Origin of the sequence: Rhodopseudomonas infernalis (genome assembly GCF_022271405.1) — a bacterium.
Taxonomy (GTDB): domain Bacteria; phylum Pseudomonadota; class Alphaproteobacteria; order Rhizobiales; family Xanthobacteraceae; genus Rhodopseudomonas; species Rhodopseudomonas infernalis.
Genome location: NZ_JAJNAL010000015.1, coordinates 1 through 57671, shown reverse-complemented (window position 1 = coordinate 57671; position 57671 = coordinate 1). Strand labels below are relative to the sequence as shown.

The following is a 57671-nucleotide window of genomic DNA, read 5'->3' as shown; positions in this document are numbered from 1 at the left end:
TGCGCTCGGCCTCAATAGCGCCAAGGGCCTGATCTTCGCCGACAGCTTCTATTGGGACGCGAACGACAAGACCCGGGAATGGAGCAAGCGCTTCATGGCGCGGTTCGGCGGCAAGGCGCCGGGTAGCCTGCAGGCCGCGGTGTATGGCGCGGTGACGCATTATTTGAAGGCTGTCGACGCCACCAAGAGCGATGCCGGCTCGGTGGTGGTCGCCGAGATGAAGAAGATGCCGATCAACGATTTCTACACCACCAACGCCAGCATCCGCGAGGACGGGCGTGTCATCCGCGACATGTATCTGCTGCAGGTGAAGCAGCCTTCCGAGTCGAAGTATCCGTGGGATTACTACAAGATCCTCTCCACGGTTCCGGGCGACCAGGCGTTCCGTCCGCTCAAGGATGGCAATTGCCCGCTGGTGAATGCGGCGAAGTAACCGCTCTGCGCCATTGACGTGACAGACCGGCGGGCGCGGATCGGCGCGCCCGCCGGACAAGGGAGACGGACCGTGATCGATTATCCTGCGTTGCGCCTGCTGATCGACGGTCGATGGCTGGATGCTGCCGGGCGCAACGCCGAGCCGGTGTTGAATCCCGCGACCGGCGCAGTGCTCGGCGAACTGCCGCATGCGCGTGCGGCCGATCTCGACGAGGCGCTTGCCGCCTCGGCGCGTGGACACGAGGTCTGGCGCAAGATGTCCGCGGTCGACCGCGGCCGGATTTTGCAGCGCGCCGCGACGCTGATCCTGGATCGCCGCGAGGCCATCGCCAGTCTGATCACGCTCGAGCTCGGCAAGCCGATGGCTGAATCGCGGGTGGAAGTCGAGACCGCGGCCGGCATCTTCGCCTGGAATGCCGAGGAAGGCCGTCGCGCCTACGGGCGGGTGATCCCGTCGCGCAATCCGGCCATCCAGCAGATTGCGGTGCGCGAGCCGCTCGGCCCGATTGCGGCGTTCGCGCCGTGGAATGCGCCTGCGATCACGCCCGCCCGCAAGATCAGCAGCGCGCTCGCGGCCGGCTGCTCGGTGATCATCAAGCCCTCGGAAGAAACCCCGGCGACCGCTCTGGCCATCGCCGAGCTGTTGCAGGAAGCCGGACTGCCGGCCGGCGTGCTGAACGTGGTGTTCGGCCAGCCGGCGATGATTTCGGATGCCCTGGTCGGCTCGCCGATCATTCGCGGCATCACGTTCACCGGCTCGACCGCGATCGGCAAGCAGCTCGGCGCGCTGGCCGTGCAGACGATGAAGCGGATGACACTCGAACTCGGCGGCCATGCGCCGGTGGTCATCTTCGGCGATGTCGATCCGGAAGCCGCCGCGGTCTCGGCGGTGGCGGCGAAGTTCCGCAATTCCGGTCAGGTCTGCACCTCGCCGACACGCTTCTTCGTGCACGAGTCGATCCACGACCGCTTCGCCGCGAAGCTGTCGGAGCTCGCCAACGGCTTGGCCGTGGGTGACGGCTTCGATGCGGCCACCAGGATGGGACCGCTGGCGAATGCGCGGCGGGTCGAGGCGATCGAGCGCTTCGTCGACGATGCGCGATCGCGCAGCATTGCCGTGTCCGCTGGCGGCGTGCGCTGCGCAGAGCGTGGCTTCTTCTTCCGGCCGACCGTGCTGACGCAGGTCGATCAGGACTGCATGGCCTCCAATGTCGAGCCGTTCGGCCCGCTGGCGGCCACGGCGTCGTTCCGGACCAGGGATGAAGCCATCGCGCTCGCCAACCGGCTGCCGTTCGGCCTGGCCTCCTATGTGATGACCAACGACCTGCGCAACGCGGCCGCGATGGCCGACGGCATTGCGGCCGGCAACGTCATCATCAATCACTGGCAGGCCTCGCTGCCGGAAACGCCGTTCGGCGGCTACAAGGACAGCGGCGTCGGCAGCGAAGGCGGCATCGAAGGCCTGCAGGATTTCCAGTCGCTCAAATACGTCAGCCAGTTCTCCGGCTAGCCCGGCGCTCTCGCCGTCACGGCCGATGGAACTTCGAGCGGCTCGCCGCGATTGACGGCACGCGCCGCATACGCGCGTCCGTCGAAAAGGGCTGGCGTGAAGATCGCGACCTTCAACATCAACAACGTCAACAAGCGGCTGCCCAATCTGCTGGCGTGGCTGCGTGCGGCCAAGCCGGACATCGTCTGCCTGCAGGAGCTCAAGGCGGCGCAGGCGGACTTTCCCGAAGAGGCGCTGCGCAGGGCCGGGTATTCGGCCGCCTGGGTCGGGCAGAAGAGCTGGAACGGCGTCGCCATTCTGGCCCGCAAGGCCGAGATCGTGGTGACGCGGAAGCGGCTGCCGGGCGATCCGAAGGACAGCGATGCACGCTACCTCGAAGCCGCGGTGTCCGGCATCATCATCGCGTCGCTGTATGCGCCGAACGGCAATCCGCAGCCGGGGCCGAAATTCGACGCCAAGCTGGCCTGGTTGAAGCGGCTCAATCGCCACGCCGCCACGCTGATGAAGAGCGGCGCACCCGTGGTGCTGGCCGGCGACTACAACGTGGTGCCGACGCCGACCGATATCTATCCGACCAAATCGTGGACCAAGGATGCGCTGCTGCAGCCGGAAGCGCGCGCGCTGTTCGCGGCGCTGCTGAAGCAGGGCTGGACCGACGCTCTGCGGGCGCTGCATCCGGACGATGCGCCCTATACGTTCTGGACCTATTGGCGCAATCGCTTCGAGCAGGACAAGGGATTGCGGCTCGATCATCTGCTGCTCGATCCGACGCTGGCCGGGCGGCTGAAGCGTGCGGGCGTCGACCGCAAGGTCCGCGCTGCGGAAGAGGCGAGCGACCATGCGCCGGCGTGGATCGTGCTAGGCACGTAGCTGCGCGCCGCGCTACCCGGTCGCGCGGGCGAGCGGGTCCTGCGCGACCAATTCGGCCGCGAGCTGCTCGATGGTCTTGCGCTGCTCCATCGCCATCCGTCGCAGCAGCGCGAAGGCCGCCGGCTCCGGCAGGCCCTGCGCATGCATCAGCTGAACCAGCGCTGCCAGCACCACCCGCCGTGCGCGCATACGGGCGTCCATCTTGCTGAGCTGCTGCTTCAGCTCGGTGGTGCGCGCGACGCGCTCGAGCGCCATCACCACGGCCGCGTAGATGCCGGCGGAGCGCAGCGGCTTGACCAGGAACGACGTGGGATCGAGATCGAGCACCAGCTTGAGCCGGCTCGGCGTCTCGGTGCCGAGCAGGACGATGACGGCGCATCCCTCCGGCAGCGGCCGATCCTCGGCGCCGGCGATCGGCAGGTAGTCGTCGTCGATCAGCACGATGTCGGGAGCGCAACACGGTGCTTCGCCCGGCACCCAGCTGACCATCTCGATGCCGAGGCGATCGAACTGACGCCGGACGATCGAGGCATCGCGCTCGTCCTTGACGGCGAGCAGGGCCTTGCGGCCGCGCAGGGAAAACGATGACGGCTTGCTCATTTGACGATCCTCAGGTGAGGCGCATTGGGAATCCGCCCGTCTTTCGACGGTCGGACCGCGACATCGAGTTGCGACAAATAAGGGTCCGGCTTCACGGGAGCGTCCGCTTCCCAGAAGATATCGAACTGCCCGATGGCGTTGGACACCGCCAGACGTGGCGTAAGGACGCAGTGATTGTTATCGCCGTCGATCCACACCGGACCTTGTGGCGAGTCGTAGCGATAACCGGCGGCGGCGCGGCGGACGTCGTTGACGTTGCAGGTGCCGGCGCGCTGGATCGCCCGCGCCAGCAGGAACACCGCCACATAGGCCGACTGCCCGTCCACCGACGGGCTGCTGTCGTCGCCATAGCGCGCCTTCCAGCGTGCCACGAAGGCGCGGTTTTCCGGCAGGCGGATACTCTCGAAATAGGCCGACGAGGTGATGCAGCCGGCTCCGGCCGCGCCGACGATCTTCAACTCGGGCTCGCACAGGCTGCAGCTCAGCATCGGGATGTTCAGGCCCTGTGTGGCGGAGTGGAAGGCCCGGATGAAATCATAACTCGAACTGCCGACCAGCGTGTTGAACACGATCGGCGGACGCTTGCGAACGATCTCGTCGACGATGTGCTCGACCCGGCTTTCGCCGAGTTCGAGCAGCCGCTCCGCCACGATGCGGCCGTCGGAGGCGGTCACCAGCTCGCGGGTCACGCGATTGGTCTCCCAGGTCCAGATGTAGTTGGAGCCGACGCAGAACAGCTGCGGCGAAAGACTGTCCAGCACGTAGCGCACCAGCGGCACGACGTTGTGGTTCGGCGAGGCGCCGACATACATCACGTTGTCGGAGCACTCGAAGCCTTCGTAGCGGGCCGGATACCACAGCAGCCGCTCGGTGCGCTCGACGATCGGCAGCACCTGTTTGCGCGCCGCCGAGGTGTAGCAGCCGATGATGTGGTCGACGCCGACATTGCGAATCAGGTCGTCGCAGGCCGTGTGATACGCGCCCAGCACGCCGCCGGGGTCACGGACATGCGCCCTGAGGCTGAAATCGAAGTCGGAACTGCCGTTGACCTCGTCGATCGCCATCAGCGCCGATTTGAGGATCTCACGTCCCATCGCCTGATACGGGCCGGACGTCGACGACAAGATGCCGATCGGGATCGAAGGTTTCGACATGGAGGACGGTCGCTCGCGCTAGGCGTGCATGAGATCATCAAGCGCGCGAACTGATCAAGAGCTGCGGTGCTGATTTGCTGCGCAGCACTCGGGCAGGATTTGTGCAAGCTCACGCGTTGACATGGCGAACCTCTCCAACCTAGACTTTCGTTATCGGGTGACACTCGAACCGAGTTTGAATTTGGCCGACGACGTCCGAATTCAAGCATGAACGTTTCGGTCGACTAAGCACCTACGCGATAGACCATAGCCGCGGCATCCGAGCCATTCGCGCCTCTTTCGAGGAGCGGATGGCTTTTTTCGTTTGTCGCTTGAAACCAATTTGGCGACGCAGGCGCGTCGCCGGAACGCGGCTGCACGCCCGGCGAACGCCGCGGCGATGACGGCACATCGGGAGTGAAGGCATTGGGGACGACAGATCTTCATTATCGCGGGCTCGTCGAGATCGGACAGAACATTCAGGGCAAGAAGCTGTCCCCGGTCGAAGTCACGCAGGCGATGTTGCAGCGCATCGACAAGCTCGATGGCGCGCTGAAGAGCTACGCGCATGTGTCTCCGGAGCTCGCACTGCAGGACGCGGCGGTCGCCGAGAAGGAGATCGCCGCCGGCAAAGTGAAGGGGCCGCTGCACGGCGTGCCGATCGCCGTCAAGGATCTGTGCTGGGTCAAGGGTATGCCCGCGGCGCACGGCATGCCGATCCATCGCGATTTCATGCCGGGTGAGGACGCGACCGTCGTGGTTCGCCTCAAACAGGCCGGCGCGATCATTCTGGGCAAGCTGCAGCAGACCGAAGGCGCCTACGCCGATCATCACCCCGACATCGATCCGCCGAAAAACCCCTGGGACAAGGAGCTGTGGTCGGGCGCATCGTCGAGCGGATCGGGCTCGGCGACGGCGGCCGGCCTGTGCTTCGGCTCACTCGGCACCGACACCGGCGGGTCGATCCGGTTTCCGTCGGCCGCCAATGGCATCACCGGGCTGAAGCCGACCTGGGGCCGCGTCAGCCGCTATGGCGCTTACGAACTCGCCGCGACGCTCGATCACATCGGCCCGATGGCCCGCAGCGCGGTGGATTGCGGCGCGATGCTGAGCGTGATCGCGGGCGCCGATCCGAACGACACCACGGCGGTGCCGTTGTCGGTGCCGAACTACACGGCGAGCCTGTCCGGCGACCTCAAGGGCGTGGTGATCGGCGTCGATCGCCGCTGGACCACGCAGGGCACGGACGAAGCGGCCGTGAAGGTGCTCGACGATGCGCTGCGCGTCGCCAAGGATCTCGGCGCGACCATCAAGGACATCACGTTCCCGGATGCGCAGGCCGTGACCGACGATTGGTTTCCGCTGTGCGGCGTCGAGGCGGCCGTGGCGCATGCAGCGACCTATCCGGCGCGCAAGGGCGAGTACGGCCCCGGCCTCGCCGGTCTGCTCGATCTCGGCTTGCAACAATCAGGCACCGACTATCAGAAGATCGTGCTGCGCCGTGAAGCGTTCCGCGGCGCACTGCGGGCGTTGTTCGAGACGGTGGATCTGATCGCCGTGCCGGCGCAGGCCTACGCGGCTCCGACGCTCGCCAAAATGGCGTCGCTCGGCGAGGACCCGTCGCTGATCGGCGGGCTGCTGCGCTTCACCTGTCCGTTCGACATGACCGGCAGCCCGACCATCACGCTGCCCGGCGGTTTCGCTTCGAACGGCGGGCCGGTCGCATTCCAGTTCGTCGGCCGTCACTTCGACGAAGCGCGGCTGGTCGCCGCCGGCGATGCATTTCAACGCGCGACCGACTGGCACGCGCGTCACCCCGCTTTGTGAGTCGAAGGAGTTCTCATGTCGTCGGAAGATTGGTTGAAGAGTTCGATCATGGCGCAGCGCGGCGTCGCCAAAGGGGCGGCGGGCGCCTCGCACAGCCTGACGATCGAACAGCAGGGCGCGTTTCACTACGTCTACGGGCCCTACGCCAAGCCGACCCTGACGATCGATCCCGGCTCCGTCGTCGTGGTCGAGACCGAGGACGCGTTTGGCGGCGTGATCACCAGCGAGAGCGACAGCCCGACCGCGAAGCTGAACTTCCCCTATCTCAATCCGCAATGCGGCCCGATCGCCATCAACGGCGCCAAGAAGGGCGATTGTCTGGCGATCTACATCCGCGATGTCGAGACCCGCGGCGAGCAGCCGGCCGGCACCACCTGCATCATGCCGGAATTCGGCGGCCTGGTCGGCACCGCGGCGACCGCACTGCTCAATCCGCCGCTGCCGGAGCGCGTCAAGAAACTGCACGTCGACCGCAACGGCGTGAAATGGAGTGACAAGATCACGCTGCCCTACGAGCCGTTCATCGGCACCATCGGGGTATCGCCGGAGATCGAGGCGATCTCGTCGCTGCAGCCGGACTATCACGGCGGCAATATGGACCTGCCGGACGTCGCGCCCGGCGCGGTGATCTACTTCCCGGTGCATACCGACGGCGGCATGCTCTATGTCGGCGACTGCCACGCCACGCAGGGCGACGGCGAACTATCGGGCGTGGCGCTCGAACAGCGCGCCACCGTCACGCTCCAGGTCGATCTGATCAAGAACTGGAGCTTTGCCTGGCCGCGGCTGGAGACGAAGGACTTCATCATGACGATCGGCAGCGCGCGCCCGCTCGAGGACGCGGCGCGCATCGCCTATCGCGAACTGACGCGCTGGATGGCGGCCGATTACGGGTTCGACGAGATCGACGCCTACATGCTGCTCAGCCAGGCCGGCCGCATCCGCCTCGGCAACATGGTCGACCCCAAATACACGATGGGCGCGTCGATCCTGAAGAATTACCTGAAGACCTAACTCGGCTTCTCAGCGCGGCTTCACCAAAGGGGACGATCAGACATGCAAACGAGACATCTGCTCCGCACGGCCTTGCTCGGCCTCGCGCTCGGCGCCGTTGCGCCGGTCGCTGCGCTGGCGGCGGATCCGCCGCTCAAGGTCGGCCTGCTCGAAGACATCTCCGGCGACCTCGCCTTCATGGGCATGCCGAAGCTGCACGGCTCGCAGCTCGCGGTCGAGGAGATCAACAAAAGCGGCGGCATCATGGGCCGGCAGATCGAGCTGATCCATCTCGATCCGCAGGGCGACAACGCGCGCTATCAGGAGTTCGCCCGCCGCCTGCTCAACCGCGACAAGGTCGACGTGCTGATCGGCGGCATCACCTCGGCGTCGCGCGAAGCGGTGCGCCCGATCGTCGATCGCACCACGACGCCGTATTTCTACACCAACCAGTATGAAGGCGGCGTCTGCGACGCCAGCATGATCAGCATGGGCGCGGTGCCCGAGCAGCAGTTCTCGACGCTGATCCCCTGGATGGTCGAGAAGTTCGGCAAAAAGGTCTACGTCATCGCCGCTGATTACAACTTCGGCCAGATCTCGGCGGAGTGGAACCGCAAGATCATGAAGGATCTCGGCGGCGAAGTGGTCGGCGAGGAGTTCATCCCGCTCGGCGTCTCGCAATTCGCCCAGACCATTCAGAACATCCAGAAGGCCAAACCGGACTGGTTGCTGACCATCAATGTCGGCGCCGCGCAGGACTCGTTCTTCGAGCAGGCGGCGGCCGCCAACCTCAATCTGCCGATGGGCTCGTCCATCAAGGTGATGCTCGGCTTCGAGCACAAGCGCTTCAAGCCGCCGGCGCTCAACAACATGCACGCCACCGCCAACTGGTTCGAGGAAATCGATACGCCCGAAGCCAACGAGTTCAAGAAGCGCTGGAAGGCCAAGTTCCCGGACGAGATGTACATCAACGACATGGGCTACAACGCCTACAACGCGCTCTACATGTACAAGACGCTGGTGGAGAAGGCGAAGTCGACCAAGCTCGAGGATCTGCGCAAGGTCATCGCCACCGGTGACGCCTGCATCGATGCGCCGGAAGGCAAGGTCTGCATCGATCCCAAGAGCCAGCACACCTCGCACCGCATGCGCCTGATTTCGGTCGGGCCGAAGCACGAGGTCAAGGTCGAGAAGGACTACGGCACGATCCAGCCGTATTGGCTCGGCGAGATCGGCTGCGATCTCACCAAGAAGAACGACAAGGATCAGTACACGCCGAGCCATCTGCCGAAGAAGTCGTGAGAGCGACTGCTATGGCATCCCTCACGCGCAGCGGCATCGAACTTGCAAGACTATCGGGGCTGATCGCGTGACGGATCACCACCACCTCGGCGCCGCAGTGCGGCGGCGCCGATCCTCGCAACCAGGAGACCAAGATGTCGGCTGAAGTGTTCTCGGTCTTCTATCAGTTCGCCGATGTCTTCGCCTTCCTGATCCTCTCGGCCGCCGGCCTCGCCATCGTGTTCGGCATGATGGGCGTGATCAACATGGCCCACGGCGAGTTCATCATGTGCGGCGCCTACGTCACCGTTGGCCTCGTCAACCTCGGTGTGCCGCTGCCGATCGCGCAGGTCGCTGCTGCGATTACGGCAGGCCTGATCGGCGTCGTGGTCGAATATTTCATCGTCCGCCGCTTCTACAAGCGGCCACTGGATTCGCTGCTCGCGACCTGGGGCCTCAGCCTGATCGTCACGCAATCCATGCTGCTGATCGTCGGCTCGTCGGTGCGTGGCATCGGCACGCCCGAGGGCAATTTCGCGATCGGCGCCTACACCTTCTCGACCTATCGGCTGGTGCTGTTCGGCGCCGCGGTCGCGGTGCTGGCGGGGCTCTACGTGGTGTTCATGAAGACGCGGTTCGGCGTGATCGCGCGGGCGACGATGCAGAACGCCGCGATGGCACGGGCGCTCGGCGCGCGCACCGGGCGGATCTACGCGATCAGCTTCGGCATCGGCGCCGGCCTCGCCGGCCTGTGCGGCGCGCTGTATGCGCCAACCATGACGCTGATCCCGACGATGGGCGCAACCTTCGTGGTCGAGAGTTTCGTCACCGTGGTGATCGGCGGCGCCAACGTGCTGCTCGGCACCGCGCCGGCGGCGCTGCTGCTGGCGGCGATCCGGATGACGTTGAACGCGAGCTATGGCCAGATCATCGGCCAGATCGGCATGCTGGTTGCCGTCATCCTGATCATCCGGGTGCTGCCCGAAGGATTGTCCAGCGTGCTGGCGCGGCGCGGACGTTGAGCGGAGAGGGATGATGTTCAAACTGCTCGAAGGTCCGCAGACGCTGGGGCGCGGCCGCGTGTTCTGGGGTTGCTTCGTCGCCGTCCTGGCCGGCGCGCTCATCTATCCGCTGTTCGCCGATTCCTACGACGTCGGCAACTTCTCCTACTTCCTGATCTGGATCTTCATGGCCCTCGGGCTGTGCCTGATGTGGGGCTATGGCGGCATGCTGTCGTTCGGCCAGACGCTGTTCTTCGGCATCGCCGGCTATGCGTACGGCGTACTGGCGATCAACATGGGCGGCGGCACCACGACGATCGCAGCGCTGCTGCTGTCGGTCGTCGTCGCGATGATCGCGGCCGGCATCCTCGGCTATTTCATGATCTGGGGCGGCATCAACGGCATCTTCTTCGGCATCGTCACGCTATCGGCGACGCTGGTACTGGCCTTCTTTCTCGGCCAGACCGCCGGCCCGGAATGGCGGATCGGCGACGCCCGCCTCAACGGCTTCAACGGCATGAAGGGCATGGACCCGCTGGCGATCGGCGACCTCTATATCGAGGGCTCGGCGCTATACTATGTGATGGTGGCGCTGATCGTCGTCGTCTATCTGGCGCTGCGGATGCTGGTGAATTCCGGGATCGGCAACGTCATCGTCGCCACCCGCGAGAATCCGCAGCGCGCCGAAATGCTCGGCTACGACGTCCGCAGATATCAGCTCCTGACCTTCGTGATCGGCAGCGGCCTCGCCGGCCTCAGCGGCGCGCTCTACACCTCGTGGGGGCAGTTCATCACGCCGTCGAGCATCGGCCTGCCGGCCGCCGCGATGCCGATCGTCTGGGTGGCGTTCTCCGGCCGCAGCGACCTGACGGCGACGTTGGTCGGCTCCTTCCTGCTGCTGTTCGGCTTCCAGACCATTACAGTCTACAGCCAACAGGCCGCATTGGTGCTGATGGGCGCGCTGCTGCTCGCCACCGTGATGGCGGCGCCGCAAGGCTTCGTGCTCGGCATCGGCAAGTTCGTGGCCGATCGCGTGGCGCGGCAGAGCAAACGAGGTGCGGGGACGGACCTGCGTGACCAGCCGCAACTCGAGCCGGACAAGGTGTGAGCATGTCGCTGGTCGAAGTCAAAGGTGTCACCAAGCGGTTCGGCGGTCTCACCGCGGTGTCCGATGTCGATCTCAGCGTGAAGGCCGGCGAGGTGCATTGCCTGATCGGCCCCAACGGCGCCGGCAAGAGCACGCTGTTCAAACTGATCGTCGGCCTGTTTCCGCCGACCGCCGGCAGCATCCTGTTCGACTCGGTCGATGTCACCGCGGAGCGGCCGTTCGCGCGTGTTCAGCGCGGCATGAGCATCAAGATGCAGGCGCCGAGCGTGTTCAAGGAACTGCCGGTGCAGCAGAACATCCAGATCGCGCTGCAGGATCGCGTCTCCGGCGCGGAGCGTGCGCTCGAAGAGCAGCGTCTGCTCGAGCTCCTCGGCCTCGCCGCCGATGCCGAAAAGATGGCGGGTGCGTTGTCGCACGGTCAGCAGCAATGGCTGGAGATCGGCATGGCGCTGGCGCTGCGGCCGCAACTGTTGCTGCTCGACGAGCCGACTGCCGGCATGTCGCCGGAAGAAACCTACAAGACCGGCGAGCTGATCAAGTCGTTCAACGCCGAGGGCATGACGGTGCTGGTGGTGGAGCACGACATGGCGTTCGTGCGCCAGATCGCCCAGCGCGTCACCGTGCTGCATCTCGGCAAGATTTTTGCGCGCGGCAGTCTCGACGAGATCCTCAACGACGAGCAGGTCGCCGAAATCTATCTCGGGAAAACCCATGCCCATTGACCACGCGCCGGCCGATCGCATCCTCGACGTCTCGGGCCTGTGGGCCGGCTATGGCGCCACGCCGATCCTGCAGGGCGTCGACATGACGGTCTATCGCGGCGAGATCGTCGGGGTGATCGGCCGCAACGGCGTCGGCAAGTCGACGCTGATGCGCTGCATCATCGGCCTGCTCGATAGCTGGCGTGGTTCGATCACCTTTATGGACCGCGACGTCACGCCGCTGCAGGCGGATGCGCGGGCGCGCGCCGGCTTCGGTTACATCCCGCAGGGCCGCGACGTGTTCCCGCAGATGACCGTCGAGGAGAATCTACAGGTCGGCGAACTGATCGGCGGGCCGAAAGGCAAGAAGCTGCCCGAACTGGTCTACGAGTACTTCCCGCGACTCAAGGAGCGGCGCAGGCAGGCGGCCGGCACCATGTCGGGCGGCGAGCAGCAGCAGCTCGCGATCGGGCGGGCGCTGATCGGCAACCCGGCGCTGATGATCCTCGATGAACCGTCCGAAGGCATCCAGCCGTCGATCGTGCAGCACATCTGCGAGGCGCTCAAATCATTCCGGGATGAGCTCGGCACCACGATCGTGTTCGTCGAGCAGAATCTCGACACCATCCTGGCCATCGCGCAGCGCTGCTACATCATGGAAAAAGGCCGCATCACCCATTCGCTGGTCGGCGACGACGTCAACGAAGACAAGGTGCGGGCGCAGCTGCTGCTGTGACGCGCGGCGAGCGGGCGCAATCATCGATTGTATCGGGGAGCCGCCGCACCCGGGCGGCCGGCCACAGTGGGAGACGAACATGGATCTGGGATTGAAGGGCGCCAAGGTGCTGGTCACCGGCGGCACCAAGGGGATCGGCCGGGCTGTGGCTGAGACGTTCGCGGCCGAAGGCGCCGACGTCGGCATCTGCGCGCGCAACGCGGCCGAGGTTGATGCCACCGTCACGGCGCTGAAAGCCAAGGGCGTCGCGGCGTTCGGCGGCGCGGTCGATGTCGCCAACGGGCCAGCGCTGAAGGCGTGGGTCGCCGACATGGCGAGCAAACTCGGCGGCGTCGACGTGATCGTCGCCAATGTCAGCGCGCTCGCGATCGGGCAGGACGAAGAGAGCTGGGAGAAGGAATTCGCCACCGACATGATGGGCACGGTGCGGCTGGTCGATGCGGCGATGCCGTATCTGGAAAAGAGCGGCGCCGGTGCGATCGTCACCATCTCCAGCGTCTCCGGCCGCGAAGTCGATTTCGCCGCGGGGCCTTACGGCACGTTTAAAGCGGCGATCATTCACTACACGCAAGGCCTCGCCTATCAACTCGCCGCCAAGAACATCCGCGCCAATTCGGTGTCGCCGGGCAACACCTACTTCGAGGGCGGCGTCTGGAATCAGATCAAGGACGGCAATCCCGAACTATACAAGGCCGCGCTCGCGCTCAACCCGACCGGCCGCATGGGCACGCCGCAGGAGATGGCCAACGCCGTGGTGTTCCTCGGCAGCAAGGCGGCGAGCTTCATCACCGGGACCAACCTCGTCGTCGACGGCGCGCTGACCAAGGGCGTGCAGTTCTAGCGCCGGGCGGAAGACTAATTTCGAAGTGAAACGACGGACTCTCCCCGTCACTGCGAGCGAAGCGAAGCAATCCAGAAGCCCGTGCACCGCGCTGGATTGCTTCGTCGGCTACGCCTCCTCGCAATGACGGGGCGGGCGACGTCGCTGGAAGCGTCAACTCTGGCGACGCAGTAGAGCCTCGCGGTCTCTGGACCGCGCCGCATGAGGAAACGAACCCAACAAACAAGGCGTCAACAATGACTGCGGATCTGCACTACAAGTCCATCGTCGAACTGTCGGATCTCTATCGCCGCAAGGAGCTGAAGCCCTCCGAGGTGACGCAGGCTTCGCTCGATCGCATCGCGCAGCTCGACAAGCGCTTCAACGCCTACATGACGGTGCTCGGCGAACGCGCGTTGCAGCACGCCCACCGGGCCGATGACGAAATCGCCAAGGGGATCGATCGCGGGCCGCTGCACGGCGTGCCGATCGGGCTGAAGGACCTGTGCTACACCAGCTTCGCCCCGACCGGCGGCGGCACTATGATCCACGCCAAGTTCGTTCCGTCTTTCAATGCGACGGTCGTCGACCGTCTCGAACTCGGCGGCGCGATTTCGATCGGCAAGCTGAAGATGACGGAGGGGGCTTACACCAGCCACCACCCCGACGACACAGCTCCGCTCAATCCGTGGAGCCTCGATCATTGGGTCGGCTCGTCGTCGAGCGGCTCGGGCGTCGCGACCTCCGCGGGGCTTTGCTACGGCGCGATCGGCAGCGACACCGGCGGCTCGATTCGGTTTCCGTCGGCGACCTGCGGTCTCACAGGTATCAAGCCGACCTGGGGACGCGTCAGCCGCTACGGCGTGTTTCCGCTGGCGGATTCGCTCGACCACGTCGGCCCGATGTGCCGCAGCGCGGCCGATGCGGCGGCGATGCTCGGTGTGATCGCCGGTGCCGATCCGAACGACCCGACCGCGCTGCAGGCGCCGGTGCCGAACTATCTGGCGCAGCTTGGCGGGGGCGTGCGCGGGCTGCGGATCGGGGTTGATCGCAGCTACACGCAGGACGGCATCGATCCGCAGGTCGTGGCGGCGCTTGGCGAAGCCGAGCGTGCGCTGGCGGATCTCGGCGCCAGCATTCGCGAGGTGAAATTCCCCGACTATCAGAAGCTGGTCAGCCAGTGGATTCCGATGTGCTCGGTGGAAACCGCCGAGGCGCATCTGGCGACGTACCATTCGCGCAAGCAGGACTACGGCCCCGATCTGGCGCAACTGATCGAGCAGGGCCATACGGTGACCGGCGTCGAGATCGCCGCGATCCATCACGAGCGGCTGAAATTCTCCGGCGCGCTGGCGGCGCTGTTCGAGGACATCGATCTGCTGCTGGTGCCGACCATGCCGGTGCCGATCCCGACCCTGACCAAAATGGGTGAATACGGCGCCGATCCCAATGTGCTGCTGAACATCCTGCGCTTCACCGCGCCGTTCGATTTCAGCGGCAGCCCGACCATCACCATGCCGATGGGCATGGCCAGCGATGCGATGCCGCTGAGCTTCCAACTCGTCGGACCGCATCTGTCCGAGCACGTGCTGGCCCGCGCCGGGCATGCCTATCAGTCGATCACCGATTGGCACACCAGGCGTCCGCCGATCGCATGAGCGGCGAGACGCTTCATCGATTGATCGAAGCGTCGCCGTCTCCTCAAGCGCGGAGTCGTCATCCTGAGGTGCGCGCGTCGCGCGCCTCGAAGGATGCGGCCAAGAGGTTTGCGTCAACATCCTTCGAGGCCCGCAGCGCCGCGCCGGAGCGCGGCCCAGCGGGCACCTCAGGATGACGGCGGTGTTTCTAGCAGAAGCAGAACGAGTCTTTAACCCGGTGGACCTGACACGATCAGGGACGGGCCGGCTCCGAAGAGCGCGCTGACGGGATGTTCAGAACTTTGATCCGCGACGCCAGCGTGGTCGGCTTGACGTCGAGCATCGCCGCCGCGCCGTCCTGGCCGAACACCTTGCCATTGCAGGCCCGCAGTGCCGCCATGATGTTGGCGCGCTCCAGGTCGCGTAGCTCCGCCGCGGTCATCACCGTCGGCGGGGCTTCGACCTTCTGCCGTCCGCTGGCGGGGGCCTGCGGACCCGCCGATTCCGGCAAATCGAGACGCAGCCGTCCGTTCTGCGCCAGGATGGTGGCGCGTTCGATCGCGTTCTGCAGCTCGCGGACATTGCCCGGCCAGTCGTAGCGCATCAGCCGGCGCACGTCGCCTTGCGACAGCCTCAGCTCGGACTTCATTTCGCGGCGCTCGCTGGTGAGGAAGTGCTGCGCCAGCAGCGGAATGTCTTCGCGGCGGTCGCGCAGCGGCACCGACTCGATCGGAAACACGTTGAGCCGGAAGTACAGGTCTTCGCGAAAACGTCCGCGCTGCACCTCCTGCTTGAGGTCGCGATTCGTTGCGGCTATCAGCCGGACGTCGACCTTGCGGGTGCGCTCGTCGCCGACGCGCTCGAAGTGGCCTTCCTGCAGCACGCGCAGCAGCTTGCCCTGCAGCTCCAGCGGAATCTCGCCGACCTCGTCGAGAAACAGCGTGCCGCCGTCGGCGAGTTCGAAGCGCCCGATGCGATCGCGCAGCGCGCCCGTGAAGGCGCCGCGGGCGTGCCCGAAGAATTCGCTCTCGAACAATTCGCGCGGGATCGCGGCGCAATTCACGCGGATCAGCGGCCGCCCGCTGCGCGTGCTCGCCTCGTGGATGGCGCGCGCGATCAGCTCCTTGCCGGTGCCGGATTCGCCGGTGATCAGCACCGCGGCTGCGGTTGGCGCCACCAGCTTGACCTGCCGCAGCGTGGTCTGGATCGCCTCGCTCTGGCCGATGATGCCGCGCGGATTGGTTTCGATCCGGATTTCCTCCTGCAGGTAATCGTTCTCGAGCTGCAGCCGTTCGCGCAGCCGGTCGACCTCGGCGAGCGCCGCGTGCAGCTTCTCGTCGGCCTCGCGGCGCTGGCTGACGTCGCGAAACACCACCACGGCTCCGGCGACGTCACCGCCGCGGTCGCGGATCGGCGTCGAGGTGTACTCGACCCAGACCGGGTTGCCGTCCTTGCGCCAGAACACCTCGCCGTCGACGGTGTGGACTGCGCCGTCGCGAAACGCCGCGTAGATCGGGCATTCCTGGTCAGGGTAGGGACGCCCGTCGTGGTGAGTGTGGTGCATCACCGCGTGGATCGAGCGGCCGACCAGTTCCTCGGCGGTCCAGCCCAGCATCCGCTCGGCGGCCGGATTGACGAAGGTGGCTTTGCCCTCGGCATTGACGCCGTAGATGCCTTCGCCCGCGGCGCTCAAGATCAGCTGGTTCTCGCGCTCGATGTTCTGGAACATCCGCTCGACGCGCTGCCAGGCCGGCAGGCCGTCGTGGATGTAGTCGTCGGCCGCGGCATCGACATGGCGGCGATGGCGCTGGTCGAGATCGCTCATCGTCAGCAGGACGAGCGTGCGGCCCTGATGCTCCAGGCGCCGGCCGGCATATTCGACACGCAGCGCCGCTCCCGAGGCGTGGGTCGGCGTCAGCGCGTGCGACCAATAAGCGCCGCGATCGAACACCGCCTGGGTGAACACGATCAGGGTCGGAAACTGCTGCGCCTCGTGCAGCGCGCTGATCCGCATCGCCAGCAGGTTGGCGCGGTCGTGGCCTAGCAGCGCGCAGGCTGCGGCATTGACGTCGACGATCCGGTCGGCGGCCGGATCGAGCAGCAGGGTGGCTTCGGGAAGACCGCCGAAGGCGCGTGCCCGCAATTCGGGATTGCCAATGGCGTCATCGGGTGCTGACAGGGAAACGTCCATGTTCGCTCCGAAATTTCGTAACCGGCCTACGAAATCTCGTATATTACGAAATCTCGTACTGGGCAAACCGCGCTATATCCTTGAAAGCCGGCGATCGAGGGGCTGGCACACTCCTTGCGTTTGAGAAGCGGAATGATCGGCGAATGCGCATCACGCATCCCCGCCGGCCGCATCACCGCAGGAGGGCCTCATGTCCACATTCGACAATCCGTTCGATCCTAACCGCCGCCTCGGCGCAGGCGGATGCAGCTGCGGCCGGCACGCCACCGAGGCCGACCATGCGGCCGATGGCGCGATGCTGGCGCAGCAGCCGATGCTGGAGAGTGAGGACAAGCGGCTCGAGGGCGTGGTCGCCTCTGCGGTGATGCGCGCGATGTTTCCGCAGGACGCCTCGCGGCGCGCCTTCCTGAAGGCGGTCGGTGCCGGCACCGCGCTGGCGGCGATCTCGCAGGTCTTCCCGCTGGCAACCGCGACCGAAGTCTTCGCGCAGGGTGGCCCGCTGGAGAAGAAGGACCTCAAGGTCGGCTTCATCCCGATCACCTGCGCGACGCCGATCATCATGGGCGCGCCGATGGGCTTCTACGCCAAGCACGGCCTCAACGTCGACGTCGTCAAGACCGCCGGTTGGGCGGTGGTGCGCGACAAGACGATGAACAAGGAATACGACGCCGCCCACATGCTGGCGCCGATGCCGATCGCCATCACGCTCGGGCTCGGCGCCAACGCGGTGCCGTTCACCGTGCCGGCGATCGAGAACATCAACGGCCAGGGCATCACGCTTGCCACCAAGCACAAGGACAAGCGCGATCCGAAGCTGTGGAAGGGCATGAAGCTCGCGGTGCCGTTCGACTATTCGATGCACAACTACCTGCTGCGCTACTACCTGGCGGAGCACGGCCTCGATCCGGATCAGGACGTCCAGATCCGCTCGGTGCCGCCGCCGGAGATGGTGGCCAATCTGCGCGCCGACAATATCGACGGCTTCCTGGCGCCCGACAACATCTGCCAGCGCGCCATCTATGACGGCGTCGGCTTCATGCACATCCTGTCCAAGCAGATCTGGGACGGGCATCCGTGCTGCAGCTTCGCGGCCAGCCGCGAATTCATCACCACCGCGCCGAATTCGTTCGCGGCGCTGACACGCGCCATCGTCGACGCCACCGCCTACGCCTCCAAGGCGGAGAACCGCAAATCGATCGCCGAGGCGATCGCGCCGGCGAACTATCTCAACGCGCCGGTGACGGTGGTGGAGCAGTCGCTCACCGGCACCTACGCGGACGGCCTCGGCGAGATCAAGACCGATCCGAAGCGGGTCGATTTCGATCCGTTCCCGTGGCAGTCCTTCGCCGTGTGGATCATGACCCAGATGAAGCGCTGGGGGCAGATCAAGGGCGACGTCGACTACAAGGCCGTCGCCGAGCAGGTCTATCTCGCGACCGACACCGCCAAGGTGATGAAGGAGATGGGGCTGACGCCGCCGACCACCGCGTACAAGTCGTTCACCGTGATGGGCAAGAGCTTCGATCCCGAAAAGCCCGACGATTATCTCGCCAGCTTCAAGATCAAGAAGGCATCGTAAGCGATGGCGAAGTCTCTCACGCTGCGCGCCGCGCTGGTCTCGATTCTGCTGTTTCTCAGCTTCATCGGCGTCTGGCATCTGGCGACGCGCGGCACCGGCGCGACCGCGGCGATGAGTCCCGAATACGCCAAGCTGATGGGGCTCACCGCCACGCAGGGCAAATCGGCAATGCCCGGCCCGCTCGACGTCGGCGCCAAGCTGTGGGAGCACCTTCGGCACCCGTTATACGACAACGGGCCGAACGACAAGGGGCTCGGCATCCAGCTCGGCTATTCGATCGCGCGGGTGGCGGCCGGTTACTTGCTCGCCGTGATCGTGGCGATCCCGCTCGGCTTCCTGATCGGGATGTCGCCGCTGATGAGCAAGGCGCTGGATCCGTTCATCCAGGTGCTGAAGCCGATCTCGCCGCTCGCGTGGATGCCGCTGGCGCTCTACACCATCAAGGACTCCGGTCTGTCGGCGATCTTCGTGATCTTCATCTGTTCGATCTGGCCGATGCTGCTCAACACCGTGTTCGGCGTCGCCTCGGTGCGCAAGGAATGGGTCAACGTCGCCCGCACGCTCGAAGTCGGCACCGTGCGCCGTGCCTTCACGGTGATCCTGCCGGCCGCGGCGCCGACCATCCTCACCGGCATGCGTATCTCGATCGGCATCGCCTGGCTGGTGATCGTCGCCGCCGAGATGTTGGTCGGGGGGACGGGCATTGGCTACTTCGTGTGGAACGAGTGGAATAATCTGTCGATCGTGAACGTGATCATCGCGATCCTGTCGATCGGGGTGGTCGGGATGTTGCTCGATCAGATCCTGGCGCGATTCACGCGTCTTGTGACGTTTCCGGAGTGAGCGCCATGGTCGACAGGTTCATCTCGATCGAAGGCATCGCCAAGCGCTATCCGGCTGCGGGTGGCGGAGCTACCACGATTTTCGAAGATCTGTGGCTGTCGCTGCCGCGCGGGGAGTTCGGTTGCGTGATCGGGCACTCGGGCTGCGGCAAGACCACGGTGCTGAACATCCTCGCCGGGCTCGATGAGCCGAGCGAAGGCGCGGTGATCGTCGATGGGCAGGCGATCGAGGGCACCAGCCTCGACCGCGCAGTGATCTTCCAGAGCCACGCGCTGCTGCCGTGGCGCACCGTGATGGGCAACGTCGCCTATGCGGTGAGTTCGAAATGGCGCAAGTGGGACAAGGCCAGGGTCCGCGCCCACGCGCAGCAGTTCATCGACCTCGTCGGCCTCACCGGCTCCGAACACAAGCGGCCGTCGGAACTCTCGGGCGGCATGAAGCAACGCGTTGGCATCGCCCGCGCACTCAGTATCACGCCGAAGATCATGCTGATGGACGAGCCGTTCTCGGCGCTCGACGCGCTGACCCGCGGTTCGCTGCAGGACGAGGTCCGCCGCATTTGTCTCGAGACCGGCCAGACCACCTTCATGATCACCCACGATGTCGACGAGGCGATGTATCTGGCCGACAAAATCTATCTGATGACCAACGGACCCGGCGCCGTGGTGGCCGAGATCGTCGAGAACCCGCTGCCGAAGGATCGCGCCCGCATCGACCTGCACCGGCATCCTTATTACTACGCGCTGCGTAATCACATCATCGATTTCCTGGTGACGCGCAGCAAGACCTTCGCGGCCGAGAATCCGCAGCACGATCCGCGCAGCGTGCCGCTGGTGCGGCCCGGCCTCGTCGAGCCGGCGCTGGTGCCGCAAGGAAGCAGCGTCGCCGTTCCCGGCGCGGCGCAGCTCCGCGCCCGCTGACCACATCCCTCCCGATTATCGCTGACCTGCCAAGGAGACCATCATGAAGCGTGCGCAACTCACCGAAAAGCTCGTCGACCTCAAGCGCGAGAAGGGCTGGACCTGGAAGTACATCTGCGAAAAGATCGGCGGCCATTCCGAGGTGCTGGTGGTCGGCGCGATCCTCGGCCAGATGAAGCTGACCAAGCCGCAGGCCGCCGCCGCCGCCGAGCTGTTCGGGCTCTCCAAGGTCGAGACCACGATGCTCAACGAGGTGCCGATGCGCGGCGAGGGCATCACCATGCCGCCGACCGACCCGCTGATCTATCGCTTCTACGAGCTGGTGATGATCAACGGTCCGGCCTGGAAGGCGCTGATCGAGGAAGAATTCGGCGACGGCATCATGTCGGCGATCGATTTCGACATGGTGATGGACCGCCTGCCCAACCCGAAGGGCGACCGCGTCAAGATCACGATGTCGGGCAAGTTCCTGCCGTACAAATATTACGGCGCGACCGGCAACAATCAGGAATACGGCTTCAAGGAGGAGTGAGGCGAGGCGCCACGCCACGCCACGTCCCAACAATCACAGACTCCGTCATGCCCGGGCTTGTCCCGCCTGCGCGGCCGAAGCCGCTTCGGCGCGGCGGAGGCCTGGGCATCCACGTCTTTACGGTCCTGATACGCGGCAAGGCGTGGATGGCCGGGACGAGCCCGGCCATGACGAGTTGAGAGGCAGGTGCCGATCGGACGGCGTGGGCTCGTTGCCCGGCCGTCCCTTGAATCGAGCCAAATCCCGAGCCTGCAAAAAACACATACGGATGCGCGGTCAAGGGGACGTCTCAATGGCGGGCCAGCATGTATGTTTGCTGCAAGATGTGAGCCGCCCGGCTCACCAACAAGCGCGTGTTGGCGCCGGCAATGCCGGCTCGGCCGCGCATCGCGGCCGCGAGGTTGCGAGGGAGCGACACCGCAAGCATCGCGCAGACGATGCGGGGCGGAATGAGGAGGAAACCTGCATGAGACAGTTTCGGCGAATGCTGGTCGTGACGGCTGCGCTGCTCGCGACAGCCGGCGGCGGCACGGCCCAGGCCGGCGGCAGCTACGACCCCGGTGCCACCGACAGCGTCATCAAGCTCGGCCAGACCATGCCGTATTCCGGGCCGGCGTCGGCCTATTCGGTGATCGGCCGCGCCGAGGCCGCTTACTTCAAGATGCTGAACGAGAAGGGCGGCATCAACGGCCGCAAGATCGAGCTGCTCAGCATGGACGACGCCTATTCGCCCTCCAAGACGGTCGAGCAGGTGCGCCGGCTGGTCGAGAGCGACGAAGTGTTGGCGCTGTTCTCCAATCTCGGCACCGGCCCGAATATCGCGGTGCAGAAATATCTCAACGTCAAGAAAGTGCCGCAGCTGTTTCCGTTCAGCGGCGCCAGCCGCTGGAACGACGCTGCGCATTTTCCGTGGAGCACCGGTTCGCAGCCGACCTACAAGACCGAGGGCAAGATCTACGCGAAGTGGATTCTCGCCAACAAACCGAACGCCAAGATCGCGGTGATCACGCCGGCCGAAGAAGCGGGGCGCGATTATCTCGCCGGCTTCAAGGAAGGCCTCGGAGATCATGTGAACCAGATCGTGTCGGAGGCGGTGTACGAGTCGACCGACCCGACCGTCGACTCGCAGATCGTCAAGTTCAAGGCCGCCGGGGCCGACGTGCTGTTCAACGAATGCACGCCGAAATTCGCCGCGCAGGTGATCAAGAAGGCAGCCGAGCTCGGCTGGAAGCCGCAGATCATCCTGCCGGCGGTGTCAAACTCGGTCGGCTCGGTGCTGAAGCCGGCGGGGCTGGAGAATGCGGTCGGCATCGTCACCGGCGCTTATCTGAAGGACCCGGGCGATCCGCGCTGGGCCAACGATCCAGGCATGCAGCAATGGCGCGCCTGGATGCAGACCTACAATCCCGGCGCCGATCCGGCCGACGTCTTCAACGTCTCGGGCTACACCTTCGCGCAGATGATGGAATTGGTCCTGAAGCGCGCCGGCGACGATCTCACCCGGGCGAACCTGATGAAGCAGGCGGAGTCGCTGAATGCTGTCGAGCTGCCGATGCTGCTGCCCGGCATCAAGCTGCAGATGTCTCCGGATCAGCGCATCCCGATCCGGCAGCTGCAGATGGCGCGTTTCAACGGCACGTCCTGGGAGCTGTTCGGCGACGTGCTGAGCGAGTAGTCCGCTCGGAGCGAGCGGCCTCAGCTATCACCGATCGTGCCGCCAAGCCAGGCACGATCGTCCCCATTCCCTCTCATTGCGAACCATCATGACCGCACCGACCGGGCCGCTCGCCGGCATTCGCATTCTCGATCTCACCAGCGTGCTGTTCGGCCCCTATGCGGCGGCGATCCTCGGTGACTGGGGCGCCGACGTCATCAAGGTCGAAACGCTGGCCGGCGACATGTGGCGCTACACCGGCGCGTTCCGCAATCGCGGCATGAGCGGCCAGTTCATGGCGGTGAACCGCAACAAGCGCAGTCTGGCGGTCGACCTCAAGCATCCGCACGGCAAGGCGGCGCTGCAGCGGCTGATCCCCACCGCCGACGTGCTGCTCACCAATGTGCGCCCGGCCGCGATGGCGCGGCTCGGTTTCGGCTACGAGGATTGTCGCGCCCTCAATCCGCGTCTGATCTATGCGGCGGCGACCGGCTTCGGCCAGGACGGGCCGTGGGCCAAGCGGCCCGCCTTCGACGAGATCATCCAGGCGGCGTCGGGCCTCGCCTCGTCGATCGGCTCTGATGACGAGCCGCAATTCGTGCCGAGCCTGGTCGGCGACAAGATCTGCGGCCAGGCTCTCGCCGGTGCGGTGTCGACGGCGCTGTTCAGCCGCGAACGCTCCGGCAAGGGCCAACTGGTCGAGGTGCCGATGCTGGAGACCATCGCGGGCTTCAACAGCATCGAGATGTTGGGGGGCTACGCGTTCGATCCGCCGATCGGCCCCTCGGGCTACAAGCGCATGAAGGAGCGCAGGCCGGCCCGTACCAAGGACGGCTGGATCACCATGCTGCCGTACTCGGGCGACAATTGGTGCGCGTTCTTCGAGGCGGTCGGACGGCCCGAACTGATCGAGGAGTTGCAGGTGCGCGATCCGGTGGCGCGCTCCGAAAACATCGACCGCATCTACGCGGCGATGAACGAGATCGCGCCGAGCCGCACCACGGCGCAGTGGCAGGAGCTGCTGCTGTGGCTCGACGTCCCGCACACCGCGTTCGCGCGGATCAGCGAGATCGCCGAGCAGGAGCATCTCAAGGCGGTCGATTACTTCGCCGCGATCGATCACCCGACCGAAGGCAGGATCCGCCAGGCCCGCCCCGCCACCAAATTCTCCGAAGCCCCGCCCAATCTGCACCGCGTGCCGCCCCGTCTCGGCGAACACTCGCGCGAAGTGCTGACCGAGGCCGGCTTCAGCGCTGCCGAGATTGACGGGCTGGTGCAGGCCGGCGCAGTCGCGGAGGGATGAGGCGGCGCCAGCTCCCCTTTGCGGCGGCCCACGGCGCAACCTCTCCCGCTTGCGGGAGAGGTCGGATCGCGTAGCGATCCGGGTGAGGGCACTCCTCTCCGCGTATCACAGCCTCACTGCCCGGGGCGCCCTCACCCCGGCCCTCTCCCGCACGCGGGAGAGGGGGCGGGCTGCGACGCGGGGCTTACGCCGTCGTCGTCTCCGGACTGCGGGTCCGTCGGCGGCGCCAGGCGTCGACGGCGATCTTCAGCACGAACACGGTCAGCACCAGTGCGGTGACGCGCGGGCGCTTGGCCGGATCGCGGCGCCCGAAGACGCGGTGGGTCGGACGGGGAAAACGCATCGGACCCTCCTTACGCGGCGCGGCGAAGACGCGACCGTTCGGCGCGCGCCGGCTTGGCGGCAACGCCGGTCGCGACGATCAGGCCGGCCGCGCCGTCGAGCGCACCCTCGCGGAGTTCGAGGCCGAGCAGGCGGTCGCGTTCGAACGGACCCGGCAGCGCCAGCGCAGCCATCTTGTCGGCCGAGAAGCCGAACCGCGCGTAGTACGGTGCATCGCCGAGCAGGATCACCGCGCCGTGGCCGCGCGCCGCGGCTTCGGCCAGCGCCGCGCGCATCAGCGCGCCGCCGAGGCCGAATTCGCGGCACGACGAATCGACGGCGAGGGGGCCGAGCACGAGTGCGGCTCGGCCCCCTGCGTCGACATGCCAAAGACGCACAGTCCCCACCAGCCGGCCTTGACGGACCGCCGAGAAGGCGAGGCCTTCGGCGGGCGCGCGTCCATCGCGCAAACGCTGGCAGGTGCGCGCATGCCGGCCTTCGCCGAAGCACGCATCCAACAGGCTCTCACGCGCAGCAATATCGGAGCTCTTTTCCGCACGGATCGCGAACGGGAGAGCTGCGACGTTCAAGGCAGTCAGGTTGGTGGCGAGAACGTTGGTCATGGCACGTCGATCCCCACGCTATCCGGCGAACCGCGCCGGCAGCATGTTGTCAGCAGATAGCGATGTGACAGGGAGAGGCCGGCAAGCCGGCCTCAATTGTTCTGCTCCCTCTCCCGCCTGCGGGAGAGGGCCGGGGTGAGGGCGACGCGAGCCGCCCTTTCCCGCTATCCGACCTCCCCGCAAGCGAGGAGGTGAATACTCAGATGTGGTAGGTCCGCAGCGGCGGGAAGCCGTTGAAAGCCACCGACGAGTAGGTCGACGTATACGCTCCGGTGCCTTCGATCAGCAGCTTGTCGCCGATCTCGAGCGTCACCGGCAGCGGGTACGGCATCTTCTCGTACATCACGTCGGCCGAATCGCAGGTCGGGCCGGCGAGCACGCAGGGCGTCATCTCGGCGCCGTCGTGGCGAGACTTGATGGCGTAACGGATCGACTCGTCCATCGTCTCGGCGAGACCGCCGAACTTGCCGATGTCGAGATAGACCCAACGCACCTCGTCGTCGTCGCTCTTCTTCGAGATCAGAACGACTTCGGTCTCGATCACGCCGGCGTTGCCGACCATGCCGCGGCCCGGCTCGATGATGGTCTCCGGGATCTGGTTGCCGAAGTGCTTACGCAGCGCCCGGAAGATCGAGCGGCCGTACTGCACCACCGGCGGGACTTCCTTGAGATACTTGGTCGGGAAGCCACCACCCATGTTGACCATCGAGAGCGTGATGCCGCGCTCGGCGCAGTCGCGGAACACGGTCGCGGCCATCGCCAGCGCACGGTCCCACGCCTTCACCTTGCGCTGCTGGGAGCCGACATGGAACGAGATCCCATAGGCTTCCAGGCCGAGACGCTTGGCCGAATCGAGCACGTCCACCGCCATCTCCGGATCGCAGCCGAACTTGCGCGACAGCGGCCACTCGGCGCCGGCGCAATCGTACAGGATACGGCAGAACACCTTGGACCCCGGCGCCGCGCGCGCGATCTTCTCCACCTCGGCGGTGCAGTCGACCGAGAACAGGCGAATGCCGAGCTCGAAGGCGCGCGCGATGTCGCGCTCCTTCTTGATGGTGTTGCCGAACGAGATGCGATCGGCGGTCGCGCCAGCGGCCAGCGCCATCTGGATCTCCTGCACCGAGGCGCAGTCGAAGCACGAGCCGAGCGAAGCCAGCAGCGACAGCACTTCCGGGGCCGGATTGGCCTTCACCGCGTAGAACACGCGGCTGTCCGGCAGCGCCTTGGCAAAGCTGGAGAAGTTGTCGCGCACGACCTCGAGGTCGACGACGAGGCAGGGCTCGACATCCAGACCATTGGTGCGACGGTCGCGCAGAAAATCCCGAATACGTTCGGTCATGGCACTCTCCCAAACGCCCAGCGACGGACGCGTTCAACAGTGACGCCGTCCCGACGACTGCGACGCCGTCACGCGATGGAGGCGCGACGAGCGGTCAGCTCGGGAAGACAGGTCTGCCGTCGATTGGTTGGGAGTGCTCCCGCCCGCTCGCCTGGCAATGAAGGACAAGCCTCTTCGGTATTCGCGCTGGCTGATGGAAAGCCAGCAGAGACCAAAAAAGCCCGCTCCGTCGTTGCTTTAAGTCGCGTCCCCCGTTGAGAGCGGGGTGCGCCGGTTCGCCTCCGGCTGCCGATCACGGTTGCAAGAGAAGAAGTTACCTTCAACGGCATCTCTTGAGAGAGATGCTGGCCACTGACCTTGCGATCAGGCGACCCTCGGCTTCTTCATCCCTTGGCGGCTGTCCGGCCTCTTGTCCGGATACCTACCGATCGACACACGACCACAGGCACGTGCGAAATTGGGCAAGACCGGAGATAGGTGTTTCAGTCCTGGTCCGCAAGATTTTTTTTGGCCGCGCGCGAGATTTTTCCAACGCCGTCGCTCAGCGTTGCTGATCAGCCACGCAGTACACGCGCCAACATGAACGTCTGTTCAAGGTGACTAACAAGTGCTGAAGCTCAGGGCCGCTGCGCTGGTGCTGTCACAATCACAGAAAGCGCTGTGCGACAGGCATAACTCGAACTGACGACGAGCGCGGCGTCGAGCGGCCATGAAGATGAAGTTAACGACGCGGCGGCCGCGCGCCGGCGCCGCTTGCGACTATCGCGCGCGGGAGCGCTTGAAGAACGGCTCGATACGCTGCGCATTGCGGACGAAGCCAGCCATCACCACGACACCGAGGACGAACAGCACCGCCTGCAGGATGTGAGTCGAGGTCTCGTCGAGACCGAACAGGATCGCGAGCGCCCAGCCGCCGGCGAAAGCAGCGCCGAACACTTCGGCTCCGATCAGGATCGCGGCGCTGATGACGGTGACGACGCTCGGCCAGGCGATCTGGCGGGAGGCGGTCGGGGCTGACGTCTTGTTCATTGGTCTCAAATCCTCTCGGGCGGCGCGCAATCTCTCCGAAAATGGCCGCCGCGGCAAGCGCAAGGCGATGATCCCGTAAAGTGTCAGCACTTGGGCGCAGCAACTGGGCATCTGGCGCAGGGAACGAATAATCCCGGCATCCGAGCCGGATGGCGCAAAAAAGCCCCACCGGGTGCTATATGTTCGCAAGTCGCGACGCCAACGCAGGATTTCTTGATGTCTGATCGCTCCGGACCGATTGCCGCAGCCCCGCGCGCGGACAATCCGCTGCTCGATGCCTGGACCACGCCATTCGAAACGCCGCCATTCACGGATATCGCGCTGGAGCATTTCATGCCGGCGTTCGAACAGGCCTTCGCGGATCATGCGGCCGAGATCGCCGCCATCACCCACGATCCGTCCGAGCCGGACTTCGACAACACCGTCACGGCGCTGGAGCGCTCCGGCAAGCTGCTGAACAAGGTGGCGGGCGTGTTCTACGACCTGGTGTCGGCGCACTCCAATCCGGCGCTGCTGGAGATCGACAAGGACGTGTCGCTGCGGATGGCGCGGCACTGGAATCCGATCATGATGAACGCCGTGCTGTTCGGCCGCATCGCGGCGCTGCACGACAAGCGCGCCGAGCTCAACCTCACGTCCGAGCAGCTGCGGCTGCTGGAGCGCACCTACACGCGCTTCCACCGCTCCGGCGCCGGCCTCGACGACACCGCCAAGGCGCGCATGGCCGAGATCAACGAGCGCCTGGCGCAGCTCGGCACCAGCTTCAGCCATCATCTGCTCGGCGACGAGCAGGAGTGGATCATGGAGCTCGGCGAGGGCGACACCGAAGGCCTGCCGGCGAGCTTCGTCACCGCCGCCAAGGCTGCGGCGGACGAACGCGGCCTGCCCGGCAAGGCGGTGATCACGCTGTCGCGCTCGTCGGTCGAGCCGTTCCTGAAGATGTCGAGCCGCCGCGATTTGCGCGAGAAGGTGTACCGCGCCTTCATCGCGCGCGGCGACAACGGCAACGCCAACGACAACAACGCGCTGATCGGCGAGATCCTCAGCCTGCGCGAGGAGAGCGCCAAGCTGCTCGGCTATCCGACCTTCGCGGCCTATCGGCTCGCCGATTCGATGGCCAAGACGCCCGAGGCCGTCCGCGGCCTGCTCGAGCGGGTGTGGAAGCCGGCGCGGGCCCGCGCGCTCGCCGACCGCGACGCACTGCAGGAGCTGGTCACCGAGGAGGGCGGCAACTTCAAGCTGGCGCCGTGGGACTGGCGCTACTACGCCGAGAAGCTGCGGCAGCGCCGCGCTAATTTCGACGACGCCGCGATCAAGCCGTATCTGTCGCTCGACAACATGATCGCCGCATCCTTCGACACCGCGACCCGGCTGTTCGGCGTCAGCTTCGAAGAGCGCAAGGACGTGCCGGTGTGGCACCCGGACGTCCGGGTCTGGGAGGTCAAGGATGCCGATGGCAGCCATCGCGGCCTGTTCTACGGTGATTACTACGCCCGGCCGTCGAAGCGCTCCGGCGCGTGGATGACCTCGCTGCGCGATCAGCAGAAGCTCGACGGCAATGTCTCGCCGCTGATCATCAACGTCTGCAACTTCGCCAAGGGCTCGGGCGACGAGCCGTCGCTGCTGTCGCCCGACGACGCCCGCACGCTGTTCCATGAGTTCGGCCACGGCCTGCACGGCATGCTGTCGGACGTGACCTATCCGTCGCTGTCGGGCACCAGCGTGTTCACCGACTTCGTCGAGCTGCCGTCACAGCTCTACGAGCACTGGCAGGAGCAGCCGCAGGTGCTGCAGCGCTTCGCCCGCCACTACCAGACCGGCGAGCCGCTGCCCGACGATCTTCTGAAGCGCTTCATCGCCGCGCGAAAGTTCAACCAGGGCTTTGCCACGGTGGAGTTCGTCTCCTCGGCGCTGCTCGATCTCGAATTCCACACCCAGCCGGCCGCGAATGTCGGCGAGGTCCGTGCCTTCGAACAGCGCGAGCTCGAAAAGATCGGGATGCCGGAAGAGATCGCGATGCGGCACCGGCCGACCCAGTTCGGCCATATCTTCTCCGGTGATCACTACGCCTCGGGCTACTACAGCTACATGTGGAGCGAAGTGATGGACGCCGACGCGTTCGGCGCCTTCGAGGAGGCGGGCGACATCTTCGATCCGAAGGTCGCCAAAAGGCTGCGCGACGACATCTACGCGTCCGGTGGTTCGCGCGACCCCGAGGAGGCCTACATCGCGTTCCGCGGCCGCGCGCCGGAGCCCGACGCGCTGCTGCGCCGCCGCGGCCTGCTCGAGACGCCGGAGGCTGCGTAGACGATGGCTGTGCTGTCCGCTCCGCTCTCGACACCGTCATTGCGAGCACCCGGATCGGCGCTCCGCGCCGTCCGGGCACAGGCTCCGCGAAGCAATCCGGCTTCGGGCACCGCGCTGGATTGCTTCGTCGCTTCGCTCCTCGCAATGACGAAGTGGCTGCTGATTGTGGGTGGCTTCACGCTCTCCGCCGGCATCGCCACCGCGCACGCCCATCCGCATGTCTGGATCACCGCGACCAGCGAACTGGTGTATGGGCCGGACGGCGCGTTCACCGGGGTGCGGCACGCCTGGGCGTTCGACGACATGTTCTCGACCTACGCGCTGCAGGGCATCGAGACCAAACAGAAGGGCGTCTACACCCGCGAGGATCTGGCGCCGCTGGCGCAGACCAATGTCGAGTCGCTGAAGGAGTTCGCCTACTTCACCTTCGCCAAGGTGGCGGGCAAGAAGCAGAAGTTCGGCGAGCCAGTCGACTACTATCTGTCCCACACCGACGGCGTGCTGACGCTGCACTTCTTCCTGCCGCTCAAGGCCCCGGTGAAGAGTCCCGAACTCGCCGTCGAAGTGTTCGATCCGACCTACTTCATCGACTTCACCTTCGCCGACAAGGACCCGGTCAAGCTCGCCGGGGCGCCGGCGGGTTGCGCGATCCACTTCCAGCGCCCGACCGACGGCAGCGCGACCGCGCAGCGGATGTCCGAGGATAATTTCCTCAGCGGGGACAATTCGAACTACGGGGCGATGTTCGCCAACAAGATCGAGGTGAAGTGTCCGTGAAACGAATGAACGAAGCCGGCGCGCGCTTCAGTCCGCAGCCGTCCACCGCCGTCATTGCGAGCGCAGCGAAGCAATCCACGGGCTGCGCGCCCGGCGCTGGATTGCTTCGTCGCGGAGCCTGTGCCCGGACAGCGCGTCGCGCTGATCCGGGTGTTCCTCGCAATGACGGGGAGGGGTTGTCGTTCCGGACCCTGGCGCTTCTGGGCCTCGCGTTGCTCGCCGCAGGCGTCCTCGCCGACGCCGCGCTGCATTCTGCCCTTGCCCAGAACCCGTTCGGCGCCCCGAAGGCGGCCGCGGAACCGCAGGCCGGCGGGATCATCGGCTGGCTGCTGGCGCAGCAGTCGGCGTTCTACAAGCAGATGTCGGCGACGATCCGCGCCGCCAAGGCCGATGGCACCGCGGTCTGGACGCTGCTCGGCATCTCGTTCGCCTACGGCATCTTCCACGCCGCCGGCCCCGGCCACGGCAAGGCGGTGATCTCGTCCTACATGATCGCCAACGAGGAAACGGCGCGGCGCGGCATCGTGCTGTCGTTCGTGTCGGCGATGCTGCAGGCGCTGGTCGCGGTGCTGATCGTCGGAATCTGCGCCTGGCTGCTCAACGCCACGGCGAAGACGATGTGCAGCGCCGAGCGCGTCATCGAGATCGCCAGCTACGGCCTGATCGCGGCGTTCGGCCTGCGGCTGGTCTGGAGCAAGGGCGGCGGCTTTTTTCGCGCGCTGCAGGGCGCGTCGCGGCGGCCCGGCCTGGCGCTGACCCCGGCGCCCGCCATGGCGCATGCCGGCCACGCGCACGATCACGCCCATCACGACCATGCCCATGATCAAGGCCACAGCCACGCGCTGCAGGCCCACGCCGGGCACGACCATCATCACGGGCATGATCACGCTCACCACGATCACCACCACGACCATGCCCATGGCGAGTCCTGCGACCATTGCGGGCACTCGCACGGCCCCGAGCCGGCGGAACTCGCCGGCCCCGGTGGCTGGCGGCGCGGGCTCGGCGCGGTGCTGACGGTCGGGATCCGGCCGTGCTCGGGCGCCATCCTGGTGCTGGTATTCGCCCTGGCGCAGGGGCTGTTCTGGGCCGGCGTCGCCGCCACCTTTATGATGGGGCTCGGCACCGCCATCACGGTGGCGACCATTGCCAGCATCGCGGTGTCGGCCAAGGGGCTGGCGCGGCGGCTGTCGGCCGGTCAGGCCGGCGGCGGCGCGCTGCTGATGCGCGGCATCGAGTTCGGTGCCGCGGGGCTGGTGCTGCTGTTCGGCATCGGGCTTTTACTGGGCTATGTCGCGGCCGAGCGCGTGACCTGTCTTTAACCAGTGCGGCCGCAATTTAGAGCAAATGTGCAGTTGCGGCGCGCGAAGCTGTTGCCCTCGGCGGATCGCTTCCTAGCTACAAACTCTCACTCAAGGGACGGTGGCCGGCCATGAGCAGACATCGCGTCGTCTTGACAACAATCGGCCAAAGCGCGAAGCCAATCGACATCATGACGGTGATTGTTCCCCTCCACGGCCCCGCGCCCGCTCCGGCACCTGTGCCCGAGCGCGTCGGCGTGCTGCTGGTCAATCTCGGCACACCGGATACTTGCGACACCAAGGGCGTGCGGGTCTATCTGCGCGAGTTCCTGTCGGATCCGCGCGTGATCGAAAATCAGGGGATCTTCTGGAAGCTGGCGCTCAACGGCATCATTCTGAACACGCGTCCGGCCCGCAAGGCCAAGGACTATCAGAAGATCTGGAACACCGAGAAGAACGAATCGCCGCTCAAGACCATCACCCGCGCGCAGGCCGAGAAGCTCGCCGCCACGATGAGTGGTCGCAGCCATCTCGTGGTCGACTGGGCGATGCGCTACGGCAATCCGTCGATGAAATCGCGGATCGAGGCCTTGGTCGCCCAAGGCTGTTCCCGGATCCTCGTGGTGCCGCTCTATCCACAATATTCGGCGGCGACCTCGGCCACGGTGTGCGATCAGGCGTTTCGCGTGCTGCGCGAATTGCGCGCCCAGCCGACGCTGCGGGTGACGCCGCCTTACTATCGCGACGAAACCTACATCGACGCGCTGGCGAACTCGATCAATGCGCATCTGGCGACGCTGTCGTTTGAGCCGGAACTGATCGTGGCCTCGTTTCACGGCATGCCGCAGTCCTATATCGAAAAGGGCGATCCCTATCAGAAGCAGTGCGTCGCGACCGTGGACGCGCTGCGGGAGCGGATGGGCCTCGACGACAAGAAGCTGCTGCTGACCTTCCAGTCGCGCTTCGGCTTCAATGAGTGGCTGCAGCCCTACACCGACAAGACCATCGAGAAGCTCGCCAAGGACGGCGTGCGCAGGATCGCGGTGGTGATGCCGGGCTTCGCTGCCGACTGCCTCGAGACACTGGAAGAAATCGCGCAGGAGAACTGCGAGATCTTCCTGCATAATGGCGGCGAGGAATTCTCCGCGATCCCGTGCCTCAACGACAGCGACGACGGCATCTCGGTGCTGCGCGAACTGGTGCTGCGCGAACTGCAAGGCTGGCTGTAGCAAGGCTGGCTGTGGCAAGCTTGGCTGTAGCAAGCCGGGCTGTAGCAGGACCGCTGTAGCAGGCTGCCGGTCGCGCGCTTGCGGCACGAGGCCGCCGCGATTGTGCTCGCTTTCGCCGGGCTCGAACCTTACATCACAATCAAGCGACCCATGATGCGGTTGCGCCGGCCATGCGAACGCATCGTCGTGGCCGCTGGGTGGCCCGGTGCGGACACGCCGCCGGAGGAGACGTTGCATGTACAATCTGTCGGGCTTCGATATCTTTTCCATCGTCCTCGTGCTGCTGGTGATCCTGACGCTGTTCGCCGGCGTCAAGACCGTGCCGCAGGGCTATAACTGGACCATCGAGCGGTTCGGCAAATTCACCCGCACGCTGTCGCCGGGCCTCAATCTGATCATCCCGTATTTCGATCGCGTCGGCCGCAAGATGAACGTGATGGAGCAGGTGCTCGAGATTCCGCAGCAGGAAGTCATCACCAAGGACAATGCCAGCGTCACGGCCGACGGCGTCGCGTTCTTCCAGGTGTTCGACGCCGCCAAAGCGAGCTACGAGGTTTCCAATCTGGAGCAGGGCATCATCGTGCTGACGATGACCAACATCCGTTCGGTGATGGGCTCGATGGATCTCGATCAGGTGCTGTCGCATCGCGACGAGATCAATGAGCGGCTGCTGCGCGTGGTTGACGCCGCGGTGTCGCCGTGGGGCGTCAAGGTCAACCGCATCGAGATCAAGGACATCGTGCCGCCGGCCGATCTGGTCGAGGCGATGGGCCGGCAGATGAAGGCCGAGCGCGTCAAGCGCGCCGACATCCTGCAGGCCGAAGGCGCGCGGCAGTCCGAGATCCTGCGGGCCGAAGGCGCCAAGCAGGGCCAGATCCTGCAGGCCGAAGGCCGCCGCGAAGCCGCGTTCCGCGATGCCGAGGCGCGCGAGCGCTCCGCCGAGGCCGAAGCCCGCGCCACCCAGATGGTCAGCGAGGCGATCTCCAAGGGCGACGTCGCGGCGCTGAACTACTTCATCGCCGACAAGTATATCAAGGCGTTCGGCCAGCTCGCCGAATCGCCGAACCAGAAGGTCATCATGTTGCCGGTCGAGGCGATGAGCATGCTGGGTTCGCTCGCCGGCATCGGCGAGATCGCCAAGGCCACCTTCGGCGAAACCGCCGCCACCCAGGCCGCCGCCCGCCGCGGCTCGGTGCCGCCGACGACCAAGACATCGTGACGCCCGCAAAAGGCGACGCCTTTCGATGTGAAGCAGCCCTCTCCACCGTCATGCCCGGCCTTGTGCCGGGCATCCATGCCTTGCTGACGGCAATGCAGACAAGGCGCGGATGGCCGAGACGAGCCCGGCCATGACGGGGATATGCAGGCGAAATAGGCAGTGTCCGAGCAGGGCCGACCACCTCGTCGCGTCGTTGCGAGAGGCGAAGCCGACGAAGCAATCCATTAGCCCCGTGCACGGCGCTGGATTGCTTCGCTTCGCTCGCAATGACGGGCTACACTAAGAGCCTCTATAAGGTGCGGCCATGACTGACCTCTTCATCTCGCTCGGCGCCTGGAACTGGCTGATCGTCGGCTTCATCCTGATGGCGCTGGAGCTGCTGGCGCCGGGGATATTCCTGTTCTGGCTCGGCCTTGCGGCTCTGCTGACTGGGCTCGCGACCTTCGCACTGGCGGGCATGCTGTTGTTGTCGTGGCAGGCGCAGTTGCTGCTGTTCGCGCTGCTGTCGGTCGCCGCGGTGCCGCTGTGGCGTCGGATTGCGCGCGGCGGCGAGGCGGAATCGAGCGCCACCAATCCATTCCTCAACCGCCGCACCGACGCGCTGGTCGGCCGCGAGTTTGTCTTGGAAAAGCCGATCGTGGGCGGCGTCGGCACCGTGCGGATCGACGACACCTTCTGGCGCATCACCGGCCCGGACGCCCCCGCCGGCAGCCGGGTCAAGATCGTGCAGGCCGATGGGGTGAATTTGATCGTCGCGGCGGCTTGAGCAGGTTAAGCGGCTGACTGCCGGCCCTTGCTCGCGCAGGCGTAGCAGTTGACGTCCCGATCCAACCTGCCCATTTTACAAATGGAGGCTCGGTCTGGTCGAAATCCTAGGGAGATCGGCCGGAGCATTGCCTCCTTTTCATTTTGTGGGATCTCCATACGGATCTGGCACCAGCACGATCCCCTTCGTCTTGAAGACGTGCTGGTGGTCGGCCTACGCCACCCCGGCGCGTAGCAGATCGTGGAGATGCACGATGCCGACCGGCTTCTTGCCTTCGGTGACCAGCAGTGCGGTGATCTTCGAGGAGTTCAGCAGCTCGAGCGTCTCGCCGGCGAGCAGGCCGGGGCTGATCGTCTTCGGCCGCTTGGTCATGACCTCGTCGACCGTGGCGGTCATCAGGTCGGGGCGCATGTGGCGGCGAAGGTCGCCGTCGGTGACGATGCCGGCGATTGCGCCATTGGCGTCGACGATGCCGACGCAGCCGAAACCTTTCGCGGACATTTCGACCAGCGCGTCCGACATCTTGGTGCCGAGCGGCTTCAGCGGGATGGCGTCGCCGGTGTGCATCAGGTCGCGGGCGTATTTCAGCATCGCGCCGAGCTTGCCGCCCGGATGCAGCACGCTGAAATCGGTCGAGGTGAAGCCGCGGCTTTCCAAAAGCGCGATCGCGATGGCGTCGCCGAGCGCCAGCATCATCAGCGACGAGGTGGTCGGTGCCAGGTTGTGCGGGCAGGCCTCGCGCGCCTTCGGCAGCGTCAACGCGATGTCGGCGGCCTGCGCCAGCGTCGAACCCGGGTTGGACGTCATGGCGATCAGCGCGATCTTGAAGCGCGCCGCGTAGCTGATCAGGTTCTTCATTTCCGGCTGCTCGCCGGACCACGACATCGCCAGAATGATATCGTCGGCGGTGATCATGCCGAGGTCGCCATGGCTGGCTTCTGAGGCATGGACGAAAAACGCCGGCGTGCCGGTCGACGCGAAGGTGGCGGCGATCTTGCGGCCGATATGGCCGGACTTGCCGAGGCCGGTAATGATCAGGCGGCCCTTGCCGGCCTGGATCAACTCGACGGCGGCCACCAGGGCAGGGCCAAGCTCACCGCGCAACGCCGCGGCCAGCGCGGTGACGCCGTCAGCTTCCGACTCCAGCGTCCGCAGGGCGGAGGGGATCGCGGCAAGGGCTGGGGCGGTCATCGCGGATTTCGTGGTGCGGGGTTTTGAAAGAGCCATGCAAGGTCCCAGAGCATGAGCCGAAGCGGCCGGGCCTCTTCCTAGCATGCAGCGGGGCGGGAAGCGACGCGCCCGGGACCGATCCGGAAAGGTTCTCAACCGCTCGTTAGGGCCGCTTCTCAACCCCTCCTTAACCATAAACGTTTTAACTCCATTAACGATGATCAGCGCCACGTCGCTGGATTGTCGACGTATGAAGTTGATTTTGTTGGGGTTTTCAGGTCGTGACGGCGGCGTCAGCAACGGGCTCTCCGCGGCGTGCAGCATGGCTGCTGGCCGCAGCCGTGTGCGCGCTGGCTGGCGCGGCCGGCTCTGCGCAGGCGCAGAGCCTGACCCGCGACCTGTTCAGAGCGGAACCCGGCGGTTTCGTGCCGGCGCAGGATCGCCCGCTGCAGCGCCTGTCCACGCCACCGCCACCGCGACCGGGGCAGGCCGATTCCTCCGACACCGACGATATGCGCGGCACCCGCAACCCGCGGCTCGATCCGGCCCCGGAATTCGGTCTGCGGCGGCCCAGTCTCGGCGCGGCCAACACCGGCTACGACGCGCTCGGCCGCAAGCGCCAGCAGCCCAAGATTCTGCCCGGCGCGCCGCGGCCGAAATCGATCGGTCCGGGCTCGCCGGTGGTGACGCCCGCGCCGCCGCCGGCCCGGCCGCTGCCGCCGTCGCAGGCCGCCGCCAAGCTGCCGGTCTCGGCCGCCTTCAACGGCACGCTGCCGGGCCAGCCGCTGCGCCGCCGGCTCAAGGCCGACGACGATCCGTTCGGCCCGGTCGGCGATTATGCCGGCAGCTTCCTGATCAAGGGCGCGATCGAGCTCAACGGTGGCTACGACACCAACCCGGGCCGCATCGCGACCCCGCAGGCCTCCGGCTTCTACAAGGTGTCGCCGGAGCTGATGGTGACGTCGGATTGGGATCGCCATGCGCTGGTGGCCGATCTGCGCGGCTCGTTCATCGGCTACGGCCACGAGTTCAATACGCCCGCCAGCGGCGTCACTTCGGCGCCGCGCGTCCTCGACCGCCCGGATTTCGACGGCCATATCGACGGCCGCCTCGATGTCTCGCGTGATACGCGGTTGCTCGGCCAGGGCCGGGTGATCGTCGGCACCGACAACCCGGGCAGCCCGAACAACCTGTTCGGCCTGCAGAAATTCCCGATCTACACTCAGACCGGCGTGTCCGGCGGCATCGACCAGAATTTCAACCGCCTGCAGGTCACCGCGATCGGCGGCGTCGACAGCCGAAGGTTCCAGCAATCGGTGTTCACCGACGGCAGCACCGATCCGAATACGGACCGCGACTTCAACCAATATGCCGGCACCGGCCGCGTCAGCTACGAGATTCTGCCGTGGCTCAAGCCGTTCGTCGAAGGCCAGTACAGCGAACGCCAATACGTGAGCGCGACCGACCGCTACGGCTATCGGCGCGACAGCTCGGGCGGCTATTTCAAGGGCGGCACCAGCTTCGAGCTGACCCGGCTGCTGACCGGCGAAGCCTCGATCGGCTGGGCGTCGCGGACCTACAGCGACCCACGGCTGCTCAAGCTCGACGGTCTGCTCACCAGCGCGTCGCTGATCTGGACCGTCACGCCGCTGACCAGGTTCAGGCTCGGCGCCGACACGTCGATCGACGAATCACCGCTGGCCGGGGTCTCCGGCGTGCTGACCCGCACCTACACGGCCCAGGTCGACCACGACTTCCGCCGCTGGCTGACCGCGATCGGCAAGTTCACCTACGCGACCTACGAGTACCAGGGCTCGGGCCGTAGCGACCGCTACACCTCGCTCGAGGGCAACCTGATCTACAAGATGAGCCGTCAGCTCTGGGTCAAGGGCACGCTGCGCCGCGACCAGCTCGACTCCAACATCACCGGCGGCAGCTACAACGCCACCGTGGTGATGCTCGTCGTCAGATTGCAGAACTGAGCTCGATCAAGGACCTCTCCCCAAGCCCAGCGCGCCCCCTCTCCCGCCTGCGGGAGAGGGCTGGGGTGAGGGCGACGCAGAGCGCCGGGGCTGCGGGTCAGTACGGCCGGCGCGCCTTGATCCGGCGGAACCGCACGCCGCTACCGTCTGGCAGCCGGGTGGCGATGTAGCCGGCGTCGAGACAGGCTTCGCGCTGCGGCATCTTTTCTTCAGGCGCCCGGGTCGAATCCCACCACGAGGCGCGGTGCGACGCCCGCGGTAGGTCGAAACCGAGCATCTGTTCGATCTCGTCGATGCTCAGCACCAGCTCGGTCGCGGTCTGACGCTTCAGGTGATCGCGAAGCGGATCGAATTTGCTCACGTCTGCAGGTCCTCGTTCGCGCCCCGCAGCTTCGCAGGCGGCGGGTCAGTCCAGGGTCAGGCTCTGCGGAGAACGGTGAAATTCGCCGTTAACCGCAGCCTCTGTCATGGTCGCAACTTAAACGCTCCGCAAGTTTTGCGTGGCTAGCGTCGTTCATGGACAGCAGCGTCGGGCTCTTCGACAGGATCAGGCAGGAAATGCGGCAAGGCCGGCGGATGTCGGCCCGACTCCTGATCATTTCGTTTATCGTGACGGTGCTCGGCTTCTCCGGCGTCTGCGGCAGCATCATGCTGGAGATGCGCCGCAGTGCCCAGGAGCTGTCGCGTCAGACCCAGGAAAACCTCGCCTCGACGATCAGCGCCGACATCAATCGCAACGTCGAGCTGTACGACCTGTCGCTCCGCGCGGTCGTCAGCGGCCTGGCGCTGCCCGAACTCGCCCAGGTCGACGCCAAGATCCGCAACCTGATCCTGTTCGATCGTTCGGTGTCGGCGAAGCATTTCGGACCGATGCGGGTTTTCGATACCAAAGGCGACCTGTGGCTGGATTCGGCGACCTTGACCCCCGACAAGATCAACCGCTCCGACGAGGCCTTCTTTCGTGCCCATGTGGCGCAGCCCGATCTCGGCCTGTATATCAGCGGGCCGACGCAGCATCGCGGCATCTATTCGGTGGTGCTGAGCCGTCGGGTTTCGGCGCCCGATGGCAGCTTCGCCGGCGTCGTCGCCGGCTCGATCCGCTTCAGCTATTTCCAGGATCTGTTCAACCGCCTGCACCTTGCCCCGCACGACGTGATCGCGGTGCTGGCCCGCGACGGCACGCTGATCATGCGGACGCCGTTCGAGCCGGGACTGCTCGGCTCCAACGTGATGGCCAACATCGGCATCGGCAAGATGCTGGGCCAGCGCCGCGGCTGGTTCAGCGGGCACGGCAAGACCGACAAAATCGCCCGGATGTACGTCTGGGCCGACAGCGCGCGGCCGCTGATGGTGCTGGTCGGCCGGTCGTGGAGCGACGTCTTCATGATGTGGCGCCATGAGGCGCTGCGGATCGGCGCCATCCTGCTGGTGCTCGCCATCATCGTCGCCGGCTTCACGGTGTTCTTCATCCGCGAGATCAATCGCCGCGCCGAGGCCGAGCGCCGGCTCGAAGAGCTGGCGACGACCGATGGCCTGACCGGGCTGACCAACCGCCGCAAGTTCGATCTGGTGATGGATCGCGAATGGCGCCGCGCGGTGCGGTCGAAGACGCCGATCGCACTGATGATCATCGATGCCGATCACTTCAAGTCGTTCAACGACAGCTTCGGCCATCAGGCCGGCGATCAGGTGCTGGTCGGTATCGCGCTGTGCATCGCCGATTCGGCGGCTCGCGCCAGCGATTGCGCGGCCCGATTCGGTGGTGAGGAATTCGCCGTGCTGCTGCCAGGCATGAATGCGACGCAGTCGCAGGGCGTCGCCGAAACCATCCGCCGCAAGGTCGAGCTATGGTCGGAGGGCCAGGCCGGCGTGACCGTCAGCGTCGGCGTCGCCAGCATGACGCCGGTGCCGTTGCAGCACTGGTCGGTGCTGTTCGAGGCCGCCGACAAGGCGCTCTATGCGGCCAAGGATCTCGGCCGCAATCGCTGCGTGGTCGCTGCCAGCCGCAGCGACCTCAATCTGGTTGCTTGAACTTTGCCTCAACCGCCGAGATAGCGTTTCATGTCGGCCACCAGGGCGTCGCGCAGCTCGGGTCGGCGCATTCCGAACGCGATATTGGCGCGCAGGAAGCCGGCCTTGGAGCCGCAATCGTGGCGCTCGCCTTCGAACTCGACGCCGTAAAACTTCTGCGTCTTCGCCAGCCCGATCATCGCATCTGTGAGCTGGATCTCGCCGCCGGCGCCGCGCTCCTGCGTCGCGAGGATCTGGAAGATCTCCGGCTGCAGAATGTAGCGCCCCGAAATCGAGAGGTTGGACGGCGCCGTGCCAGGCGTGGGCTTCTCGATCATCCCGTCGATCTCGAACATCTTGCCGTCGCGCTTGCCGACGCCGCAGATGCCGTACTGATGGGTCTTGTCGGCCGGAACTTCCTCGACTGCGATGACGTTGGTCTTGTCGCCGAGCTTCTCGGCGGCGAGTATCATCTGCTTCAGACAGCCCGGATCGTTGAGGACTAATTCGTCGGGCAACACCACCGCGAACGGTTCGTTGCCGACGATATCGCGGGCGCACCACACCGCGTGGCCGAGCCCGTGAGGCGCCTGCTGGCGCGTGAAGCTCATCGCGCCGGCCTCCGGCTGGTCGCGCGCCAGAATGTCCATCTCGCTTTTCTTGTTGCGCTTCTCCAGCGTCACGTCGAGTTCGAACTGGCGGTCGAAGTGATCCTCGATGATGCCTTTGTTACGACCGGTGACGAAGATGAAGTGCTCGATCCCGGCCTCCTTGGCCTCGTCGACCACGTACTGAATCAGCGGCTTATCGACGATCGTCAGCATCTCCTTCGGCATCGCCTTGGTGGCGGGAAGGACCCGGGTGCCGAGGCCGGCAACCGGGAAAACGGCTTTGCGGATTTTCATGGGGCGAAGATCTTTCGGCGGAATGGCGCGAGGTCGGGGAAATGTTGCAGCCTGCAACCTTGGCGGATCTATGAAGTTCCTGATCGGCTGACGGACGTCGTTAACGGCACGATGCCACATCCGGCGCGGCCACGTCAGTATGCCATATCAAAACAGCGGCGTCCCCGGGACGAAAGCGTCGAACGCCGCCCAGAACTGCTGCCGATAGCGATCCTGCTCCTGCAGGATCTCGTGCTTGGCGCCGGCGATGACCAGATGCGATCCGGCGCGCAGATGATAGGCGAACTCCTCGATCGCCGCGGTCGCCACGATGGTGTCGTGGCTCGCCGCCATCATCAGGATCGGCTGGCGGATCTTCGACGGATAGTTCGCGGCGCGGAAGCCGTGCATGGTCTGGAAGGCGGTGTCGGCCCACGCGATGGTCGGCGAGGCGAGGCCGAGGGTCGGGTCTTCGGAAACGATCGCGGCATTGCGGGCGTAGCGCACCGGATCGGACGTCAGCTTGTTGCCGACGAACGGCTCGGTGTTGGCGAGCACGTCGTTGCCGCCGGGCACGTAGCGACCGCCCTGGCCCGCCAGCCGCATCGTGCGCAGCAGCAGCCGCGCCGGCAGCGACGTGGCGCGGCCCGGCAGGTCGATCATCGGCGCCGACAGCACCATGCGGTCGAACCAGCGCTTGCCGGAATGCGCGATGCGTAGCATCACGGCGCCGCCCATCGAATGCGCCAGCGCGAAATGCGGCGGCGGACAGTCCGGCAGCACGATCTCGCGGACGAAGGTTTCGACGTCGACTTCGTAGTCCGCGAAGTTGCGCACATAGCCCTTGCGGGAATCGCGCAGCCGCCGCGCCGAATGGCCCTGGCCGCGCCAGTCGATCATCGCCACCGCGAAGCCGCGGTCCTGAAGGTCGCGCACCGTCTCGAAGTACTTCTCGATCTGCTCGGTCCGCCCGGTGAAGACACAGACCGTTCCCTTGCGGCCCGCCGGCGCCGGCCAGCGCGCGTAGCGCAGCTCGGTGCCGTCCGGCGTTTTGATGGTGCCGGAGACCGCCCCCTCGGGGACCGGATTGGCGGGAATCGAGACGAGCGTCATGAGCCAAATCCGGAGGGGTTAAAACGCTGGGAGACAGCGAGAAGAATCGTCGGACGGAAGATCGCGGAGACCTCTTGAACCCCGCAACGACCCTCCCATATCATTTTCGTGCAGGCCACACCAAGGGGTCAGGACCTGAGCTTCAGGAGCTGATCCGGCTGCATCCAGACGATGCCCGGCCCGATGGCGGGCGGGTATTCAAACAGTCGCTTCTAGGAGGACTTGACCATGCGTACGTTCGATCTCACCCCGTTCTACCGTTCCACCATCGGCTTCGACCGCCTGTTCAATCTGCTGGACCAGACGTCCGGCGAGGCGGCGGCTCCCGGCTATCCGCCCTACAACATCGAGCGCACCGGCGATAACGCGTATCGTATCAGCGTCGCCGTATCCGGTTTCTCCCCGGCCGAATTGTCGATCGTGACCAAGGAGAACCAGCTCACCATCAAGGGCGAGAAGACCGCGAACGAGAACGGCGGCAAATCCGAAGTGCTGTATCGCGGCATTGCGGCGCGCGCCTTCGAGCGGGCCTTCCAGCTCGCCGACTACGTCTCGGTGAAGAACGCCAGCCTCGAGAACGGTCTGCTGCACGTCGATCTCGTCCGCGAGATTCCGGAGGCCAAGAAGCCCCGCAGCATTCCGATCACCACCTCGGCCCAAGCCGCGCCGCAAGTGGTCGATCAGACCGGCGAAAAGGCCGCCGCGTAACTGCAGCGCCTTTCACCCCACGACTCACCGACGCCCCGGGAAACCGGGGCGTTTTGGTTTGTGGGGTGTGTGCCAACCGTCGCAGGCTCTACGTGGCGGGCCCCTGCCTCTCCGTCATGCCCGCGCTTGTCGCGGGCATCCACGCCTTACGGCGGCGCTGCGAGTAAAGGCGTGGATGGCCGGGACAAGCCCGGCCATGACGGCGTGTGAATGAAGCGCAGTTACTACTCCAGCCCCTGCACCGGCGGCATCGGCTCGGTCGGCTGAACGGTCGGTCCGGCCGGGGCCGGCTTGGCTTCGGTCGGCGCGGGCGCCGGTGGGGCGGTGGGCTTGGTCTGCGCGGCTGCGGCTTCCTGCTTTGCCGGGGCTTCAATCTTGGTCGGCTCGGTCTTGCCCGGCTCGACCTTGGCCGCATCCGTCGCCGGCTTGGTTGCGTCCTTCACTGGGGCGACCGCAGTAGCGGCATTGCTGGCTGCGGCGGGCGAGGGGCCTCTGGTGGATTGCTGCGGCGAGGGGCGCGGCAGCGGCGTCGTCGGGGTGCGGCTTGCCAGCCGGCCGACCGCGCGTGGCGGCCGCGGCGGGTTTCGCTCGATGAAGCGCGGCAGGCCCTGGATCCGGCCATAGCTCGCGACCGTCATGGTCTCCATGGCGTCGCCCATCTGCCAGGCCGGCATGAAGCGCAGGATCCGCCCGCTGCGGGCATCGACCACCAGCCGGCCGTCGTCACCGTCCGGATTGAGCGCCGACATCGTATAGACCAGCCCGCGTTGATACGGCACGCCGAGCGGCTCGAAGCCGGCGTCCCGCGCCAGATCGGCGACCTCGCGCGGCGACAGCACCTCCGGCGCATAGCCATCGTCGTCCGGGATCACCCGACGGAGCCGCGGCGGCGGCACCGCCGCATAGGGCTCGTCGATATCGGAGATCTGGGTCACCACCGGCGCCCCGGCGATCCGCGGCACCGGCTGCGCGCTGGCCGCCGTCATGGCGGCGGCGAGCCCGCCCACGATCGCCCATCCGGAAGTCATCAACCCCATCACACGCATATCCTGCTCCTGCCGTTCTGGCCCACGCCCCATGCCCGCTGCGGGGCGCGGCGGAGCCTCGGGGCGGAATTGGGCCTCGCTTGGGCCGGATCAGGGCCCTTTCGGCGTGAATCCGGGGCGGGAATTGCGTTTGGACAGCTTCCAAAGCAGGACTCGCGCGCGCTTGTGTGCTAGACAAAAATTTGACAAGGTCTTGCTAGGACAGCAACACTGTCTCAATTACGGTGGTAGCCCCACACGGGCCTTGCAGCGTAAACAGCGGCGTTTGACGTCGCGCGAGACTCCTGCCTTGTCCTATGGGCGATATGGACACCGGGGTCTGAATACTAAAAATCGTGGCTCGCGGCGGCGAGCGGTGGCCCGGAGGGTGCCGCGGACGCCCGAAGTGTGCCGCTGCTGGACGAATCCTTGCCAGGATGAATGAGGACGAACATGAGCGGGTCTGAGGTTGAGCGCGAGAACATGGTTGCCAATGCGCTGACGGCGGACCCGGCCGTGAAAACGCCCGCGCGCGAGCACACTTGGCGTCCCGAAGCCGAGGGTCTGTACGACCTGTCGCGCGAAAAGGACGCCTGCGGCGTCGGCTTCATCGCCAACATCAAGGGCGTGAAGTCGCACCAGATCGTGTCCGACGCGATCCGCATCCTGTGCAATCTCGAGCATCGTGGCGCGGTCGGCGCCGATCCGCGCGCCGGCGACGGTGCGGGTATTCTGGTGCAGATTCCGCACGCGTTTTTCAGCCGCAAGGCCGCCGAGCTCGGCTTCTCGCTGCCGGCGCCGGGCGAATACGCCGTCGGCGCGCTGTTCATGCCGCGCGACTCGTCGTGGCGGAAGGTGATCAAGAGCATCGTCGCCGACCAGATCAAGGCCGAGGGCCTGACGCTGCTGGGCTGGCGCGAAGTGCCGACCGACAACTCGTCGCTGGGCGAAACCGTCAAGCCGACCGAGCCGGCCAACATGCAGGTGTTCATCGGCCGCGGTCCGCTGACCAAGTCCGAGGACGAATTCGAGCGCCAGCTCTACATCCTGCGCAAGTCGATCTCGAACGCGATCTATCAGCGTCGCGAGCGCGGCCTCGCCGGCTACTATCCGGTGTCGCTGTCGTGCCGCACCGTTATCTACAAGGGCATGTTCCTGGCCGACCAGCTCGGCAAGTACTACCCGGACCTCGCCGAGCCGGATTTCGAATCCGCGCTGGCGCTGGTGCATCAGCGGTTCTCGACCAACACCTTCCCGACCTGGTCGCTGGCGCATCCGTACCGCATGGTCGCCCACAACGGCGAGATCAACACGCTGCGCGGCAACGTCAACTGGATGGCGGCGCGGCAGGCCTCGGTGCACTCCAAGCTGTACGGCAAGGACATCAGTCGGCTGTGGCCGATCTCCTATGAGGGCCAGTCGGACACCGCCTGTTTCGACAACGCGCTCGAATTTCTGGTGCGCGGCGGCTACTCGCTGCCGCACGCCGTGATGATGATGATCCCGGAGGCGTGGGCCGGCAATCCGCTGATGGATGAGCAGCGCCGCGCCTTCTACGAATATCACGCCGCGCTGATGGAGCCGTGGGACGGCCCCGCCGCGCTGGCCTTCACCGACGGCCGCCAGATCGGCGCGACGCTGGACCGCAACGGTCTGCGCCCGGCGCGCTATCTCGTCACCAAGGACGACCGCATCGTCATGGCGTCCGAAATGGGCGTGCTGAAGATCCCCGAGGATCAGATCGTCACCAAGTGGCGGCTGCAGCCGGGCAAGATGCTGCTGGTCGACCTCGTCGAGGGCCGGCTCATTCCGGACGACGAGATCAAGGCGCAGCTGTCCGCCAGCCAGCCCTATCGTGACTGGCTGAGCCACACCCAGATCGTGCTCGAAGAGCTGTCGGACGCGCCGGTCAAGGGCCAGCGCTCGAACCTGCCGCTGCTCGATCGGCAGCAGGCGTTCGGCTACACTCAGGAAGACATCTCGATCCTGCTGACGCCGATGGCGTCGACCGGCGAGGAAGCCTCGGGCTCGATGGGCAACGACACGCCGCTGTCGGCGCTGTCGGACAAGCCCAAGCCGCTGTTCACCTACTTCAAGCAGAACTTCGCCCAGGTCACCAACCCGCCGATCGATCCGATCCGCGAGGAGCTGGTGATGAGCCTGGTATCGATCATCGGCCCGCGCCCGAACCTGTTCGACACCCAGGGCCTCGCCGGCACCAAGCGCCTCGAAGTCCGCCAGCCGATCCTCACCGACGGCGATCTGGAAAAGATCCGCTCGATCTCCGAGGTCGGCGATTCGCATTTCAAGTCGCGCACGCTCGACACCACTTTCCACGCCGGGCTCGGCGCGGCCGGGATGGAGCAGGTGTTGGACGAACTCAACGCCCGCGCGGAATCCGCAGTGCGTGACGGCGTCAACATCATCATCCTGAGCGACCGGGCGACCGGCAGCGACCGGATTCCGATCCCCTCGCTGCTCGCCTGCGCGTCGGTGCATCATCATCTGATCCGCGTCGGCCTGCGCACCTCGGTCGGCCTCGTGGTCGAGTCGGGCGAGCCGCGCGAAGTGCATCACTTCGCCTGCCTCGCGGGTTACGGCGCCGAAGCCATCAACCCGTATCTGGCGTTCGAGACCATCATCGCGCTCAAGGACAAGCTGCCGGCCAAGCTCGACGACTACGAGATCGTCAAGCGCTACATCAAGTCGATCGGCAAGGGCCTGCTGAAGGTGATGTCCAAGATGGGCATCTCGACCTATCAGTCGTATTGCGGCGCCCAGATCTTCGACGCCGTCGGCCTGCGCAACGACTTCATCGCCAAGTACTTCGCCGGCACGCATTCGCAGATCGAAGGCGTCGGGCTGGCGCAGATCGCCGAGGAGACGGTGCGCCGTCATCACGACGCGTTCGGTGAGGCGCTGGTCTACAAGAGCGCGCTCGATGTCGGCGGCGAATACGCCTTCCGGTCGCGCGGTGAAGATCATGCCTGGACGGCCGAGTCGGTGGCGACGCTGCAGCACGCGGTGCGCGGCAATTCGCAGGAGCGCTATCGCGCCTTCGCCCGCATCCTCAACGAGCAGCAGGAGCGCCTGCTGACTCTGCGCGGCCTGTTCAAGATCAAGAGCGCGGAAGCCGAAGGCCGCAAGCCTGTGCCGATCGAGGAGGTCGAACCGGCGGCCGAGATCGTCAAGCGCTTCGCGACCGGCGCGATGAGCTTCGGCTCGATCTCGCGCGAAGCGCACACCACGCTGGCGATCGCCATGAACCGGATCGGCGGCAAGTCGAACACCGGCGAGGGCGGCGAGGAAGCCGACCGCTTCAAGCCGATGGCCAATGGCGATTCGATGCGCTCGGCCATCAAGCAGGTCGCCTCGGGCCGGTTCGGCGTCACCACGGAGTATCTCGCCAACTCCGACATGATGCAGATCAAGATGGCGCAGGGTGCCAAGCCCGGCGAAGGCGGCCAGCTCCCCGGCCACAAGGTCGATGCCACCATCGCGGCGGTGCGTCACTCGACCCCCGGCGTCGGCCTGATCTCGCCGCCGCCGCATCACGACATCTATTCGATCGAGGATCTGGCGCAGCTGATCTACGATCTGAAGAACGTCAATCCGACCAGCGCGGTCTCGGTCAAGCTGGTGTCGGAAATCGGCGTCGGCACCGTCGCGGCCGGCGTCGCCAAGGCGCGTGCCGACCACGTCACCATCGCGGGCTTCGAGGGCGGCACCGGCGCATCGCCGCTGACCTCGATCAAGCACGCCGGCTCGCCCTGGGAAATCGGCCTCGCCGAGACGCACCAGACGCTGGTGCGTGAGCGGCTGCGCTCGCGCATCGTCGTCCAGGTCGACGGCGGCTTCCGCACCGGCCGCGACGTCGTCATCGGCGCGCTGCTCGGCGCCGACGAATTCGGCTTCGCCACCGCGCCGCTGATTGCGGCGGGCTGCATCATGATGCGCAAGTGCCATCTCAACACCTGCCCGGTCGGCGTCGCGACGCAGGACCCGGTGCTGCGCAAGCGCTTCACCGGCCAGCCCGAGCACGTCATCAACTACTTCTTCTTCGTCGCCGAGGAAGTCCGCGAGCTGATGGCCGAACTCGGCTATCGCAGCTTCAATGAGATGGTCGGCCAGTCGCAGATGCTCGACCAGCAGGCGCTGGTGGCGCACTGGAAGGCCAAGGGTCTCGACTTCTCCAAGCTGTTCTACAAGCAGAAGGCCGAGAAGGGTCAGACGATCTATCACTCGGAGACGCAGGACCATCACCTCGAGAAGGTGCTGGACCGCGAGCTGATCGCCAAGGCGCAGCCGGCGATCGACCGCGGCGCGCCGGTGAAGTTCGAGGTCGACATCAACAGCACCAACCGTTCGGCCGGCGCGATGCTGTCCGGCACGGTCGCCAAGCATTACGGCCATGCCGGCCTGCCGCACGACACCATCCAGGTGCACCTCAAGGGCACCGCGGGTCAGGCGTTCGGCGCCTGGCTGGCGCGCGGCGTCACCTTCGATCTCGAAGGCGAAGGCAACGACTATGTCGGCAAGGGCCTGTCCGGCGGCAAGATCATCGTCCGGCCGCCGGCGATCTCCGGCATCGTGCCGGAGGAGTCGATCATCGTCGGCAACACAGTGATGTACGGCGCGATCGAGGGCGAGTGCTACTTCCGCGGCATCGCCGGCGAACGCTTCGCGGTGCGCAATTCCGGCGCCGTGGCGGTGGTCGAAGGCGCCGGCGATCATTGCTGCGAATACATGACCGGCGGCATCGTCGTGGTGCTCGGCAAGACCGGGCGCAACTTCGCGGCCGGCATGTCGGGTGGCGTCGCCTATGTGCTGGACGAGGACGGCAGCTTCCCGAAGCTGTGCAATTTGGCGATGGTCGAGCTCGAGCCGGTGCTGTCGGAAGAGATGATCAACGCCGGCACCTATCACCAGTCGGGCGATCTCGAAGCGCACGGCCGGGTCGATGTGTTCGCCGATCTGCTCGGCAGCGACATCGAGCGGCTGCACGTCCTGATCTCGCGCCACGCCAAATACGCCGGCTCCAAGCGCGCCGCCGAGATTCTGGCGAACTGGAAGGAGTGGCTGCCGAAGTTCCGCAAGGTGATGCCGGTCGAGTACCGCCGCGCCCTGCGCGAGCTGAAAAGCCGCGCCGCCGAGGAGCCGAAGATCGCCATCGGGGCGTAGTTTCACGCGAAGCCGTCACCCTGAGGCGCCCGCGCGACGCGCGGGCCTCGAAGGGTGACAGCGACAGGACACAGCAGAACATTCATCCTTCGAGGCTCGCCCTTCGGGCGAGCACCTCAGGATGACGACCGGATTAGAATTCAGGGGCGTTGGTAGTCTGATGGGCAAGGTCACGGGATTTCTGGAAATCGAGCGTCACGACCGCGCGTATGCGCCGGTGGCGGAGCGCGTGCAGAACTATCAAGAGTTCGTCGTACCGCTCAGCGACAAGGACCTGCGCGACCAGGCCGCGCGCTGCATGAACTGCGGCATTCCGTATTGCCACGGCACCGGCTCGCCGCATCCGGGCACGCCCGGCTGTCCGGTCAACAACCAGATCCCGGACTGGAACGACCTCGTCTATAACGACAACTGGCAGGAAGCGTCGCGCAACCTGCACTCGACCAACAACTTCCCGGAATTCACCGGCCGGATCTGCCCGGCGCCGTGCGAAGCGTCGTGCACGCTGAACATCGACGACAACCCGGTCACGATCAAAACCATCGAATGCGCCATCGTCGATCGCGCCTTCGCCAATGGCTGGCTGCCGCCGGAGATCGCCGCGAACAAGACCGGCCAGAGCGTCGCCATTATCGGCGCCGGCCCCGCGGGCCTCGCCGCCGCGCAGCAGCTGGCGCGCGCCGGTCATGACGTCCACGTCTACGAGAAGCTCGCCAAGGCCGGCGGCCTGCTGCGCTACGGCATCCCCGACTTCAAGATGGAGAAGCATCTGATCGACCGCCGCGTCGCGCAGATGGAGGGCGAGGGCGTCACCTTCCACTACAACACCCCGGTCGGCGGCACGGCACCCGGCGCGGTCGATCCGGCCGAGCTGCTCAAGCAGTACGATGCCGTCGCGCTCACCGGCGGCGCGGAGTATCCGCGTGACCTCGCGATCCCGGGCCGCGAGCTCGCCGGCGTGCACTTCGCGATGGATTTCCTCACCCAGCAGAACCGCCGGGTCTCCGGCGAGCCGCTCGGTGACAGGCCTGAGATCCTCGCCACCGGCAAGCGCGTCGTGGTGATCGGCGGCGGCGACACCGGTTCGGACTGCATCGGCACCTCGATCCGCCAGGGCGCCGCCAGCGTCACGCAGATCGAGATCATGCCGGCGCCGCCCGAGAAGGAAGACAAGGGTCTCACCTGGCCGAACTGGCCGATGAAGATGCGCACCTCGTCGAGCCAGGCCGAAGGCGCGGCCCGCGACTTCGCCGTCAACACGGTGTCGTTCGAAGGCGAGGGCGGGCAGGTCAAGAAGCTCAACTGCGTCCGCGTCGACGGCGCCTTCAAGCCGATCCCTGGCACCGAATTCGTCATCGAAGCCGACCTCGTGCTGCTGGCGATGGGCTTCGTCTCCCCGGTGAAGGACGGCCTCCTGGCCCAGCTCGGCGTCGCCCTCGACCCGCGCGGCAACGTCAAGGCCGACCTCGAGCGCTTCACCACCTCGCTCGACAAAGTCTTCGCCGCCGGCGACATGCGCCGCGGCCAGTCTCTCGTCGTCTGGGCCATCCGCGAAGGCCGCTTGGCCGCGCAGGCGATCGACCGGTTCCTGATGGGTAGCACGACGCTGCCGAGGTAAGCCGCACGCGGCAACCACCGCCGCCGTAGGATGGGTTGAGCGCAGCGATACCCATCGTCGCCTCACCGCGAGGCCGATGGGTTTCGCGTTGCTCAACCCATCCTACGCCGCCGTGACAAGCGATCCGCCGCAAGGCATCCGCCGGCGAGCGAGTTCACTGCGTTGACCACCTGCTCGGTCGTCATGCGCGGGCTCGACCCGCGCATCCATCGCGCGCGAAGCGCGCCATCAGTAAGTCTTATCAATGCCGAAGGAAAAAGGATTGTCAGTTTATGTCCGGCAATGGCGATTACGTGCGCCAACTGGATATGGAGAAACTCCCCCTCAGCACCAAAAAGGCGCGCAGTCGTAAGGCCTCGGATGAGGTTGAAGGCTGGTGCCGGAGCTTCCAGGGAATGAATTGTAGATGAATTTAGCATTCTAAGTTGCCGCTCGTCGCGCACGCCAGCGCTTACATGAGTCGCATAGTTGATCTATCAATCAGAAGGGCGGTCTATAAATCGTCGATATCAGGTCGTGTGTATAGCTAGGGGGTGGCCCGAAGCCATCTACAAAAGAACTGCGCTCTTTCCATGAGTCTCTGAAAGCTTTCAGCGCGCTCGCTAATCGCGTGAGGGTCGCAGTTAGAGAGGATATCTACGCCAACTGTTGTCTCGTGGTAACTAATGTTCTTAGTTGCGAGTAGTCGCTTCAGTGTTTGTTTTCCATGTAATCCTTCGCAGGGGGTTGGTGCCTGAACATCATAAATCTCAAATAAGTACTTGGTGTCCGCCAGCATCCAGTTTTCTATCATCCGGTCAGGTGAGCAGACAATTAGTTCATTCTCAACGGCTCCAAGTTCGACAAGAAGTCGTGTTAAATCGCGTTCTATATCAATCGCGGATTGGGCGCGTCCCTCTCGGTCAACTATTATTACAATGGGGTAGTATCGCCCTCTAAACAACTTGATGAGGGAATTTGCAGCCTTCGCAATGGCTTTTAAAGCCACGTCTTTGCCGTTCATTCCTGTAGTTCTGATCGGCGATCCGGGGCAGAGGCGCTGAATGATTTTCTTTTCCGTGAGTCCGTCAACTATAAACGCCGCGCTCATTATTCCAATGCTCCGGACAGGTAGAAGAAGCCGGCGCCAAAGCCGGTTTCGTTAATTTCTTCCCTGATGTCGTCTGCATTGGTTGGTCGTTTGGCGAGCGTGCGACCATTCTCCATGTGAACCAAAATCATTTCGTCAGGATCGATATTGTTTAGGATCGTCTCGCTGTGCGTCGTCATAATCGCGAATCGGTCGTCAAGATCGCCGTTGAATGTCTCTCTGACAATCTTCACGATTTCACGCTGCATTAGTGGGTGTAAGAAATTTTCGGGCTCTTCGATGGCGAAGATGGAGTGGCTAGTCAAGATTGCTGTGACTAGCGTAAACCACTTTGCTGTCCCGTCTGAAACCAAGCTAAAGGGCAGTTTGAGTGTCCCATCTTCGTAAGAGACCTTAACAAAAATCCGCAATTGGTTCTCGATCGTGTCTGGTTCGACAGTAATGTCCTCGATCGATTCGTTGACTATTCGAGAGTATGAAATCAACTTAGCTAGCGTTTCGGGCGAACTTTCTGTCTGAATTAGATAGGGGCCATATGCCCAAAAATTTCTAGGGCGTGCGCTCAATGCGAATAGCACGGCCGCTAGGCCGCTGCCGTCTTCGCTTATTTCAGGTTCACTGGCGATGTCTTCGGGCTTCCGGACTGCCGAAGGGGATATGTTGAGGGACTTTGCGCCTACAAGGTCTCGCGAAATCTGCGAGGAGCCGAGCAGAAATCGCGACAAAATCTGATATAAGCATGATGTTGGCGCATCTTCCTTTATGGTTTCTTCGATGCTTGCCTGTAGCTCCGTAAAGGTTTCCTTCTTTCTCGAAAAGTGGTCTCTGAAGTGATCGGTGTTTGCAGAAACAAAATTTAGTTTGAAATCATCTTCGTCCTCTCGCAGAACTTCAACATCAATAGGCCAAATCCCGTTGGGGTCCCTCTGCTCTCCAAAAGCCATCCTCAGTCGCTGCATGGTGTAGCTCAGGGCACTATTGCTTTTGGATAGGGAGATCTCAGCGTCGTACTCGTACCAAACATATACCTTTTGATCGCTTCGATAATCTTGGTGTTCGCCGTCGCCGATGATCTTAAAAGAAATTCTCCGACGGAGCGCTCCCACGTGGTCCCTTCTGAAGATCTTACCAGCGCCGCCGCTTCTGCTGACGGCGTCCAGCAATGAGTTCCGAGCAAGGTGCGCCAGAAACTCGAGGAAGTTGATGATGTTGGTCTTTCCCGAGCCATTCGGTCCGATAAGGACATTAAGCCCTTTGTGGAATTCAAGCTTGAAATCGTCCAGCGATTTGAAGCCGGAGACACTAACTGCCCTTAACAATGCTTACGTCCTTAAATTTGAGCACGCACGAGGCTTCAGATAGATCATCTGCTGGGTCACTTGCAAGTTTGGGATCGTGGGTTTTGATCTCCTCATATTCCCTCTAACTATAATAACATAGACTTTCGTTTGCTGCCTCGATGTGGCTTCTGCAGTGCCTTGAGGAGGGGCTACCGTCGTATCGTGGTACGTACTCACGCAGCCCGGGAGGCCGAGGGTCACCGTCCGCCGCTACTACGAGCGTCCGCCGCTTCAGAGGCTGGGCGGGTGCAGTGGAGGCCGGGGAAAGCCCGCAAGCTCGCTGTGTCCCGGAAGAACGGTCCCTCGGTCACAAATCGCCGCGGTGGACGCGCCGTGAGGCGTTGCGCGAGGGATCGCATGCCCTCGCGAGACCTGCCAATTATCCGCGCCGCACGGCGCGCCCCCGCCCCTCGCTGTGACAGCGACGGGCGCACAGCTCGGGCTCGATCGAGCCGCGAGAGTAATTTGCCGTGGCAGGTCCAAACTCTCCGCGAGTCATTCCGGGGCACGCAGCGAAGCTGCGTGAACCGGAATCTCAGGCAGGCAGAACGCTTCGGGGTTCCGGGTTCGCGTAGCTGCGCTACGCGCCCCGGAACGACGGTGGGTGGGGAAACGCGGCAGAACGGCTCTGCTGCTGTAACCGGCCCGCCCCGCCGCGCCGCGATGGGTTTCGCGCTGCTCAACCCATCCTACGAACTACAAACTATCCACGAGTCATTCCGGGGCACGCAGCAGAGCTGCGTGAACCCGGAATCTCAGGCGGGCAGAACATCTCGAGGTTCCGGGTTCGCATAGCTGTGCTATGCGCCCCGGAACGACGGTGCGAGGGGCGGAGCGCTGGGGCCGAGTTACGCGTCGCTTGTTAGCAACGGAGTAGTCTGCCCTCGCGTATCACCTCACGCATTCCTTGCCATCAATCCGCCGTCGACCGGAATCACCGCGCCGGTGAGGAACGAGGCGGCCGGCAGGCACAGGCTGAGCGTCATGTGGGCGACTTCTTCCGGGTCGCCGTAGCGGTGCAGGGCGGTGCGGCGGCGGGCGTATTTTTGCTTGTGCTCGGCGCTGATGCGGTCGGTCATGCCGGTGGTGATCGGGCCGGGGCAGATGCAGTTGACGGTGATGCCCTCGGGGCCGAGCTCGACCGCGAGCGAGCGCGTGAGACCCGTGACGCCGGCTTTCGCCGCCGAATACGGGCTGTGCGGCGACGTGGCGCCGAGCGCTTCGGTCGAGGCGATGTTGACGATGCGCGGGCTCTGCGATTTGCGCAGATAAGGCAGCGCGGCGCGGATCACGCGCGGATGCGCGGTGAGCAGGATGTTGAGCGCGCGCTCCCACACCGCCTCGTAATTGGCATCGTCGATCGGGAGCGCCGCCGAGATGCCGGCATTGTTGATGACGATGTCGAGGCCGCCGAGCGTCTGCGCGATCTGTTCGACGCCGCTCTTGATCGCCTGTGCATCGCCGACGTCGAGCGCAAATGCAGTGGCATCGCCGCCGCGCGCCTTGATGGCGTCGGCGACCGGCTGCGCGCCGGCGAGTGTCACGTCGGTGACGGCGACGCGCGCGCCTTCGTCGGCGAACACATGCGCGGTGGCGCGGCCCATGCCGCTCGCAGCGCCGGTGACGAGCACGCGCAGGCCTTTGACGGAACGGCTGAGGGGTTTGTACGACATCGGTTTCCTCCGGTTGTTTCTTGTTGCGGAATTAGTGGCCGCGTAGTGCGGCCCGGCTCCGATTGACAAGGCTCGCACTGATCGACACACAGGTCAAACGCGGCCGTCGCAAGAGCCGCGGCAACGACAACACGGGAGGTTCGCGGTGAACGAACTCGATTTCAGTGGCAAGCAGGTTCTGATCGTCGGCGGCTCGAGCGGCATCGGCAACGGTATCGCGCAGGCGTTTGCCGCCCACGGCGCCAAGGTGTGCGTAACCGGCACGCGCGCGTCGCAGACCGACTACGCAGCCGCGGACGGCAGCCATTTCGAAGGCCTCACTTACGTGCAGCTCGACGTCGGTAAGCCGCAATCCGTCGAGGCATTCGCGCCGCCGATCGATCGGCTCGACGTGCTGATCCTGGCACAGGGCGCGGTGATCTATCGCCGCGGTGAGTTCGAGATGGACGGCTTCCGCCACGTGATGGAAGTCAACCTGATGAGCCTGATGGCCTGCGCGACGAAATTTCATCCGCTGCTGAAGGCGGCGTCCGGCAAGCTGATCATCGTGTCGTCGACCGCGGCATTCCACGCCACCAAGGGCAACCCGGCCTACAACGCGTCGAAGACCGGCGCCTTCGGCCTGACCCGCACGCTGGCGCAGGCCTGGGCCGAAGACGGCATCCGCGTCAACGGCATCGCGCCCGGACTGGTCGATACCAAGATGACCAAGGTCACCACCGACAACCCCAAGCGCCTCGCCGGCGCCATCGAGGGCATCCCGATGAAGCGCCTCGGCACGCCCGAGGACATGGCCGGCGTCGCCCTGTTCCTCGCCTCGCCGCTGTCGAGCTACGTGCTCGGCCAGACGCTGGCGGTCGACGGCGGGTTGATTTTGTAAGGCGCAAAGCCTCTCTTCCCACCCACCGTCGTTCCGGGGCGCGTAGCGCAGCTACGCGAACCCGGAACCTCGAATTGTTCTGCCCAGCTGAGATTCCGGGTTCACGCAGCTTCGCTGCGCGCCCCGGACTGACTCGCCGATAGGCCATCCGTCGGAAAGGCAGCAATCAGCACTAACCGCGCCGCGTGCGGCGAGTTGTCAAACGAGTCTCACCGGAAGATCGAGAAGAATCCCGATGCGGTCGGCGGCGAGGCGCGGCGCACCTGGGGCTGCTGCTGAGCCGGGGCGAAGCCGAAGAAGCCGGAGGCGGCTGGCGGCGGAGGCGGTGCGGCGCGGACGACGCGGCGTTGCTGCGGCTGTGATCCACCCTGACGCGTCGGCGCGGCGCCGTTCGGCGTGTTGCTGGCCATCGGCACGGCGCTCTTCGGCGGGTCCTTCGGCGGCGGCGGCTCCTGCGCCTTCTCGACCACGATCTCGCGCCGCGGCCAGGCATAGTCGTCGGCGCGGCCGGCCGGCGCGGCGAGCGGTTCGCCCTTCATCAGCGTCCGCGACACCAGCGCGTCGACCGCCACGGGCGACGGGCCAGGCCCGCCGAGCAGCCGATCGGTCGACACCGCCGAGGCGACCAACGGCACGATCGGGCCGGCGATCGGCCGCGGCGCCGGGCCTTCGGGCTTGGCGGGCGTGGTGTCCGGCGTCGCCGGTTCGGTCGGCAGTTCGATCGGGCCGGAGCGACCGGCGAGCAGCCGGGCGATCTCGCGCTCGACATAGTGCGCCAGCTTGCGGGCGCCGGCCTTGGTGAAATACACGCCGTCATAGGAGCGTAGCCGGCGGGTCTGGCCTTCGAAGTCCGGGCCCTGCAGCATATAGCGGCCGCCCTCGTCGACGAAGCCGTCCCAGACATCGACGTAAGTAATCCCCGCTTTGGTGGCGGCGTCGCGATACAGCGCGTTGAGAAACTGCGCGTCGGAGGTCGATTTGGTGCCGCGCACCGCCGGCAGGCCGACCCACAGCACCGGCACGCCTTTGGCCTTCAGCACCGCGATCATGTCGTCGAGCTTCTTGTTGTAGAGCTCGACCCAGCGCGCATCGCGGAACTGGGCGACGCCGCTGCCGCGCTTGGACTTCTCCGGCGCCATGATCTGCGGCGTGCCGTCGTCGTCCTCGTCGTCATCGGCCGCGTCGCTGTCGGCGGTCTTGTCGTCGGGCTTCGCGGCATCCGCCTTGGTCGCGTCAGACTTGGTGTCGGCGGCGTCCTTCTTCTTTTCGGCGGCCGGCTCGGTGATCGGCGCGCGGTCGCTGAGGCCCAGCATCATCACGATGGCGTCGGGGTTCTCGCCGGCCAGGATCTCTTTGGCGGCGGCGATCCAGTCGGACGGCTCGCCCTTGGGCTGATAGCGCAGCAGGCCCGAGACGGTCTTGTGCTTGCGGATCACGCCCATCTCGGGCTGCTCGGTGTAGGCCTGCTCGAGGCCGTAAGCGAGCCAGTCGGCCATGGCGTCGCCGAGCACCACGACGTTGCGCTCGGCGGCCGCTTCACGCTTCTCCGGCGCGGGCGCGCGCGAATAGTCCTCGCGCACCGGCGCGCGGCGCGGCGCCTGATGCTGGAACGGCGCGAACACGTCGCTGCCGAAGAATCCGCCGCCGCCGCCGTTGTAATAGCCGCCGCCGCGCTGCTGCCGGGGCGGCGGCTGCGGCGGGCCGCCGAAGCCGAAGAACTGCGCCGACGCCGGCGCGGCCACGCTGAGCAGCAGCACCGCAGAGACCGCCAACGCCGGCCCGCGCGCAGCGAGGCGGCTCAGCAGGGATTTCGGCTTGTCTGACATACGCTTCGGCCGTGCTCGCAACGGGGAGGGAAACCGGATCTATAGTAGCGGATTCGGGCCGCAACCGGGCAGCCGGGTGGCCCCATAGGCCGGCGATCCGGCGCCGGCGTCAAGGGCTGTGCCGAGGGTCGCGGATTTGGCATCCGCCGGGTGGCGGCGGACCAGCCAAGCCTCGGATTTTACGCGCAAAACGGCGTCTCCGCGAAACCGACGGTTCCGGGGGCATGTCGCCGATCGCCTGCGCAGGCATCCGGCGATGCCCGGCCGATCCTCGCAAAGGTGAAGCGAGCCCCGCGGCTGCTCCGGAACATCGCAGGGGGCCGCAAGGTCGACGGGGGCAGATCGTCGCAAGGAGAGAGCACGCATGGCTCACCACGGCATGGAGGCGGAGAGGAACCGCGCGGCGATCTGGGAAGTCGATCGCGCGTCCGGCCGCTGGCGGCTGTTCGCCACCGGCCTGCGCAATCCCGACGGCCTCAGCTTCGAGCCGCCGACCGGCGCGCTGTGGGCGGTCATCAACGGGCGCGACGAACCCGGCCTCGGTCTCGTGCCCGACCACATCACCTCGCTGAAGGACGGTGCG

General features: G+C 65.5%; 46 protein-coding genes and 1 pseudogene (1 of these 47 running past the window's edge). 31 read left to right on the top strand and 16 right to left on the bottom strand.

Going from position 1 to position 57671, the window contains the following annotated elements:
* The 3 genes from LPW26_RS12375 to LPW26_RS12365 form a co-directional block, all read left to right on the top strand.
* Nucleotides 1-433: the 3' end of an ABC transporter substrate-binding protein gene (locus tag LPW26_RS12375; protein ID WP_406677496.1), read on the top strand. 776 nt of this gene lie to the left of the window's left edge; the window shows 433 of its 1209 coding nt (coding positions 777-1209); the start codon falls outside the window, past its left edge; the stop codon is at nt 431-433.
* Nucleotides 434-505: 72 nt separating this feature from the next.
* Entirely contained in the window at nt 506-1945 is a 1440-nt protein-coding gene (locus tag LPW26_RS12370) for an NAD-dependent succinate-semialdehyde dehydrogenase (protein ID WP_238735577.1), read from the top strand.
* Between the two features lie 96 nt (nt 1946-2041).
* Nucleotides 2042-2815, top strand: coding sequence for an exodeoxyribonuclease III (locus LPW26_RS12365; protein ID WP_238735575.1), 774 nt, complete (start codon nt 2042-2044; stop codon nt 2813-2815).
* Between the two features lie 12 nt (nt 2816-2827).
* On the opposite strand, the gene LPW26_RS12360 is transcribed toward LPW26_RS12365, so the two are convergent.
* Nucleotides 2828-3415 (bottom strand): ANTAR domain-containing response regulator, encoded by a 588-nt coding sequence (locus LPW26_RS12360; RefSeq protein ID WP_238735573.1) that lies wholly within the window; start codon nt 3413-3415, stop codon nt 2828-2830.
* Entirely contained in the window at nt 3412-4569 is a 1158-nt protein-coding gene (locus LPW26_RS12355; protein ID WP_238735571.1) for a transporter substrate-binding domain-containing protein, read from the bottom strand. The genes LPW26_RS12360 and LPW26_RS12355 overlap by 4 nt, the downstream gene beginning before the upstream one ends.
* 405 nt (nt 4570-4974) lie before the next feature.
* Here LPW26_RS12355 and LPW26_RS12350 point away from each other — a divergent pair, with 405 nt between their 5' ends.
* The 9 genes from LPW26_RS12350 to LPW26_RS12310 all read left to right on the top strand — a co-directional run bounded on the left by LPW26_RS12350 (nt 4975) and on the right by LPW26_RS12310 (nt 14673).
* Nucleotides 4975-6375: an amidase gene (locus LPW26_RS12350; RefSeq protein WP_238735570.1), complete on the top strand. Its 1401-nt coding sequence runs from the start codon at nt 4975-4977 to the stop codon at nt 6373-6375.
* 15 nt (nt 6376-6390) lie between these two features.
* Complete coding sequence (locus LPW26_RS12345; protein WP_238735568.1) at nt 6391-7389, top strand: acetamidase/formamidase family protein; 999 nt, start codon at nt 6391-6393, stop codon at nt 7387-7389.
* Nucleotides 7390-7431: 42 nt separating this feature from the next.
* Nucleotides 7432-8670 carry an urea ABC transporter substrate-binding protein gene (locus LPW26_RS12340; RefSeq protein ID WP_238735565.1) on the top strand — a complete coding sequence of 413 codons (1239 nt, stop codon included), beginning with the start codon at nt 7432-7434 and terminating at the stop codon, nt 8668-8670.
* Nucleotides 8671-8804: 134 nt separating this feature from the next.
* Nucleotides 8805-9671, top strand: a complete 867-nt coding sequence (locus LPW26_RS12335; RefSeq protein WP_238735562.1) for an ABC transporter permease subunit — start codon at nt 8805-8807, stop codon at nt 9669-9671.
* A 13-nt stretch (nt 9672-9684) separates the two neighbouring features.
* Nucleotides 9685-10758 (top strand): branched-chain amino acid ABC transporter permease, encoded by a 1074-nt coding sequence (locus tag LPW26_RS12330; RefSeq protein WP_238735561.1) that lies wholly within the window; start codon nt 9685-9687, stop codon nt 10756-10758.
* 2 nt (nt 10759-10760) lie between these two features.
* Complete coding sequence (locus LPW26_RS12325; protein ID WP_238735560.1) at nt 10761-11480, top strand: ABC transporter ATP-binding protein; 720 nt, start codon at nt 10761-10763, stop codon at nt 11478-11480.
* Nucleotides 11470-12195, top strand: a complete 726-nt coding sequence (locus LPW26_RS12320; protein WP_238735559.1) for an ABC transporter ATP-binding protein — start codon at nt 11470-11472, stop codon at nt 12193-12195. Before LPW26_RS12325 ends, LPW26_RS12320 begins: the two co-directional genes overlap by 11 nt.
* Before the next feature lie 79 nt (nt 12196-12274).
* A complete protein-coding gene (locus LPW26_RS12315; protein WP_238735558.1) occupies nt 12275-13036 on the top strand; it encodes an SDR family NAD(P)-dependent oxidoreductase in 762 nt (253 codons plus the stop codon).
* Between the two features lie 236 nt (nt 13037-13272).
* On the top strand, nt 13273-14673 hold the full coding sequence (locus LPW26_RS12310) for an amidase (RefSeq protein ID WP_238735557.1): 1401 nt from the start codon (nt 13273-13275) through the stop codon (nt 14671-14673).
* A gap of 232 nt (nt 14674-14905) precedes the next feature.
* Here LPW26_RS12310 and LPW26_RS12305 read toward each other — a convergent pair whose 3' ends face one another.
* Complete coding sequence (locus tag LPW26_RS12305; protein WP_238735555.1) at nt 14906-16843, bottom strand: sigma 54-interacting transcriptional regulator; 1938 nt, start codon at nt 16841-16843, stop codon at nt 14906-14908.
* A 190-nt stretch (nt 16844-17033) separates the two neighbouring features.
* Between LPW26_RS12305 and LPW26_RS12300 the strand changes: the two genes are divergently transcribed.
* The 6 genes from LPW26_RS12300 (at nt 17034) to LPW26_RS12275 (ending at nt 23674) form a co-directional block, all read left to right on the top strand.
* Nucleotides 17034-18422 (top strand): CmpA/NrtA family ABC transporter substrate-binding protein, encoded by a 1389-nt coding sequence (locus tag LPW26_RS12300; RefSeq protein ID WP_238735554.1) that lies wholly within the window; start codon nt 17034-17036, stop codon nt 18420-18422.
* A 3-nt stretch (nt 18423-18425) separates the two neighbouring features.
* A complete protein-coding gene (gene ntrB / locus LPW26_RS12295; protein ID WP_238735552.1) occupies nt 18426-19265 on the top strand; it encodes a nitrate ABC transporter permease in 840 nt (279 codons plus the stop codon).
* A 5-nt stretch (nt 19266-19270) separates the two neighbouring features.
* Nucleotides 19271-20185 (top strand): ABC transporter ATP-binding protein, encoded by a 915-nt coding sequence (locus LPW26_RS12290; RefSeq protein ID WP_238735551.1) that lies wholly within the window; start codon nt 19271-19273, stop codon nt 20183-20185.
* Between the two features lie 43 nt (nt 20186-20228).
* A complete protein-coding gene (gene cynS / locus LPW26_RS12285; RefSeq protein ID WP_238735549.1) occupies nt 20229-20717 on the top strand; it encodes a cyanase in 489 nt (162 codons plus the stop codon).
* A gap of 466 nt (nt 20718-21183) precedes the next feature.
* The gene (locus LPW26_RS12280) at nt 21184-22392 is read left to right on the top strand and encodes an ABC transporter substrate-binding protein (protein ID WP_238735548.1); all 1209 of its coding nucleotides are present in this window, start codon (nt 21184-21186) and stop codon (nt 22390-22392) included.
* A gap of 88 nt (nt 22393-22480) precedes the next feature.
* Nucleotides 22481-23674: a CaiB/BaiF CoA transferase family protein gene (locus LPW26_RS12275; protein WP_238735547.1), complete on the top strand. Its 1194-nt coding sequence runs from the start codon at nt 22481-22483 to the stop codon at nt 23672-23674.
* Between the two features lie 184 nt (nt 23675-23858).
* On the opposite strand, the gene LPW26_RS12270 is transcribed toward LPW26_RS12275, so the two are convergent.
* From LPW26_RS12270 to LPW26_RS12255, 4 genes are all read right to left on the bottom strand, one after another.
* Complete coding sequence (locus LPW26_RS12270; RefSeq protein WP_238735546.1) at nt 23859-24017, bottom strand: hypothetical protein; 159 nt, start codon at nt 24015-24017, stop codon at nt 23859-23861.
* 10 nt (nt 24018-24027) lie between these two features.
* The gene (locus tag LPW26_RS12265; protein ID WP_238735545.1) at nt 24028-24618 is read right to left on the bottom strand and encodes a GNAT family N-acetyltransferase; all 591 of its coding nucleotides are present in this window, start codon (nt 24616-24618) and stop codon (nt 24028-24030) included.
* 199 nt (nt 24619-24817) lie between these two features.
* Complete coding sequence (locus tag LPW26_RS12260; RefSeq protein ID WP_238735544.1) at nt 24818-25960, bottom strand: type III PLP-dependent enzyme; 1143 nt, start codon at nt 25958-25960, stop codon at nt 24818-24820.
* A gap of 759 nt (nt 25961-26719) precedes the next feature.
* Nucleotides 26720-26989 carry a hypothetical protein gene (locus tag LPW26_RS12255; protein ID WP_238735542.1) on the bottom strand — a complete coding sequence of 90 codons (270 nt, stop codon included), beginning with the start codon at nt 26987-26989 and terminating at the stop codon, nt 26720-26722.
* A 216-nt stretch (nt 26990-27205) separates the two neighbouring features.
* Here LPW26_RS12255 and LPW26_RS12250 point away from each other — a divergent pair, with 216 nt between their 5' ends.
* The 6 genes from LPW26_RS12250 (at nt 27206) to LPW26_RS12225 (ending at nt 34588) form a co-directional block, all read left to right on the top strand.
* On the top strand, nt 27206-29296 hold the full coding sequence (locus LPW26_RS12250) for a M3 family metallopeptidase (RefSeq protein ID WP_238735539.1): 2091 nt from the start codon (nt 27206-27208) through the stop codon (nt 29294-29296).
* A 144-nt stretch (nt 29297-29440) separates the two neighbouring features.
* Nucleotides 29441-30073, top strand: coding sequence for a DUF1007 family protein (locus LPW26_RS12245; protein ID WP_238735536.1), 633 nt, complete (start codon nt 29441-29443; stop codon nt 30071-30073).
* A gap of 176 nt (nt 30074-30249) precedes the next feature.
* Nucleotides 30250-31395 (top strand): nickel/cobalt transporter, encoded by a 1146-nt coding sequence (locus LPW26_RS12240; protein ID WP_238735534.1) that lies wholly within the window; start codon nt 30250-30252, stop codon nt 31393-31395.
* Nucleotides 31396-31565: 170 nt separating this feature from the next.
* The gene (gene hemH / locus LPW26_RS12235) at nt 31566-32603 is read left to right on the top strand and encodes a ferrochelatase (RefSeq protein ID WP_238735531.1); all 1038 of its coding nucleotides are present in this window, start codon (nt 31566-31568) and stop codon (nt 32601-32603) included.
* Nucleotides 32604-32847: 244 nt separating this feature from the next.
* A complete protein-coding gene (locus LPW26_RS12230) occupies nt 32848-33822 on the top strand; it encodes an SPFH domain-containing protein (RefSeq protein ID WP_238735667.1) in 975 nt (324 codons plus the stop codon).
* Nucleotides 33823-34126: 304 nt separating this feature from the next.
* Nucleotides 34127-34588 carry an NfeD family protein gene (locus LPW26_RS12225; protein WP_238735529.1) on the top strand — a complete coding sequence of 154 codons (462 nt, stop codon included), beginning with the start codon at nt 34127-34129 and terminating at the stop codon, nt 34586-34588.
* Between the two features lie 213 nt (nt 34589-34801).
* On the opposite strand, the gene LPW26_RS12220 is transcribed toward LPW26_RS12225, so the two are convergent.
* Nucleotides 34802-35815, bottom strand: a complete 1014-nt coding sequence (locus tag LPW26_RS12220) for a KpsF/GutQ family sugar-phosphate isomerase (RefSeq protein ID WP_238735527.1) — start codon at nt 35813-35815, stop codon at nt 34802-34804.
* A 224-nt stretch (nt 35816-36039) separates the two neighbouring features.
* On the opposite strand from LPW26_RS12220, the gene LPW26_RS12215 reads away from it, so the two are divergent.
* Nucleotides 36040-37740, top strand: coding sequence for an outer membrane beta-barrel protein (locus LPW26_RS12215; protein WP_406677469.1), 1701 nt, complete (start codon nt 36040-36042; stop codon nt 37738-37740).
* 97 nt (nt 37741-37837) lie between these two features.
* Here the strand turns inward: LPW26_RS12215 and LPW26_RS12210 are convergent, their stop codons facing one another.
* Nucleotides 37838-38101, bottom strand: coding sequence for a DUF7662 domain-containing protein (locus tag LPW26_RS12210; RefSeq protein ID WP_238735523.1), 264 nt, complete (start codon nt 38099-38101; stop codon nt 37838-37840).
* 215 nt (nt 38102-38316) lie between these two features.
* Here LPW26_RS12210 and LPW26_RS12205 point away from each other — a divergent pair, with 215 nt between their 5' ends.
* Nucleotides 38317-39771, top strand: a complete 1455-nt coding sequence (locus tag LPW26_RS12205) for a sensor domain-containing diguanylate cyclase (RefSeq protein ID WP_406677467.1) — start codon at nt 38317-38319, stop codon at nt 39769-39771.
* A gap of 8 nt (nt 39772-39779) precedes the next feature.
* On the opposite strand, the gene galU is transcribed toward LPW26_RS12205, so the two are convergent.
* Nucleotides 39780-40655, bottom strand: a complete 876-nt coding sequence (galU, locus tag LPW26_RS12200; RefSeq protein ID WP_238735520.1) for a UTP--glucose-1-phosphate uridylyltransferase GalU — start codon at nt 40653-40655, stop codon at nt 39780-39782.
* 147 nt (nt 40656-40802) lie between these two features.
* The gene (locus tag LPW26_RS12195) at nt 40803-41747 is read right to left on the bottom strand and encodes an alpha/beta hydrolase (protein WP_238735519.1); all 945 of its coding nucleotides are present in this window, start codon (nt 41745-41747) and stop codon (nt 40803-40805) included.
* Nucleotides 41748-41975: 228 nt separating this feature from the next.
* Here LPW26_RS12195 and LPW26_RS12190 point away from each other — a divergent pair, with 228 nt between their 5' ends.
* Nucleotides 41976-42455, top strand: coding sequence for an Hsp20 family protein (locus LPW26_RS12190; protein WP_238735518.1), 480 nt, complete (start codon nt 41976-41978; stop codon nt 42453-42455).
* Nucleotides 42456-42679: 224 nt separating this feature from the next.
* Here LPW26_RS12190 and LPW26_RS12185 read toward each other — a convergent pair whose 3' ends face one another.
* Nucleotides 42680-43492, bottom strand: a complete 813-nt coding sequence (locus LPW26_RS12185) for a hypothetical protein (RefSeq protein WP_238735516.1) — start codon at nt 43490-43492, stop codon at nt 42680-42682.
* A gap of 441 nt (nt 43493-43933) precedes the next feature.
* Here LPW26_RS12185 and gltB point away from each other — a divergent pair, with 441 nt between their 5' ends.
* On the top strand, nt 43934-48661 hold the full coding sequence (gene gltB, locus LPW26_RS12180; RefSeq protein WP_238735514.1) for a glutamate synthase large subunit: 4728 nt from the start codon (nt 43934-43936) through the stop codon (nt 48659-48661).
* A gap of 160 nt (nt 48662-48821) precedes the next feature.
* The gene (locus LPW26_RS12175; RefSeq protein WP_238735665.1) at nt 48822-50279 is read left to right on the top strand and encodes a glutamate synthase subunit beta; all 1458 of its coding nucleotides are present in this window, start codon (nt 48822-48824) and stop codon (nt 50277-50279) included.
* A gap of 526 nt (nt 50280-50805) precedes the next feature.
* Here the strand turns inward: LPW26_RS12175 and LPW26_RS12170 are convergent.
* From LPW26_RS12170 to LPW26_RS12160, 3 genes are all read right to left on the bottom strand, one after another.
* Nucleotides 50806-51369, bottom strand: coding sequence for a DUF4276 family protein (locus LPW26_RS12170; RefSeq protein WP_238735512.1), 564 nt, complete (start codon nt 51367-51369; stop codon nt 50806-50808).
* Complete coding sequence (locus tag LPW26_RS12165; protein ID WP_238735510.1) at nt 51369-52688, bottom strand: AAA family ATPase; 1320 nt, start codon at nt 52686-52688, stop codon at nt 51369-51371. Before LPW26_RS12165 ends, LPW26_RS12170 begins: the two co-directional genes overlap by 1 nt.
* 917 nt (nt 52689-53605) lie before the next feature.
* Complete coding sequence (locus LPW26_RS12160; RefSeq protein ID WP_238735507.1) at nt 53606-54382, bottom strand: SDR family NAD(P)-dependent oxidoreductase; 777 nt, start codon at nt 54380-54382, stop codon at nt 53606-53608.
* Between the two features lie 145 nt (nt 54383-54527).
* On the opposite strand from LPW26_RS12160, the gene LPW26_RS12155 reads away from it, so the two are divergent.
* Nucleotides 54528-55262: an SDR family NAD(P)-dependent oxidoreductase gene (locus tag LPW26_RS12155; protein WP_238735505.1), complete on the top strand. Its 735-nt coding sequence runs from the start codon at nt 54528-54530 to the stop codon at nt 55260-55262.
* A gap of 209 nt (nt 55263-55471) precedes the next feature.
* Here LPW26_RS12155 and LPW26_RS12150 read toward each other — a convergent pair whose 3' ends face one another.
* Nucleotides 55472-57088 (bottom strand): SGNH/GDSL hydrolase family protein, encoded by a 1617-nt coding sequence (locus tag LPW26_RS12150; protein WP_238735503.1) that lies wholly within the window; start codon nt 57086-57088, stop codon nt 55472-55474.
* A gap of 376 nt (nt 57089-57464) precedes the next feature.
* Between LPW26_RS12150 and LPW26_RS12145 the strand changes: the two are divergent.
* A pseudogene (locus tag LPW26_RS12145) lies at nt 57465-57671 on the top strand (PQQ-dependent sugar dehydrogenase); the annotation flags it as partial.

Excerpts from the sequence above, each read along its gene's own strand:
- LPW26_RS12360 (WP_238735573.1), bottom strand. The coding sequence starts at position 3,415 with ATGAGCAAGCCGTCATCGTTTTCCCTGCGCGGCCGCAAGGCCCTGCTC.
- LPW26_RS12355 (WP_238735571.1), bottom strand. The coding sequence starts at position 4,569 with ATGTCGAAACCTTCGATCCCGATCGGCATCTTGTCGTCGACGTCCGGC.
- LPW26_RS12345 (WP_238735568.1), top strand. The coding sequence starts at position 6,391 with ATGTCGTCGGAAGATTGGTTGAAGAGTTCGATCATGGCGCAGCGCGGC.
- LPW26_RS12340 (WP_238735565.1), top strand. The coding sequence starts at position 7,432 with ATGCAAACGAGACATCTGCTCCGCACGGCCTTGCTCGGCCTCGCGCTC.
- LPW26_RS12335 (WP_238735562.1), top strand. The coding sequence starts at position 8,805 with ATGTCGGCTGAAGTGTTCTCGGTCTTCTATCAGTTCGCCGATGTCTTC.
- LPW26_RS12330 (WP_238735561.1), top strand. The coding sequence starts at position 9,685 with ATGTTCAAACTGCTCGAAGGTCCGCAGACGCTGGGGCGCGGCCGCGTG.
- LPW26_RS12325 (WP_238735560.1), top strand. The coding sequence starts at position 10,761 with ATGTCGCTGGTCGAAGTCAAAGGTGTCACCAAGCGGTTCGGCGGTCTC.
- LPW26_RS12320 (WP_238735559.1), top strand. The coding sequence starts at position 11,470 with ATGCCCATTGACCACGCGCCGGCCGATCGCATCCTCGACGTCTCGGGC.
- LPW26_RS12315 (WP_238735558.1), top strand. The coding sequence starts at position 12,275 with ATGGATCTGGGATTGAAGGGCGCCAAGGTGCTGGTCACCGGCGGCACC.
- LPW26_RS12310 (WP_238735557.1), top strand. The coding sequence starts at position 13,273 with ATGACTGCGGATCTGCACTACAAGTCCATCGTCGAACTGTCGGATCTC.
- LPW26_RS12305 (WP_238735555.1), bottom strand. The coding sequence starts at position 16,843 with ATGGACGTTTCCCTGTCAGCACCCGATGACGCCATTGGCAATCCCGAA.
- LPW26_RS12300 (WP_238735554.1), top strand. The coding sequence starts at position 17,034 with ATGTCCACATTCGACAATCCGTTCGATCCTAACCGCCGCCTCGGCGCA.
- ntrB (WP_238735552.1), top strand. The coding sequence starts at position 18,426 with ATGGCGAAGTCTCTCACGCTGCGCGCCGCGCTGGTCTCGATTCTGCTG.
- LPW26_RS12290 (WP_238735551.1), top strand. The coding sequence starts at position 19,271 with ATGGTCGACAGGTTCATCTCGATCGAAGGCATCGCCAAGCGCTATCCG.
- cynS (WP_238735549.1), top strand. The coding sequence starts at position 20,229 with ATGAAGCGTGCGCAACTCACCGAAAAGCTCGTCGACCTCAAGCGCGAG.
- LPW26_RS12280 (WP_238735548.1), top strand. The coding sequence starts at position 21,184 with ATGAGACAGTTTCGGCGAATGCTGGTCGTGACGGCTGCGCTGCTCGCG.
- LPW26_RS12275 (WP_238735547.1), top strand. The coding sequence starts at position 22,481 with ATGACCGCACCGACCGGGCCGCTCGCCGGCATTCGCATTCTCGATCTC.
- LPW26_RS12270 (WP_238735546.1), bottom strand. The coding sequence starts at position 24,017 with ATGCGTTTTCCCCGTCCGACCCACCGCGTCTTCGGGCGCCGCGATCCG.
- LPW26_RS12265 (WP_238735545.1), bottom strand. The coding sequence starts at position 24,618 with ATGACCAACGTTCTCGCCACCAACCTGACTGCCTTGAACGTCGCAGCT.
- LPW26_RS12260 (WP_238735544.1), bottom strand. The coding sequence starts at position 25,960 with ATGACCGAACGTATTCGGGATTTTCTGCGCGACCGTCGCACCAATGGT.
- LPW26_RS12255 (WP_238735542.1), bottom strand. The coding sequence starts at position 26,989 with ATGAACAAGACGTCAGCCCCGACCGCCTCCCGCCAGATCGCCTGGCCG.
- LPW26_RS12250 (WP_238735539.1), top strand. The coding sequence starts at position 27,206 with ATGTCTGATCGCTCCGGACCGATTGCCGCAGCCCCGCGCGCGGACAAT.
- LPW26_RS12245 (WP_238735536.1), top strand. The coding sequence starts at position 29,441 with ATGACGAAGTGGCTGCTGATTGTGGGTGGCTTCACGCTCTCCGCCGGC.
- hemH (WP_238735531.1), top strand. The coding sequence starts at position 31,566 with ATGACGGTGATTGTTCCCCTCCACGGCCCCGCGCCCGCTCCGGCACCT.
- LPW26_RS12225 (WP_238735529.1), top strand. The coding sequence starts at position 34,127 with ATGACTGACCTCTTCATCTCGCTCGGCGCCTGGAACTGGCTGATCGTC.
- LPW26_RS12220 (WP_238735527.1), bottom strand. The coding sequence starts at position 35,815 with ATGGCTCTTTCAAAACCCCGCACCACGAAATCCGCGATGACCGCCCCA.
- LPW26_RS12205 (WP_406677467.1), top strand. The coding sequence starts at position 38,317 with ATGTCGGCCCGACTCCTGATCATTTCGTTTATCGTGACGGTGCTCGGC.
- galU (WP_238735520.1), bottom strand. The coding sequence starts at position 40,655 with ATGAAAATCCGCAAAGCCGTTTTCCCGGTTGCCGGCCTCGGCACCCGG.
- LPW26_RS12195 (WP_238735519.1), bottom strand. The coding sequence starts at position 41,747 with ATGACGCTCGTCTCGATTCCCGCCAATCCGGTCCCCGAGGGGGCGGTC.
- LPW26_RS12190 (WP_238735518.1), top strand. The coding sequence starts at position 41,976 with ATGCGTACGTTCGATCTCACCCCGTTCTACCGTTCCACCATCGGCTTC.
- LPW26_RS12185 (WP_238735516.1), bottom strand. The coding sequence starts at position 43,492 with ATGGGGTTGATGACTTCCGGATGGGCGATCGTGGGCGGGCTCGCCGCC.
- gltB (WP_238735514.1), top strand. The coding sequence starts at position 43,934 with ATGAGCGGGTCTGAGGTTGAGCGCGAGAACATGGTTGCCAATGCGCTG.
- LPW26_RS12175 (WP_238735665.1), top strand. The coding sequence starts at position 48,822 with ATGGGCAAGGTCACGGGATTTCTGGAAATCGAGCGTCACGACCGCGCG.
- LPW26_RS12170 (WP_238735512.1), bottom strand. The coding sequence starts at position 51,369 with ATGAGCGCGGCGTTTATAGTTGACGGACTCACGGAAAAGAAAATCATT.
- LPW26_RS12160 (WP_238735507.1), bottom strand. The coding sequence starts at position 54,382 with ATGTCGTACAAACCCCTCAGCCGTTCCGTCAAAGGCCTGCGCGTGCTC.
- LPW26_RS12150 (WP_238735503.1), bottom strand. The coding sequence starts at position 57,088 with ATGTCAGACAAGCCGAAATCCCTGCTGAGCCGCCTCGCTGCGCGCGGG.